This window comes from Paenibacillus sp. EZ-K15, from assembly GCF_002573715.1.
GTDB lineage: Bacteria > Bacillota > Bacilli > Paenibacillales > Paenibacillaceae > Paenibacillus_AQ.
In genome coordinates this window covers 403,119-460,789 of sequence record NZ_PDHM01000017.1, presented here as the reverse complement: position 1 = coordinate 460,789, position 57,671 = coordinate 403,119, and the positions used below count along the sequence as shown (strand labels likewise).

General features: G+C 50.9%; 49 protein-coding genes (2 of these 49 cut by a window edge). 41 read left to right on the top strand and 8 right to left on the bottom strand.

The features are described 5' to 3' along the window. The 10 genes from CRG97_RS18635 to CRG97_RS18590 all read left to right on the top strand — a co-directional run. Positions 1 to 1,049: the 3' portion of a response regulator gene (locus CRG97_RS18635; protein ID WP_098746128.1), read on the top strand. The gene continues 586 nt to the left of window position 1, outside the view; the window shows 1,049 of its 1,635 coding nt (coding positions 587-1,635); the start codon falls outside the window, past its left edge; its stop codon occupies positions 1,047 to 1,049. 5 nt (positions 1,050 to 1,054) lie between these two features. After that, on the top strand, positions 1,055 to 2,884 hold the full coding sequence (locus tag CRG97_RS18630) for a cache domain-containing sensor histidine kinase (protein ID WP_098746126.1): 1,830 nt from the start codon (positions 1,055 to 1,057) through the stop codon (positions 2,882 to 2,884). Next, on the top strand, positions 2,877 to 3,878 hold the full coding sequence (locus tag CRG97_RS18625; RefSeq protein ID WP_098746124.1) for a substrate-binding domain-containing protein: 1,002 nt from the start codon (positions 2,877 to 2,879) through the stop codon (positions 3,876 to 3,878). Before CRG97_RS18630 ends, CRG97_RS18625 begins: the two co-directional genes overlap by 8 nt. 172 nt (positions 3,879 to 4,050) lie before the next feature. Next, a complete protein-coding gene (locus CRG97_RS18620; RefSeq protein WP_098746122.1) occupies positions 4,051 to 5,103 on the top strand; it encodes a galactose ABC transporter substrate-binding protein in 1,053 nt (350 codons plus the stop codon). Between the two features lie 94 nt (positions 5,104 to 5,197). Then, a complete protein-coding gene (locus CRG97_RS18615; RefSeq protein ID WP_098746120.1) occupies positions 5,198 to 6,754 on the top strand; it encodes a sugar ABC transporter ATP-binding protein in 1,557 nt (518 codons plus the stop codon). Further along, complete coding sequence (gene mglC / locus CRG97_RS18610; protein WP_098746118.1) at positions 6,732 to 7,751, top strand: galactose/methyl galactoside ABC transporter permease MglC; 1,020 nt, start codon at positions 6,732 to 6,734, stop codon at positions 7,749 to 7,751. Before CRG97_RS18615 ends, mglC begins: the two co-directional genes overlap by 23 nt. Before the next feature lie 293 nt (positions 7,752 to 8,044). Next, on the top strand, positions 8,045 to 9,118 hold the full coding sequence (locus CRG97_RS18605) for a Gfo/Idh/MocA family oxidoreductase (protein ID WP_098746115.1): 1,074 nt from the start codon (positions 8,045 to 8,047) through the stop codon (positions 9,116 to 9,118). Between the two features lie 3 nt (positions 9,119 to 9,121). Further along, on the top strand, positions 9,122 to 9,961 hold the full coding sequence (locus CRG97_RS18600; RefSeq protein ID WP_098746113.1) for a sugar phosphate isomerase/epimerase family protein: 840 nt from the start codon (positions 9,122 to 9,124) through the stop codon (positions 9,959 to 9,961). A gap of 151 nt (positions 9,962 to 10,112) precedes the next feature. After that, positions 10,113 to 10,805 carry a response regulator transcription factor gene (locus tag CRG97_RS18595; RefSeq protein WP_098746111.1) on the top strand — a complete coding sequence of 231 codons (693 nt, stop codon included), beginning with the start codon at positions 10,113 to 10,115 and terminating at the stop codon, positions 10,803 to 10,805. After that, positions 10,802 to 11,884 (top strand): sensor histidine kinase, encoded by a 1,083-nt coding sequence (locus CRG97_RS18590; protein ID WP_098746110.1) that lies wholly within the window; start codon positions 10,802 to 10,804, stop codon positions 11,882 to 11,884. Before CRG97_RS18595 ends, CRG97_RS18590 begins: the two co-directional genes overlap by 4 nt. Before the next feature lie 26 nt (positions 11,885 to 11,910). Here the strand turns inward: CRG97_RS18590 and CRG97_RS18585 are convergent, their stop codons facing one another. Next, positions 11,911 to 13,104 (bottom strand): glycoside hydrolase family 88 protein, encoded by a 1,194-nt coding sequence (locus CRG97_RS18585; RefSeq protein ID WP_098746108.1) that lies wholly within the window; start codon positions 13,102 to 13,104, stop codon positions 11,911 to 11,913. A gap of 261 nt (positions 13,105 to 13,365) precedes the next feature. Here CRG97_RS18585 and CRG97_RS18580 point away from each other — a divergent pair, with 261 nt between their 5' ends. From CRG97_RS18580 to CRG97_RS18540, 9 genes are all read left to right on the top strand, one after another. Further along, positions 13,366 to 13,548 carry a tautomerase family protein gene (locus CRG97_RS18580; protein WP_098746106.1) on the top strand — a complete coding sequence of 61 codons (183 nt, stop codon included), beginning with the start codon at positions 13,366 to 13,368 and terminating at the stop codon, positions 13,546 to 13,548. A 6-nt stretch (positions 13,549 to 13,554) separates the two neighbouring features. Continuing rightward, positions 13,555 to 14,517, top strand: coding sequence for an ABC transporter permease (locus tag CRG97_RS18575; RefSeq protein ID WP_098746104.1), 963 nt, complete (start codon positions 13,555 to 13,557; stop codon positions 14,515 to 14,517). An 18-nt stretch (positions 14,518 to 14,535) separates the two neighbouring features. Next, positions 14,536 to 15,408: a carbohydrate ABC transporter permease gene (locus CRG97_RS18570; RefSeq protein WP_098746103.1), complete on the top strand. Its 873-nt coding sequence runs from the start codon at positions 14,536 to 14,538 to the stop codon at positions 15,406 to 15,408. A 125-nt stretch (positions 15,409 to 15,533) separates the two neighbouring features. After that, positions 15,534 to 17,111: an extracellular solute-binding protein gene (locus CRG97_RS18565; protein WP_098746101.1), complete on the top strand. Its 1,578-nt coding sequence runs from the start codon at positions 15,534 to 15,536 to the stop codon at positions 17,109 to 17,111. 109 nt (positions 17,112 to 17,220) lie between these two features. Further along, positions 17,221 to 18,270 (top strand): response regulator transcription factor, encoded by a 1,050-nt coding sequence (locus tag CRG97_RS18560; RefSeq protein WP_098746098.1) that lies wholly within the window; start codon positions 17,221 to 17,223, stop codon positions 18,268 to 18,270. Further along, a complete protein-coding gene (locus CRG97_RS18555) occupies positions 18,267 to 20,138 on the top strand; it encodes a cache domain-containing sensor histidine kinase (RefSeq protein ID WP_098746096.1) in 1,872 nt (623 codons plus the stop codon). The genes CRG97_RS18560 and CRG97_RS18555 overlap by 4 nt, the downstream gene beginning before the upstream one ends. A 15-nt stretch (positions 20,139 to 20,153) precedes the next feature. Next, a complete protein-coding gene (locus CRG97_RS18550; RefSeq protein WP_098746094.1) occupies positions 20,154 to 20,921 on the top strand; it encodes an SDR family NAD(P)-dependent oxidoreductase in 768 nt (255 codons plus the stop codon). Positions 20,922 to 20,929: 8 nt separating this feature from the next. After that, a complete protein-coding gene (locus CRG97_RS18545; protein WP_098746092.1) occupies positions 20,930 to 23,173 on the top strand; it encodes a heparinase II/III domain-containing protein in 2,244 nt (747 codons plus the stop codon). Next, positions 23,157 to 25,526 (top strand): DUF4962 domain-containing protein, encoded by a 2,370-nt coding sequence (locus CRG97_RS18540; RefSeq protein ID WP_098746090.1) that lies wholly within the window; start codon positions 23,157 to 23,159, stop codon positions 25,524 to 25,526. The genes CRG97_RS18545 and CRG97_RS18540 overlap by 17 nt, the downstream gene beginning before the upstream one ends. A gap of 174 nt (positions 25,527 to 25,700) precedes the next feature. Here CRG97_RS18540 and CRG97_RS18535 read toward each other — a convergent pair whose 3' ends face one another. After that, complete coding sequence (locus CRG97_RS18535) at positions 25,701 to 26,588, bottom strand: AraC family transcriptional regulator (RefSeq protein ID WP_098746088.1); 888 nt, start codon at positions 26,586 to 26,588, stop codon at positions 25,701 to 25,703. Positions 26,589 to 26,779: 191 nt separating this feature from the next. Between CRG97_RS18535 and CRG97_RS18530 the strand changes: the two genes are divergently transcribed. The 10 genes from CRG97_RS18530 to CRG97_RS18490 all read left to right on the top strand — a co-directional run bounded on the left by CRG97_RS18530 (position 26,780) and on the right by CRG97_RS18490 (position 37,656). Next, positions 26,780 to 27,829: a Gfo/Idh/MocA family protein gene (locus CRG97_RS18530; RefSeq protein WP_098746085.1), complete on the top strand. Its 1,050-nt coding sequence runs from the start codon at positions 26,780 to 26,782 to the stop codon at positions 27,827 to 27,829. 346 nt (positions 27,830 to 28,175) lie between these two features. Next, positions 28,176 to 28,358: a glycoside hydrolase family 88 protein gene (locus CRG97_RS33775; RefSeq protein WP_343225203.1), complete on the top strand. Its 183-nt coding sequence runs from the start codon at positions 28,176 to 28,178 to the stop codon at positions 28,356 to 28,358. Positions 28,359 to 28,395: 37 nt separating this feature from the next. Further along, the gene (locus tag CRG97_RS33770; protein ID WP_237566482.1) at positions 28,396 to 28,551 is read left to right on the top strand and encodes a hypothetical protein; all 156 of its coding nucleotides are present in this window, start codon (positions 28,396 to 28,398) and stop codon (positions 28,549 to 28,551) included. 143 nt (positions 28,552 to 28,694) lie between these two features. Further along, positions 28,695 to 30,560, top strand: coding sequence for a 3D-(3,5/4)-trihydroxycyclohexane-1,2-dione acylhydrolase (decyclizing) (gene iolD / locus CRG97_RS18520; RefSeq protein WP_098746084.1), 1,866 nt, complete (start codon positions 28,695 to 28,697; stop codon positions 30,558 to 30,560). A 22-nt stretch (positions 30,561 to 30,582) separates the two neighbouring features. Then, the gene (gene iolE / locus CRG97_RS18515) at positions 30,583 to 31,497 is read left to right on the top strand and encodes a myo-inosose-2 dehydratase (RefSeq protein WP_098746082.1); all 915 of its coding nucleotides are present in this window, start codon (positions 30,583 to 30,585) and stop codon (positions 31,495 to 31,497) included. Positions 31,498 to 31,705: 208 nt separating this feature from the next. Continuing rightward, positions 31,706 to 32,719 carry a 5-dehydro-2-deoxygluconokinase gene (iolC, locus tag CRG97_RS18510; protein ID WP_098746080.1) on the top strand — a complete coding sequence of 338 codons (1,014 nt, stop codon included), beginning with the start codon at positions 31,706 to 31,708 and terminating at the stop codon, positions 32,717 to 32,719. A gap of 249 nt (positions 32,720 to 32,968) precedes the next feature. Further along, the gene (locus CRG97_RS18505) at positions 32,969 to 34,414 is read left to right on the top strand and encodes a CoA-acylating methylmalonate-semialdehyde dehydrogenase (protein WP_098746079.1); all 1,446 of its coding nucleotides are present in this window, start codon (positions 32,969 to 32,971) and stop codon (positions 34,412 to 34,414) included. Positions 34,415 to 34,438: 24 nt separating this feature from the next. Beyond that, complete coding sequence (iolG, locus tag CRG97_RS18500) at positions 34,439 to 35,470, top strand: inositol 2-dehydrogenase (RefSeq protein WP_098746077.1); 1,032 nt, start codon at positions 34,439 to 34,441, stop codon at positions 35,468 to 35,470. 221 nt (positions 35,471 to 35,691) lie between these two features. Continuing rightward, positions 35,692 to 36,495, top strand: a complete 804-nt coding sequence (iolB, locus tag CRG97_RS18495) for a 5-deoxy-glucuronate isomerase (RefSeq protein ID WP_098746075.1) — start codon at positions 35,692 to 35,694, stop codon at positions 36,493 to 36,495. A 150-nt stretch (positions 36,496 to 36,645) separates the two neighbouring features. Further along, positions 36,646 to 37,656: a LacI family DNA-binding transcriptional regulator gene (locus CRG97_RS18490; protein ID WP_202618963.1), complete on the top strand. Its 1,011-nt coding sequence runs from the start codon at positions 36,646 to 36,648 to the stop codon at positions 37,654 to 37,656. A gap of 215 nt (positions 37,657 to 37,871) precedes the next feature. Here the strand turns inward: CRG97_RS18490 and CRG97_RS18485 are convergent, their stop codons facing one another. Further along, positions 37,872 to 38,711, bottom strand: a complete 840-nt coding sequence (locus CRG97_RS18485; protein ID WP_098746074.1) for a helix-turn-helix transcriptional regulator — start codon at positions 38,709 to 38,711, stop codon at positions 37,872 to 37,874. 198 nt (positions 38,712 to 38,909) lie between these two features. Between CRG97_RS18485 and CRG97_RS18480 the strand changes: the two genes are divergently transcribed. Continuing rightward, positions 38,910 to 40,601, top strand: a complete 1,692-nt coding sequence (locus CRG97_RS18480; RefSeq protein WP_098746072.1) for a glycoside hydrolase family 2 protein — start codon at positions 38,910 to 38,912, stop codon at positions 40,599 to 40,601. Positions 40,602 to 40,665: 64 nt separating this feature from the next. Continuing rightward, positions 40,666 to 41,262: a TetR/AcrR family transcriptional regulator gene (locus CRG97_RS18475; protein WP_098746070.1), complete on the top strand. Its 597-nt coding sequence runs from the start codon at positions 40,666 to 40,668 to the stop codon at positions 41,260 to 41,262. A 130-nt stretch (positions 41,263 to 41,392) separates the two neighbouring features. Here the strand turns inward: CRG97_RS18475 and CRG97_RS18470 are convergent, their stop codons facing one another. Both CRG97_RS18470 and CRG97_RS18465 read right to left on the bottom strand, forming a co-directional pair. Beyond that, positions 41,393 to 42,373: an oxidoreductase gene (locus CRG97_RS18470; RefSeq protein WP_098746068.1), complete on the bottom strand. Its 981-nt coding sequence runs from the start codon at positions 42,371 to 42,373 to the stop codon at positions 41,393 to 41,395. A 245-nt stretch (positions 42,374 to 42,618) separates the two neighbouring features. Further along, on the bottom strand, positions 42,619 to 43,227 hold the full coding sequence (locus tag CRG97_RS18465; RefSeq protein WP_098746066.1) for a TetR/AcrR family transcriptional regulator: 609 nt from the start codon (positions 43,225 to 43,227) through the stop codon (positions 42,619 to 42,621). 225 nt (positions 43,228 to 43,452) lie between these two features. Here CRG97_RS18465 and CRG97_RS18460 point away from each other — a divergent pair, with 225 nt between their 5' ends. The 8 genes from CRG97_RS18460 (at position 43,453) to CRG97_RS18425 (ending at position 52,883) form a co-directional block, all read left to right on the top strand. Continuing rightward, a complete protein-coding gene (locus tag CRG97_RS18460) occupies positions 43,453 to 44,211 on the top strand; it encodes an SDR family oxidoreductase (protein WP_076321741.1) in 759 nt (252 codons plus the stop codon). A 195-nt stretch (positions 44,212 to 44,406) separates the two neighbouring features. Beyond that, positions 44,407 to 46,410 (top strand): Na+/H+ antiporter, encoded by a 2,004-nt coding sequence (locus CRG97_RS18455; protein ID WP_098746064.1) that lies wholly within the window; start codon positions 44,407 to 44,409, stop codon positions 46,408 to 46,410. Between the two features lie 144 nt (positions 46,411 to 46,554). Further along, positions 46,555 to 47,004: an RrF2 family transcriptional regulator gene (locus tag CRG97_RS18450; RefSeq protein WP_098746062.1), complete on the top strand. Its 450-nt coding sequence runs from the start codon at positions 46,555 to 46,557 to the stop codon at positions 47,002 to 47,004. A 122-nt stretch (positions 47,005 to 47,126) separates the two neighbouring features. Further along, on the top strand, positions 47,127 to 47,762 hold the full coding sequence (locus CRG97_RS18445; RefSeq protein WP_098746060.1) for a nitroreductase family protein: 636 nt from the start codon (positions 47,127 to 47,129) through the stop codon (positions 47,760 to 47,762). A 439-nt stretch (positions 47,763 to 48,201) separates the two neighbouring features. Continuing rightward, entirely contained in the window at positions 48,202 to 48,447 is a 246-nt protein-coding gene (locus CRG97_RS18440) for a hypothetical protein (protein WP_098746058.1), read from the top strand. Between the two features lie 237 nt (positions 48,448 to 48,684). Continuing rightward, positions 48,685 to 50,472, top strand: coding sequence for an ABC transporter ATP-binding protein (locus CRG97_RS18435; RefSeq protein WP_098746056.1), 1,788 nt, complete (start codon positions 48,685 to 48,687; stop codon positions 50,470 to 50,472). Further along, complete coding sequence (locus CRG97_RS18430) at positions 50,469 to 52,331, top strand: ABC transporter ATP-binding protein (RefSeq protein ID WP_098746054.1); 1,863 nt, start codon at positions 50,469 to 50,471, stop codon at positions 52,329 to 52,331. The genes CRG97_RS18435 and CRG97_RS18430 overlap by 4 nt, the downstream gene beginning before the upstream one ends. A 75-nt stretch (positions 52,332 to 52,406) precedes the next feature. Further along, on the top strand, positions 52,407 to 52,883 hold the full coding sequence (locus tag CRG97_RS18425; RefSeq protein ID WP_098746052.1) for a GNAT family N-acetyltransferase: 477 nt from the start codon (positions 52,407 to 52,409) through the stop codon (positions 52,881 to 52,883). Positions 52,884 to 52,925: 42 nt separating this feature from the next. Here CRG97_RS18425 and CRG97_RS18420 read toward each other — a convergent pair whose 3' ends face one another. Next, positions 52,926 to 53,771, bottom strand: a complete 846-nt coding sequence (locus tag CRG97_RS18420) for a chemotaxis protein (RefSeq protein WP_098746050.1) — start codon at positions 53,769 to 53,771, stop codon at positions 52,926 to 52,928. Positions 53,772 to 54,011: 240 nt separating this feature from the next. Here CRG97_RS18420 and CRG97_RS18415 point away from each other — a divergent pair, with 240 nt between their 5' ends. Both CRG97_RS18415 and CRG97_RS18410 read left to right on the top strand, forming a co-directional pair. Continuing rightward, positions 54,012 to 54,839, top strand: a complete 828-nt coding sequence (locus CRG97_RS18415; protein WP_098746048.1) for a sensor histidine kinase — start codon at positions 54,012 to 54,014, stop codon at positions 54,837 to 54,839. Beyond that, complete coding sequence (locus tag CRG97_RS18410; RefSeq protein ID WP_076321731.1) at positions 54,836 to 55,489, top strand: response regulator; 654 nt, start codon at positions 54,836 to 54,838, stop codon at positions 55,487 to 55,489. The genes CRG97_RS18415 and CRG97_RS18410 overlap by 4 nt, the downstream gene beginning before the upstream one ends. A 71-nt stretch (positions 55,490 to 55,560) precedes the next feature. Here CRG97_RS18410 and CRG97_RS18405 read toward each other — a convergent pair whose 3' ends face one another. Together CRG97_RS18405 and CRG97_RS18400 are read right to left on the bottom strand one after the other, a co-directional pair. Further along, a complete protein-coding gene (locus CRG97_RS18405) occupies positions 55,561 to 55,908 on the bottom strand; it encodes a hypothetical protein (protein WP_071218526.1) in 348 nt (115 codons plus the stop codon). A 256-nt stretch (positions 55,909 to 56,164) separates the two neighbouring features. Beyond that, positions 56,165 to 57,671 carry the 3' portion of an ABC transporter ATP-binding protein gene (locus CRG97_RS18400; protein WP_098746046.1) on the bottom strand. 200 nt of this gene lie beyond the right edge of the window, so 1,507 of the gene's 1,707 nt are visible here — the last part of the coding sequence; its start codon lies off the right edge, out of view — the gene reads right to left on this strand; the stop codon is at positions 56,165 to 56,167.

Genomic DNA, 57,671 nt, shown 5'->3' with positions numbered 1-57,671 from the left:
AGCATACGTCCTCAACTTCCCTTCGCCATTCGGGAGACTTGGATTTAATGCTGCATGCCATGCTGAACATTGCTAAGGAGCTTCTGGATCCCGCATTTTTTGTAAGCGCATTCATACATCAGGACAGCATCGTGCTGTTGATTACGAATGACGAGAGCGAAGACGAAGCGTGGTTTAGCGAGCTGCAGGTGACACTTGACCGCTTGTTAAAAAGCATTCTTCATTATTTGAAGCTGCCGGTTACGATTGGCGTGGGCTCTATGTTGCGGAATCTGTCCGACCTTAAGTATTCCTATCAGGATGCGCTGCTGGCGCTCGACTACCGGTTGATTCTTGGTGCCGAGAAAGTCATCTTCATTGATGATGTCGAGCGCCCGAGACCGGAGGGAGTTCGTCTGGATGAATTAAAGGAGCAAGCGCTGATCCGCAGTCTAAAGCTCGGAACGGAAGAGGAATTAACTGAAGCAATCTCGCACATATTTGATGAACTCATGGGTGCCTCCTGTACCATTCAGGACGTTCAGGTATACCTCCTGGAGGTGGTAACGACTATATTGCGATCGGCCCAAGAATCCGGGATTGAGATCGAGGCGTTGTTCGGCGCTGGATCTCAGCTGCATGCGGAGATCTTCAAGTTTTCCGGATTGCAGGAGGCTAAAGCTTGGCTTCAGGATGTCTGTTTAACTATACGCAAGCATATTGCCAGCTCCAGGCAGCATGCGTACAAAGACATCGTGGAGAAGGCACTCCAATATACCCGGGAGCATTACGGTGATTCGGAGTTATCGCTGCAGAAGCTGTGCGTGCAGCTTCATATCAGTACAGGCTATTTTAGCGCTGTGTTCAAAAGAGAAGTCAAAATGACCTATGTGCAGTATTTAATGCAGCTTCGGATGGAAACGGCCAAAGAGCTTCTTCGATCATCGGACCTTAAAGCCTTCGAAATTGCGGAGCGTGTCGGATTTGCCAATCCGAATTATTTCAGCTTCTGCTTCAAGAAGCAGGTCGGCATCTCACCCAAGGAATACCGGACACAAGCGAGGGGGTAGAACGGGTGAAAATCACGCATGCCAAGCGGGTCTCGATCAAACCAACCATTCAGCGATGGGTTAGGCGATTTCGCGCACACAGCATTCAATCGATCATCATGTGGTCCTTCTCGGCATTTATTCTGCTTATTGTGATTGTGGTAGCTGTTCTGTTGTTCAATAAATTCTCGCGATCGGCGGAGCAAAGCGTGTTTTTGAATGCCCAGCAAATCGTGGATCAGGTCAGCTATAATCTCGAGGATTACGTGGACGGGATGGCACAACTGTATCGGGCCATTGAGGAAAATATGCTTGTGGACGGGCAATGGGACGATGAGCAGGTGACTCAACAGCTGAACACCATCATGCGAAGTCGGGATGACATCGTCTCCATCGCTTTATTTAATGAACAGGGCGATATGCTGAGGAACCACCCGGCCATTCCGGTTAAGCCCAGCGCCCGGGTGACGGAGCAGAGCTGGTTTCACTCGGCCATGAGAGTCTCCGACCATCTGAGCTTCTCGCTGCCGCATGTGCAGAATTTGTATGACCATACATTTAAATGGGTGGTCACGATGAGCAAAGGAATTACGGTTGTTCATAACGGAGAGCCGACGTATGTCATTCTGCTGGTGGATATCAACTTCAAGAAAATCGATGAGCTGAGCAGCCGCATCAGCCTGGGGAAGCGAGGGTATGCGTACATCATCGATGAAGGAGCGGGAAACATCGTGTATCATCCCCAGCAGCAGTTAATTTACATGGGGCTTCGGAATGAGAGCGTAGAACGGGCACTTACTTCCTCGGACAGTTACATTGATGAATCGGATGGAGTCAAGCGGCTGAATACGGTGAAGTCGGTCGTTAATATCGGATGGAAAATCGTTGGGGTTTCCTATTTGGATGAAATCATGACCACAAGAGAAGAGGTCAATCGTTATCTGGTTCAAGTTGTGGCGATTGTTCTGGTGCTAGCCATCGTGGTTTCCCTGATTCTCTCGGCTATGCTGACCCGCCCCATCCGCCGGATGGGCAGAACGATGAAGGCAGTGGAACGGGGCGATTTCAACGTGGAGCTTCCGATGCAGGGGCCGCTGGAAGTGGTACAGCTGTCCAGCCGATTCAATCTGATGCTGGATAAGATCAGGCAGCTCATGAAGCAGATTGTGAAAGAGCAGGAATCGAAGCGCAGATACGAGCTGGAAGCTTTGCAGGCTCAGATCAACCCGCATTTTTTATATAACACCTTGAATTCGGTGGTCCGCATGGTGGGCATGAGCAAGAAGGAGGAGGTCATTACGATGATTACTTCCTTGTCGAAGCTGTTTCGTTTGAGCTTGAGTAAAGGGAAGACATCGATAAGCGTCCGTGAGGAACTGGAACATGCAAGGCATTATTTGACCATCCAACAGATGAGATATAAACAGAAATTCGATTTTATGATCGAAGCGGATGAAGCCGCGCAGTCTTGTTACACGTTAAAGCTGGTGCTTCAGCCCTTAATTGAGAATGCCATCGTACATGGCATCGAGTATATGGTGGATCATGGACATATCCAAATAACGGCTGCTATAAAAGGCGACCTATTGGAGATGACGGTTAGGGACAATGGAGTCGGAATGTCTCCCGAGAGGGTTGAAAGGATATTAGAGGATGAAGTGCTGCGACAAAATCCGGCTCCATTTATCAATACGGCAGGCTCCGGCGTGGCCGTTCGAAATGTTCATGACCGCATCCAATTGTATTATGGGCATCGTTACGGTCTGGAATTTGAGAGCGAGCTCGAAGTGGGCACTACCGTTCGCATACGCATTCCGGTCATTCACGATATAGGGGAGGGGCTAGAGAATGATTAGAATTCGTCGCGTGGTACGTAAACCGGTTGTACCCAAGGCCTTACTCGTCGTGCTTATCCTATCCTTGGTCCCCTTAACATCGTGTTCATCAGGCGCAACCAACGATGAGAATGAAACCGAACTCCGGCATATTGCCCTCGTGGCTCCCATACACGCCGAAGAGCAGGGGGATGCTATCCGATTAGGAGCCGAGGCGGCTGCCAAGGAATATGGAATGGTGCTTGATTATATCCCGCTGGAGTCAAGTGACGATGAAGCCGAGCAGCTGCAAGCTGCATTGAAGGTGTTGGAGAAAGGCTCCTCCGCGATTTTGATCGATCCCGCATCCGAAGCCGTACTGCAGAAATTAGGGGATCAGGCATCAGCAGCTGATATCCCTGTCATTGCATTGAATGATGCGCGAATGACCACAGGAGTCCTGTCCGCCATTGCAATCAATAATGAGATTGCTGGACGTAAGGCGGGGGAGCAGCTGGCCGACTTGCTTGAAGGTCGAGGCGTTGTCGCCATCCTTCGATCCGACAGGGAGGATCCCGACTTAATGGCCCGCGAAGAGGGCGCCAAACGGGTACTGTCGGATATCGGCGGAATTGAGGTAGCGGACGGCGCCGCTTGCGGCAAGCGTGAAGATGCATGCTGGCAGGCGGCCAAGCAGCTGCTGGATCGGGAGTCAGTCGACGGGATTCTGGCACTCGATATTCAGGCCTCCTTGGGTGCGGCGAAAGAAGTCATAAGACGGAAAGTTCAGGGTAAGATCAAGATTGTCACCTTCGGCAGCGACCTGGAGCAGCTTCAGCTTCTGCAGGATGGCATCCTTCATAAGCTCGTTGTACAGAATGGGTTCAGCACGGGTTATCTGGGGGTAGAACAGGCCGTGAAGGTATTGGATGGTTCGAAATATGACAAGCCGATTGTGCTTGAGACCAAGGTAATTGATGCCGACAACATGTTCTGGATGGATAATCAGAAGGTGCTGTTTCCATTTGTGAAGTAAAGAAGAAGCGACGCTTAGAAGCAAAGTGATGAGAATTTTGCTAGAAAGCATGAGGATTTTGAATTCGAATGTCAGGAGCATTGCGGCATAATGGCGGTAGACAGTGAGATATGGCCTATGAACGCCGTATCCGTCACTGAAAATTCGAATGAAACAAGGGAGGTCAACCCAGGTGAAGAAAAAATGGCTGATAATCCTTATGGCCGGTATGATGCTGACCACGGCGGCATGCAATAACGGCGGGAGCAGTTCAACCGGCAGCGAAAGCAAGGAAGGTGACGCGGCGAGCAGCAGCACACCTCAAGTCGGGGTGGCGATTTACAAGTTCGACGATACGTTCATGACAGGCGTTCGAAATGCGATGTCCGATGCAGCGAATGGCGTAGCCAAACTGGATATCGTGGACAGCCAAAATGCCCAGCCAACTCAAAATGAGAAAATCGATCTGTTTATTTCGAAGAAATACAGCTCCATGATTATCAACCCGGTGGATCGGACGGCGGCCGGCGTCATTATCGATAAGGCTAAAACGGCGAATACGCCAGTGGTCTTCTTAAACCGGGAGCCGATCGCGGAAGACATGAACAAATGGGATAAGGTGTATTACGTAGGGGCGAAAGCGGAGGAATCCGGCACGATTTCGGGTCAGCTTATCGTCGATTATTGGAAGGCCAATCCTAAGGCGGACAAGAACGGGGATGGCAAGCTGCAGTATGTATTGCTGCAGGGTGAGCCGGGGCATCAGGATGCCGAGCTGAGGACCAAATTCTCCGTTCAGGCGATTCAAGATGCGGGAATCGAAGTCGAAGCGCTTGCGGTGGATACCGCCATGTGGGACCGCGTGAAGGGACAGGAAAAGATGCAAGCCTTCCTTGCTTCCCATGGCGACAAGATTGAAGCGGTTCTGGCCAACAATGACGATATGGCGCTCGGCGCTATTGAAGCATTGAAAGCAGCGGGTTACTTCAGCGGCGACAAATATATGCCGGTCGTGGGCGTAGATGCGACAGCTCCAGCCATTCAGGCGCTGGAAGACGGCACGCTTCTCGGCACCGTGCTTAATGATGCCAAGAGCCAGGGTAAAGCTTCCGTTGCGATTGCCGCAGCACTATCCAAAGGAGAAACGCCGAACAAGGACAACACCGGATTTGATATTACCGACGGCAAATACGTATGGATCGCTTACAAAAAAATAACGAAGGACAATATCGCCGACGCGAAATAATAGCAGGGTTATAGGAAGGGGCAGCGGCTATTCGTAGCGTTGTCCCTTTATATTCGGCTCTTTTCGACCCGGCTTTCGAAGGAGGTATCCCCAGGTGACGGAACCGTATGTGCTGGAGATGCGGAATATATCGAAGGCGTTTCCAGGTGTACAGGCGCTAAATGGCGTAACATTCAAGGTGAGACCAGGCACCGTCCATGCCCTTATGGGCGAGAACGGGGCAGGTAAATCAACATTGATGAAATGTTTATTCGGCATCTACAAGCCTGATGAAGGTGATATTTATTTGAACGGCAGCAAGGTAGCCATCAACAGCTCCAAGGACGCACTGAATCATGGAATATCCATGATCCATCAAGAACTTCATCCCGTGCCGCATCGCAACGTGATGGAGAATATATGGCTCGGAAGATTTCCGATGACGGGCTTCTGGCCTTTGAAATTCGTGAGTGAGAAACGGATGGCGAAAGATACGCTCCACCTGTTTCGCGAGCTCGATATCGATATTGATCCCAGAGCAAGAACAGGAGCCCTTTCTGTGTCCAAGATCCAATCGCTTGAGATTGTCAAGGCGGTGTCCTATCACTCCAAGGTGATTGTCATGGACGAACCGACCTCATCGCTGACCGGGAATGAGGTGGAGCATCTGTTCAGCATCATGAACAGGCTGCGTTCGCAAGGCGTGTCGATTGTCTACATCTCGCACAAAATGGAAGAAATTTTGCGCATTTCCGATGACGTGACAATCATGCGCGATGGGAAATATGTGGGAACCTGGCAAGCCGGCGAGCTGACAACCGATTTGATTATCACCCGCATGGTGGGGCGGGACTTGACGGAGCGCTATCCGGAACGGACGAACGTTCCCGGCGAAACCCGGATGCAGGTCCACCAATTGAGCTCCACGAATCGGAAATCGTTTCAGAATGTATCCTTCGAGCTAAGACGAGGAGAGATCCTGGGTATTGGCGGCCTTGTCGGCGCACAGCGAACGGAATTGATTGAAGCTATATTCGGGCTTCGTCCAGTGGCTTCCGGAACCATCTCGATTAACGGGAAGCCGGTAAGGATCAAATCACCCTCGGACGCCAAGAAAAATAACATGGCGCTGCTGACGGAAGACCGCAGAGTCACCGGCATATTCCCAGTTCTGTCGGTCTATGAGAATACCGTCATTGCTAATCTTCGCCGGTATCAGAACTTCGCGTTCCTGTTAAATGAACGCAGAGGAATCGAGGATGCGCGAACGAACGTGGAGCAGCTGAGAACCAAAACACCCTCGGTCCATACCCAGATTCGGAACCTGTCGGGCGGCAACCAGCAGAAGGTGCTGCTGGCAAGGTGGCTTCTGACCGAGCCTGAGATCCTTCTGCTGGATGAGCCGACACGTGGCATCGATGTGGGCGCCAAGTTTGAGATTTATTCGATCATTACGCAGCTAGCCAAGCAAGGAAAGAGTATTATTATGATTTCCTCCGAAATGCCCGAGCTGCTTGGAATGTCCGACCGAATCATGGTGATGAGCGAAGGGCGGATGACGGGAATTCTTGCAGGGCAGGAAGCAAGTGAAGAGGAAATCATGCGGCTTGCCGCACAGCAGCGGTCAGCTGATTCGGGAGGGGAAGTCGATGAATACGCAAACCATCGGTAAGGTAAAAGATTATTTGGCGCAGCGCGCCATATTTGTAGTATTGATATTACTTGTAATCGGGATTGCCGTCGCAGATCCCAACTTTCTGGCCTTCTCCACGCTGCGGGATATTTTGCAGCAATCCTCCACCCGATTAATTATCGCCCTTGGTGCGGCGTTCATTCTGATCACCGGCGGGGTTGACCTCTCCGCAGGACGCGTTGTCGGATTAACGGCGGTTGTATCGGCTTCCATGCTGCAAACGGATGTATACGCCAACCGCTTCTTCCCGGACCTGCCTCAAGTATCGGTTGTATTGCCGATCCTTATCGGTATAGCAGCGGGACTTATCGTTGGGTTAATCAATGGTTTCATCGTGGCTAAACTGCATGTTCCGCCATTCATAGCCACGCTCGGTACGATGGTCGGCATTTACGGCGTCAATTCCATCTATTTTGATATGGAGCCGAACCAATCCCAGCCGATTGGCGGTTTGAGACCGGACTTTACCGTGTGGGGCAGCGGCTACATTGACTTCGGCGGCGGATATTCACTCCCTTACATCGTCATTATCGCCGTCTTCGTTGCGTTCATCTGCTGGGTCATATTCAACAAAACCCGGCTCGGCAAAAATATGTATGCCATCGGCGGCAACGTGCAAGCGGCGCATGTATCAGGGATCAATGTAGCCCGCAATCTGATAGCGATCTACGCGATTTCCGGTGCGTTGTACGGCATCGCTGGTGTATTAGAGGCTGCGAGAACCGGGGGCGCGACGAATAACTACGGCAACATGTATGAACTGGATGCGATTGCCGCATGCGTGGTTGGCGGGGTATCCACTGCGGGAGGCATCGGCACGGTGCCAGGCGTGATGGCAGGGGTTCTTATCTTCGGTGTCATCAATTACGGATTAACCTTTATCGGTGTCAGCCCATACTGGCAATTGATCATTAAAGGGCTTATTATCGTAGCAGCGGTCGCATTTGATATTCGCAAATATATGGCCAAAAAATAAAAGGAAAAGAAGCCGCTGGAATATATCCTGCGGCTTTTGTAAAGATATCAGGAAGTATAAACTTCGAAGCTTGGGCCTTCCTGATATCGCAAGAAAAACTTCCTCTAACCGCGGTCTGTCTTCCGAGAAAGTACGTCGATAGACGTTTTTCTTTAGATATCAGAAAGTATAAACTTCGAAGCACGGGCCTTCCTGATATCGCAAGAAAAACTTCCTCTAACCGCGGTCTGTCTTCCGAGAAAGTACGTCGATAGACGTTTTTCTTATAATCATCAACTACAGGAGGTGCCGTCATGACTACAGGTAAAAAACAATTAAATATCGGCGTGCTGGGCTGCGGTCCCATATCGCAGTACGGACATTTCGAGGCTTGCCGGAGAGCGCGCAATGCCAGGCTATACGCGATATGCGATGTCGCGGAGGATTTGCTGGGCCGCATGGCCGAAATCCACCAGCCAACCAAGATCTACAATGACTATGACAAGATGCTCGCCGATCCCAAGGTGGAGGCTGTTATCATTGGCATCGCAGATCAATTTCACGTGGAAGCTGCCCTTAAAGCCATTGTTGCAGGCAAGCATGTCCTAGTTGAAAAGCCTCTAGGCGTCAACGTAGAAGAGTGTGAGGAATTGCAGCGGAAGGCACGGCATTCCGGATGTATTGTCCAAATCGGAAATATGAAGCGCTTTGACCCGGGCATCGCGTATGCCAAGCAGTTCATTGATCAAGAAATGGGTGAGATGCTGGCACTGAAAGCATGGTACTGCGACTCAACCTACCGGTATACGGTCACCGAGAACGTGCAGCCGCTGGTGCAGCTTAGTCCGAATGCCTTAAGGCCGGAAGGCAATCCAAAGCTGGATAAGCTGCGTTACTTCATGCTGACGCATGGCAGCCATCTGGTGGATACGGCTCGCTTTTTAGGCGGAGAGATGGAAAGCGTTACGGCCTGGAACACGCAGAAGTTCGGAGCGTATAACTGGTTTGTCACGGTGCAGTATGCCTCGGGCGCTGTAGGACATCTGGATCTTACGGTTGCCGTGCGGATGGACTGGCATGAGGGCTTTCAGATCTACGGCGAACACGGAAGCGTTATTGGCAAGACCTATAATCCTTGGCTTTTTAAGTCCAGCGACGTAGAGGTGTTTTCGGTACGGGATGGTTGCTATCATCGCCCGCTTGGGGAAGATGCGCATTTCTTCAAGCTGCAGGTTGAAGGCTTTGCGGAAACGATTCTGGAGCAGGCACCGATGAGAGGGGCCAATCTGGAGGATGGAGTTGCAGCCATGCGTGCCATGGCGGCGATTGCACGATCGGCGGAGAGCGGGGATACGGTAAAGCTGGCTGACGTAACGGGAGGTGTATGAGGCATGAGGCTTGGCATTTTCTCCAAGACGTTTGAACGACCTACTTTGGAGGAAAATTTGGACGCAGTGAATGCAACCGGACTGAGTGTAATTCAATTCAATCTTTCCTGTGCGGGTCTCCCATCACTGCCGGACGAGAACGATCTGGAAACTGCGGTGCATATTAGAAAAGAATGTGAGAAACGGCTTCTTCATATAGCCGCAGTATCCGGAACCTTCAATATGATTCACCCGGACCGGCAGAGATTGCGGGATGACATCCGAAGATTTCGCCGATTGGCAGCTATGTGCCATTCGATGGGGACGTCGGTCATTACCCTGTGCACCGGCACAAGGGATAAGAACAATATGTGGAGGGAACATCCGGACAATGATTCAACGGAAGCGTGGGATGACCTGTTTACGACCATGCATGAATTAGTGAATATGGCAGAGGAGTTTGAGCTGGAACTGGCTATTGAACCTGAGCCGGCCAATGTGATCAGCGATGCGGTCAAAGCCAGGCGGCTGCTGGATACGATGGGTTCTCCCCGGTTAAAGGTAGTCTTGGATGCAGCGAATTTGATCAGTCTGACCGAGAGGAGGCCCCTGACAGAGGTTATCGATCAAGCGCTGTCACTGCTCAGTGAACATGTCATTATTGCGCATGCCAAGGATTATTCGACGGTAGACGGACTACAGTACAAGGCAGCCGGAACCGGCGAACTGGATTATAAAGCTTATATGAAACTTCTGCACGCTTATCATTTCAAGGGTCCGCTTATTCTTCACGGATTGTATGAGCGTGAAGTGCCGCAGAGCATTTCTTACCTGAAGTCCCAAATCACAGCGGCCATGTTATGACACGAACTTCAACGCTATAACAGCTTCGGCCTTATGAATATAATGGGCTCCTGGGTTCATCCTCATCAAATCTTCACAAGTTTCAGTTACAATGGAGTCTTATGTTAAAGTTGACTTGTACTGATGAAGGATTCAATAAGGAGAAACCAGAATGAAGACCATATTAATCGTGGATGATGAACCGAATATTCGAGAAGTTCTTGTATCCTATTTAAACAAAGAACATTGTCTGACGCTGGAAGCGGCCAACGGTGCCGAAGCGTTCGATTTCTTGCGAGAGCAATCCGTCGATCTTGTCATATTAGACCTCATGCTCCCGGATATGGATGGCGAGCGGGTGTGCCAGGAAATTCGAACGTTCAGCTCGGTACCTATTATCATGTTAACGGCTAAGGTGGCACAGAGCAGTCGGATTGGCGGGTTTGCGATCGGAGCCGATGATTATATCGTGAAGCCGTTCGACCCTAGGGAAGTAGTGGCAAGAGTCAAGGCCGTCTTGAGACGGGGAGATGACAGCAAGCTGCTGGCGGACGTTATTGTGTATCACCAGGGAGCGCTGGCCATTCATTCGATGAAACACGAAGTTACCTGCCATGGACAGGTTGTAAACTTGACGCCAAGCGAATACAAGCTGCTGCTTCTGTTGGCCAAGTACCCCCAGCGCATTTTTTCGCGCGAAGAACTGGTCGACCGGGTGTTAGGCTATGACTTTATCGGCGACATCCGAATCATTGATCAGCATATCAAGAATCTGAGGCAAAAGATTGAATCCGACCCCAGACAGCCTAAGTATATCATCACCGTTTACGGATTCGGATACCGCTTTGGAGGTGATGGGGCTTGAAGCATCGGCTGGACCTGAGGCTTGCCGCCATCATTATCAGTATCACGGCAGGGATTCTGATCATGTTTACCGTGATCAATATTGTGACCAACCATTATCATATCGCCATGTTCCAGCAGCAATCATCCGTGTATCATGGAATGGCTGAGCTGAATTATCATTTGGAGCAGGCACAGATGCAATCCATCATTTTGACATGTCTCCTATCGATTGCCATTGCTTCCGTTATAGGCATATATGTTGCGAAGAGAATATCGGCTCCCCTCGTCCAGATGAAGCGAGCATCTGAGATGATGACGCGGGGGAATTGGGACATTCGTGTGACAACCAAAGGGTACGATGAAATTGCAGGACTCGGTTCTTCGCTGAACGAGCTGGCGGTGCAGCTACAGAAGCAGGAACTGCTTCGCAGGAATATGACCCAAGATATCGCACATGAACTGCGAACGCCTTTAACCACATTAAAGAGTCACACTCGTGCACTAGAGGATGGGGTATGGGAGCCGACTGCAGCTCGGTTTCAAACGTGCCTTGAAGAGATTGATCGATTGATTCAGCTCGTAACGGAGCTTGAGGATCTACACGATATGGAATCGCCTGAGTTTCAACTATCCCGAACCAAGCAGGAGCTTGGCCACATTATGGAGAGGGCCATCACCTTGGCGGCAGCAATGTATCATGAAAAAAAGGTGGACCTGCAATATGTCAGCGGTTCGCCGATCCTAGCCGAGGTGGATGCCGACCGAATGCTTCAGGTTCTAATCAATATGTTAAGCAATGCTTTGCACTACACGCCAGCTGGGGGAACCGTACAAGCCGAGCTCGTGGACGAAGGGGCAACTGCTCTGATCCGAATACAGGATTCAGGTCAGGGGATCTCTTCCTCCGATCTGCCATATATTTTCGAAAGGCTGTATCGGGGCGATAAGTCAAGGAATCGGTCAAGTGGTGGGAGCGGGATGGGGCTTGCCATCGTCAAGCAGCTGGTATCAGCGCATGGCGGTCAGGTATGGGCTGAGAGCGGAGAGAAGCATGCCGGCGGCAGCTGCTTCTATATTCGGATTCCTAAGGAAAAATAGATGAATTGACATGCCAAAAAACCGGATCAGAAGATCCGGTTTTTCCATCCCATTAGCTTGGCAGCGGTCTCAACATAATAGTAATCCCCATAGATCAGCGAAACGTTTATATTTTGCCCGGCTGGCAGATGTCCCGTGGCTTCCTTCAGGATGCCTTCATACGCGGGGTCATCCCATTCGGCGTAATGGGCCGTCAAGGAGTCGATGATGCGCAGGGCACTTTCACGGTACAGAGCGCTTTCGGTTATAGGCACCAGGTCCGCGATTTCAAGAAGACCGGAAGCAGCGCAGGATGCCGCTGACGTATCCCGGGGTTCGGAAGTCATCGAAGATGATTCCGTCTCTTCACGATTGGAAGGTCCCATCTCCTTGCGCTCCGCACGGAAATCCCAGCGGGGGATGGAATCCTCCTCAAGGGAAGCTATGAAGAAATGGGCAACCCGCTTGGCGGCTTCAAGATACTGAATATCGCGGGTATAGCGATAGGTGTTAGCCATGCCATGCAATGCCCAGGCCGCTCCCCGGCTCCACGCAGATTCCGGTCCATAGCCTTGTCCTCCCAGCGCTTCGATAAATTCTCCCGTTAACGGATCAAATCGGCAGATGTGCCGAACGGAGCCGTCCGGCCTTATGAAAAACTCGGCGACCGTATTGGCTTGCTCTCTGGCGATATGAGCGAATCTCGGGTCGCCACTCTCCTCGGAAGCCCAGAATAGAAGGGAGAGGTTCATGGTGGAGTCGATAATGGACCAGCCTTCATTCCCATGATTCCATGAGGTTGGTTTCACCTGATTCCAAGCACGTATGAATTTCCCGACCGGGTTATATCTCCCGGCGAGCAATGTAGCGGCCAACAGTCCTCTCCGCCTGGCATCCAGATCGCCTGTCAGTATATATTTGATGACGGCTGTCGGCAGAAATTGAAAGCCGACATCGTGATGGAAATTACTGTCCCCGATAAGCGCTTGTTCAAGCCGAACATCCCATTCCCAAGCCCATTCCTTATACTGCGGCTGCTTGGTCATATCATACATGATCCAGAGCATACCCGGCCAAAAACCCGAGGTCCACCAGTCGATCCGGGTGGAATCATAGATTCCGTTCTTTGTTGCATGAGGAACTTTGCCTTGAAGCTGTCCGGTCATACGCGACAGTTTATTTTCTATTTGACCCCATAATAACGAATAAGGCGTTATTGTTTCCTGATGTTGTCCGTTCATCGTTAACCTCCCAGTACTTATGTCATCGTTTGGCTAATTATCGCAACTGCTTTGATCCATTGTTCCATAGAACGCCGCCAAATTCTACATACACAGCTTAAGAACTATTGAAATAACAAGTCGATCTTAAAAAAACACAAGCCTTTCGAAGCACCTAAAAAAAACACAAGGGAACCGATCATGTTCCATTGCTGCTCGGACCACGAAACTTATAGGATAAGGGTATTCATCACATCATCATTCCTAAGGAGGCGAAAGCCGTTGCCGCAAATTACGATTAAAATGTATGAAGGACGCACGGATCAGCAGAAGGACGAAATCGTTGATGTTTTTACGAGGGAGTTGTCCCGGATCATTGATCGTGAGCCTGAATTTATTAGCATTCAGTTTGACGAAATTCCGATTGATGACAACGCACCGGCCAATTTGAGAAACAAGAGGTGATGACAGATGGCCGCAACAAGCAAAGCAGCGGTAAGCCCGAATCTAGAGGGAAAGATTGATAAACGGAGAAGAATACTTGGCTTCATGTGGAAATACAGGGCGCTGTACTTCATATCACTGCCTGGATTGCTGTTCTTCGGATTATTCAAGTATGTACCGTTAATGGGCTCCGTGATCGCATTCCAGAACTACAATCTGTTTGCAGGTGTGACGGGAAGTCCCTGGGTGGGCCTTGAGCACTTTCAACGCATGTTCCAGCACTATGATTTTTTGAAAATTCTGCGGAATACGCTTCTGCTGGGTACATACGACATTCTGTTTGCTTTTACCGCCCCCATTGTTCTGGCTTTATTGCTCAATGAGGTGCGCCAGGTCGTTTACAAGAAAATTGTACAGACGATATTCTATGCGCCGCATTTTCTGTCATGGGTCATTGTAAGCGGTATCTTTGTGGGGATCCTATCTCCATCGTCGGGGATCGTGAACGTTATGCTCAGCTGGTTCGGCATTGAGCCGATCTATTTCCTTGGCGAAGATTCCTACATTCGAACGGTATTGGTGGGCTCAGGACTATGGAGAGATGTCGGATGGGGGACCATCATTTATCTGGCGGCGCTCGCAGGCATTAATCCTGACCTCTATGAAGCCTCCGAAATCGATGGAGCGGGGAGATGGCGCCAGACGCTCAGCATTACCCTGCCGGCGCTGCTTCCCGTGATAACAATCCTGTTCCTGCTCAAGATCGGAGACTTCATGGATTATGGGTTTGAACGCGTATTCGTATTTCAGAACCCGCTCAACATTCAGTCCAGCGAAATCTTGGACACGTACATTTATAAAGCCGGCTTGCAGCAGCTTCAGTACAGCTATGCCACCGCTATCGGGGTGTTCAAATCCGTTGTCGGCTTGTTCCTGATTTCCATTGCAAACACCATCAGCAAGAAAGCGACCGGCGAGTCGCTGTATTAGAGGGGAGTGACCACCAACGTGAAATATGACAGTGCAGGCAGAAAACTGTTTCTTGTAGTGAACTATATCATCCTTACTTTTCTTGCACTCACCATGCTGCTCCCTTTTCTCAATGTCATAGCTCAGTCGTTCAGCAGCCCGGGCGCTATCGATCGCGGAGAAGTGATGTTCTGGCCGGTGGAGTTTACCTTTGCCTACTACCAGCATGTGTTCAACGATATCTCCATCTGGAGGGCATTCGGCATCAGCGTCTACATTACGCTATTCGGAACCTTCATCAATCTGGCAGCAACCGCTTCCCTGGCGTATCCGCTTTCCAGGCCTGAATACGTCGGCAGAAAAACGATCATGATTATCATCCTGATGACCATGATTTTCACGGCACCGCTGATTCCGCAATTCATTCTGATGCGCGAGCTGAATCTCGTAAACACGCTGTGGTCTTTGATGCTGCCATCGGCGATCAGCGCATTCAATCTGTTTGTGCTTCGAACCTTCTTCACCCAAATTCCGAGCGAACTGATCGATTCGTCCCGAATCGACGGATGCAGCGAGGTCCGCACGTTATGGAGCATTGTGCTTCCGTTATCAAAACCGGCGCTGGCGACGGTGGGCATATTCTACTCTGTAACCAATTGGAATAAATACATGGACGCGCTTTACTATATCAATGATCGTGCCAAGTATCCGCTCCAGGTAAAATTAAGGGAGCTTCTGGTAAACGAAGGGCTGACCGATACAGGCAACCTTGCATTCGAGGCAAGTTCACAGTCCGTACAAGGCATACAAATGGCGGTTATCCTGGTAGCAACCGTGCCCATCATCCTCTTGTATCCGTTTTTGCAGCGCTTCTTCATTCATGGGATGATGATCGGGTCGATCAAAGAATAACCCTAAAAAAACGACAAACCGAGCCAAAGACATTCCTTGTTCCCGCCTAGACGGCTCTCTATACTGATATTAAGTTTGAAAGCGCTATTATAAGCGACTATATTAGCTTGAAAAGAGGGGTATTCATGAGAAAAAGCTGGACACGTGCGCTTACGTCAGGTCTCGTACTGGCCATGCTCGTTGGCTGTTCGGGTAACAATGGCGGAGGCGGAGGAGCCAATGCCGACGGCGACGGTCAAGGCGGGAATGAAGCGGGAGCCACGAAATTTTCCATTTCGATGCGGACGCTTAACGTATCCTACGTTGAGAAGAATCCGGATATCAACAAGGATAAGTATGTGCTGGAGCTAGAGAAAATGACGAATACGGACCTGGATATCCGCCTGATTCCGCATAACGAATATCAGGATAAAATGGTGCAAATGTTCGCAACGAACGACATTCCGGATGTGGTGCAGGGTACTGGCGGAATCAGCGGTCCCGAGCTGGCGGGTGCCGTAGAGAACGGAGTCTTTCTCCCGCTGAACGACCTCCTGCAGGAGCATGGGCAGGACCTGCTCAAGTTTATCCCTGAGGAAGCCTGGAAGCGGATGACGGATTCCAAGACGGGCAATATCTACGGGATTCCTGAAATCTTGTCCAATCCATCCAGACGAGCCACATGGATTCGGACCGACCTGCTGGAGAAAGTAGGCAAGGAGATCCCGACAACGGTGGAAGAGACGATGGATGTGCTGCGCGCATTCAAAGAAGCCGGGGTGGAGCAGCCTTATGCTGGACGACAGAATTTCAAATACGCGGATACCTTTTTCGGCGCCTATGACGTGCTGGGTTACCTGAACCAATTCAAGGTGTTCCCGGATGGGAAAGTAAAGCCAACCTTCTTCGATGAAGAAAATATGAAGCAAGCCATTCAGATCTATAAGACGATGCATGAAGAAGGATTGATCAGCAAGGAATTCGCGACCATTGAAAGCGCGGATTTCAAATCCATCGTCACGAGCGGCAAAGCCGGCATGTGGTCCATGAACGCGAATGAGCTTCCGATCTGGGGTACCCAGCTGAAGGAGAATGTGCCGGACGCGAAAGTGGCGCTGATTCCTTCACCTGTTGGACCTGACGGTAAAGGGGGATATGCCCATTACAATCCGGTCACGCGTTCCTTCTTCATCAACGCGAAGGCGAAGGATAAAGCGGAGGATATCGTGAAGTTCTTCAACTGGATGGTCAGTGAAGATGCGGAAATGTTCTTCAGCTTCGGCATCGAGGGCGAGGATTATCAGGTAACCGACGGCAAACCGGTCTTCGAGGTTCCAACGGACACAGCAGGTGCGGATAAGATGCGTTATTTGAACTACTGGCTGTGGCTGGTGCAGGACACAACCTACAACAAACGCGTATCCGAGTTGTCCGATTCCGGCAAAGAGCTGATTGAGGCTTTTGATAACATGCTTTCGAATGAGGGCCGCCGCGGCATTGAATTCGATCCGCGACTGGAGGCGATGGTGAAATATCCGGAGCTGAATCCGAAGTCGGATGAAATGCCGCCGCTGATTCTGGAGCATGTGCTCCGCATGGTATACGGCAGGGAGCCTATCGATAACTACGGCAAGGTGCTCGAGGAATATCTGTCCAAAGGCGGCAACGAGATTATTGAGGAAGCCACGAAACGATATAACGAAAAAGAAAACGCTTTCGAATAAGCGGAGCATGTTTTAGTATAGTGTTGAAGAATGACTCCTCTGCTTGTCTGGCAGAGGAGTATCTTGCTAAAGCTAAACTACTCTCGCTGTCTTGAAAGGGGAATGGGCGATGTACCGCATTCTGGTCGTTGATGATGAACCTATGATAAGAATGGGCTTGGCGAAACTGATCACGCAGACGGATCCGGCCATGATTCAAGCGGCAACGGCCGGCAACGGCATGGAAGCATTGGAAGCGATCCAGACGACACGACCGGACTTCATTTTTACGGATATCAAGATGCCCAAGATGGACGGCCTGGAGCTAAGCAAGCAGCTATATGAAACATACGGCGATATCACGGTAGTTGTCATCTCCGGTTACAGCGATTTCGAATATGCCCAGAGATGCATGTCGTATGGGGTTAAGGAATATCTGCTCAAGCCCGTGACCAAATCGGTGGTACATAACACCATGAATAAATTGATGGCGGATCGAAAGTCCATGCAGGCGAAGCAGCGGTTCTATTTTCCGCTCTCCAAGCTGGAGGATTGGCTGGAGCAGCTGGAACTGGCCGTATGGCATTTACAAGTGAACGATATCCAGAACAAGCTGCAAGAAATCGAGGATTACTGCAACGAGCGCAGGCTCGAATCGATTCAGCTTCAGGAATTGCTGGATGAACTGTATGCGAAACTGATCAAGCAGTTAAACGGCCGGGATGTGTATTCGTTCGAGCGTATGACAGGCATTTCGGGGCCTGCACCCGGAGGGAACCATCATTATTTCGAGAGATTTCGTCAAGCCGTGGATCAGACGGTCAAGCTCATACGCGACAAGCGGAAAGGAAATGCCAAGGAGCCTGTAGAAGAAGCGAAGGCCTATATAGAGCGCAACTTGTCCCGTGATCTCTCACTCGATGAGGTTGCCGATATGCTTGGGCTCAACCCGTCATATTTCAGTCAGCTGTTTAAACAGATGACGGATGAGACTTTTGTCCATTACCGGATCAAGAAAAGAATGGAGAAAGCGAAGAAGCTCCTCGCCATTCCGCATTATAAAATTACGGATATTTCGTTCGAAGTAGGGTATGCGGATCATCCCCATTTTACGAAGACCTTCAAGAAGGTCACCGGATATACCCCTTCCGAATATCGGGAGCTGCTGGGGATCGAATGATGCGCAAGAGCCTGTCTCGTCAAATCTTCTTGTACTTCTTTATCGTTATATTGTTCTCGCTTTCTACGGTTGGCGTATTCTTCTATATCAAATCATCCGAAGCGATTGATGAACAGGTCGAGAAGTATATGACCACCGTCATCACGAACGCGGCAAGGCAAACGGATAACCAGTTGCAGATATTCGAGCGGATCAGCAATACGATTTTGCTGCAGGATTCGGTCAAACGCTTTTTGGATATGGACCCAAGCGACAGCTATGAGCATTATCGATTTACCAATCTTATCCGCAAGGATGTCTTTCAGAAGATCTTTATACAATATCCGACGCAGACTCACATGATGTATATTCTCGGGTTTCATGGCAGGGCGATTTTTGATCAGAATCAGAGTTTCTCCGCCATGTCGATTGATCCGTCAGGCCGCCTTCGCGAGCTGACGGAGAAAACGCCGGGGAGCGGGGAGATCGTCATATTGAAGACCAGCTTGCTCGAGAAGGATCGGGACAACGTCATTACGGTAGCGCGCAAAATCCGGGGAATGAACTCGTATGCCGTGAAAGGCGTGCTTGCGGTTGAGTTCAATGAAGACCAGCTGTCGAGTTTATGGAATGGCGTCGATCTCGGGGAGCAGGGCTTCTTCTTCATCCTGGATCGTGAAGGCGAGGTCGTCTATGCCCCTGAGCACGTGGATATGGACGGCATTACATCAACCGACCTGCCGGCGCGTATTATCGCCAAAGGCGATCATCGATTCATTGAACCGGTGCTTGGAGACAAAACGATGATCATTACGCGCCAGTCGGAGTATTCGGGCTGGAGCCTCGTCATTATGATGCCGTTGGATGAGCTTCGGGCACCGATTTCAGGGGTTCGGTCCACCACCATTATTGTGGGCTTCGTTACGCTGATTATTGCGCTCATTCTCGCCTATCGATTCGGAAGATCAATCGTGAATCCGATTCGCAATCTGAAGAACGGGATGAGGCAGACGGAGAAGGGAAACTGGACGCATATCACCGACGTGAAGCCGCGGGAGGACGAGATCGGCGGATTGATCCATAGCTACAATCTCATGGTCAGCCGTTTGTCCGACATGATCGAGCAGGTATACGACACGGAGCTCCACAATCAGAAAACGCAGCTGGAGCTGCAGGACATCCAGCTGGAGCGCCAGCGGGCAGAGTTCCAGGCGCTACAATTACAGATCAATCCGCATTTTCTCTACAACACACTGGAAACCATCAATTGTTACGCGATCGTTCAGGATTCCGACGAGATCTCGGACATGGTAGAGTCGATGGCTTTCATGCTTCGATACTCCATCCAGACGAATCTGGAGGAAATTACGATCGCGAACGAGTTGAATCATGTACGGCATTACATGATGATCTTGAAGCATCGAATCGGGCGCGATTTCGAGATCGAGGTGGCAACGCCACCCGAGCTCCTATTGGAGAAGATGGTCAGGCTCTCCTTGCAGCCGATTGTCGAGAATATTTTTCAGCATGCTTTTCCGGAAGGGATCGAAGCATGGCACTACATTCGGATCGACACGAGAATAGAACAGGACAACTTGCTCGTTATCGTCGAGGACAACGGGGCAGGTATAGCGGACCGTAACCTTCATAAACTGCGCAAGCGGCTCGAGGAAAACCGTCTGGTCGATGATGATGACGGAATACATGTTAGGCGCAAGGGTGGAATCGGCATCGTCAATGTCCATCGGCGAATTCAGATGGTTTACGGCGAAGAGTACGGGATTACGGTACATAGTTCGCCGGATCAGGGCACGAGCATTGTCATGACGATGCCGCGAATGGAAAGAGTGCTTGAACAAAAAAGCAGACTGAAACAGCTGCAAACCTAATCAGGAGGGATCAATATGCATATTAACTTATCGGGTAACATCGCATTAGTCACAGGTTCGAGTGGAGGGATTGGTCGTGCAGTTGCGTTGAAGCTGGCAAGAAGTGGGGCTAAGGTAGCCCTAAACTATCTGAGCAGCAAGGATGCCGCTGAAGAAGCCGTGGCGGAGATTCGAGGTTTTGGCGGCGAGGCTCATGCATTTCAAGCAGATGTTACGCATGTGGAGCAGGCAAAGGCACTCGTAGCTGAGGTAGAGAAGGCATTCGGCGGCCCGGTTACGATTCTGGTTAATAATGCAGGGCATTTGGTTGAGCGTCTGGCGAATGCGGAAATGACCGAGGAGCTCTACAGCAAGGTCATGGATGTAAATATGAAAAGCACGGTATTCGTGAGCAAAGCCGTCATTCCGGGTATGAAAGCCGCAGGTCAAGGTCGCATTGTCAATATGACCTCCGTTGCGGCACATAACGGCGGCGGGCCCGGCGCAAGCATTTATGCAGCCAGCAAAGCTGCCGTCCTGAGCTTTACCAAAGGGCTGGCGAAGGAGCTCGCTGCAAGCGGTATTAACGTAAACGCCGTATCGCCAGGCTTTATCGGACAAACGGCATTTCATGCCACCTTTACCCCGGATGACGCGCGAGTAGCAACGATCAAGGGCATTCCGCTGGGCCGAGAGGGCACCCCGGACGATGTCGCCGGCTCTGTTCTGTTCCTCGTCTCGGAGCTGTCTTCTTATCTGACGGGGGAGACGATCGAAATTAACGGCGGCATGTTCATGCGATGAGGGATTGGATGAAGGTCAACGCGAAGTCGAAATTCTATCCGTGGAGCGAACGCACAGTCGATATCCTGAAGGCCGAGCTCGATCAAGTCATCGATCGGAGGCTGGATGTTCCCGTTGATCCAGGCGGCTGGTGGCACCAATACGTGTGTCCCGAACATCATACGGAACTGATGTTTGATCCACTGGAGGCGGACTGCAGCACCTTTCGTTGTCCGTATGGTTGTGAAGTGGAAGGAGAACCGTACAGGGGGGCATGGCTGGTATTCAAGCATCAGTCCATGGCCCGATACGTCCTGCAATCTGCCGCCGTCTATGCCGGTACCGGAGAGAAGGCCTACGCCGATCTTGGAAAAAAGTTGATTGTCCGCTATGCGGAGCAATTTCCGCTATACCCGGTTCATCCCGATGCCCAGCCCTGGATGCTGAAAGGGCGGGCATTCCATCAGGCTTTGACCGAGGCCATCTGGGCCACGACATTGCTTCGCGGCTATCTGCTTCTGAAGGATGCGCAAGTGTCGTTCGACGAGGCTGAGCACCGGAAGATTGATCAATTCCTGCACATGCTCGAGAGCAGCATGACGGAATATCATCATGTGTTGACCTGGGAGCGCGGAAATCCCGAGAACAACTATACCGCCTGGCTGATAGCCGCGCTGTTCAGTATCTATGCGGTACAAGGCGAAACGGAGAAGCTCCGGCAGCTGGTCGCGAAGGAAGGCGGCCTGCGGCATCATCTCAGCATTGCCATCAGACCGGATCAGCTTGAATTCGAAGGCAGCATTTATTACCACGTATTCGTACTCCGTGCTTACCTGATTGCTGCGGAAATGGGGGCAAGGGTTGGTGAAGAGCTTTTTTCCCTGAGAGGAGAGCAAGGCCAATCCATGCAGGGCATGCTGGCGGTACTGGTTCGATTGTCAGACCCAAACGGCTTTCTGCCTGCACTTCACGACGGTCCTTATTGCAGGGCTCCTTATGCTCGAGAAATTGCCGAGATTGCGGAAATCGGTTTATCCGTATATGGAGACAAGAGTTATCAGCGATTGCTAGAGAATGTATATCGTGAACTGAATGGAGAAGCCGGCCGGGTTGGCATGCTGGAAGCTCTGTTATACGGAACGGGCCATTGGGATGGTCGATCCGGAGTGGCTTCTTTTGAGGCGAAGGGTTCTCATAAGGAGACAGCGGGAGGAGTATGGGAAGTAGGGGACATCATCGAAGTACGAGTGACACGAGAAGTCCAAGAAGCAGGCGATGCAGAACATGCAAACCAAGCAGGTCATGAACTAGAAGGTAATGAAGCATGGGACATCGAAGGCCGAAACGAGGACGGTTTCCCTGATCTGTCTACTCCTGCCGTCTTTCTTCTTCACAGTGGATTTGCCCTGTTGAAGTCGCAGCATTCGAATGGACTTCAGGCGTTGGTCGATTTTGGCCCTCATGGTGGATCACATGGTCACTTCGATAAACTGAATTTGATGATTCATGTCGGGAATCAGCCTCTTTCGCCAGACCGCGGAACCGTACCGTACGGTTCGATTCTGAAGAAGGAATGGTATCCCCATACAGCCTGCCACAATACCGTCTCGGTTGGACGTCGCTCCCAGAATGCGACCGAGGGGAAATGCATTCGGTATGAATCGGGTTCGAAATTTTCCTATCTCTGGGTTCGTTCCGATCAGGCTTATGAACAGGGCGTCCTGGACCGGCACCTGATATTGACCGAAGATTGGCTGCTGGATTGGTTCGAAGTGGAATTGGCAGAGCCGGCAGCTGTGGATTGGTGGTTTCATTACGTTGGCAAGGGAGAGCTTAGCGGACTTCCAAATGCTGATCAGGGCCACGTTATAACGAATCTTGGAAACGAAGATGGATACGCCTATGTAAAAGAGAACTGCACCCACGTCTTGTCCGAGGATGGCTTGCAATTCAATCTCCACATTGCTAATGCATCAGGGCCGCTGGCGGTAACCTCATTTATCGCCTTCGAAGGTATGGAATGCTCACAGGTGGAGTCACCTGGAATTGCGGACGATCCCAGCCGATTGATGGAGGGATTACGGCTTCACCGGACAGATTCGCAAGCCCGCTTCATTGCCGTTTACCGTACCGGCACTGAGCCGCTCACATTGGAATGGAACCGGTCGGAGGATGGGGACTGGCTCAGCCTGTCCGATGGAAGGACCGTGAGAAGTTTCACGATGACCAACAACGGGTTGAAGGAGAGGGTACTCGATGAAAACCTTGTTTGAACCGAAAAGCGGATTGTTGTCCGTGCCATATCAACCGGATGAAGAGAGTAAACTGCTTGAGAATCCTCCCCGCTTCACCTGGATGCCGGGACAGCTGGAGAACGACCGTTATATGCTGCAGATTTCGACCTCACCCTCGTATGAAACGGAAGCGACAACGACAATCGCACCGATTCCCTATAACTTTTACACGCCGAATCACGCTCTGGAGCCTGGTACTTATTATTGGCGCTATGCCTTGCTGACAAAGGAACAAGGGGAGGATACGGCAGACATTGCCCTTAACCGTTCTTCATGGAGCCAATCCCGGATGTTTCATGTCCCGGAGGGCCTCCCTGAGACCCCCCTGCCTGACCGAGAGGAGCGGTATGAACGCACGCATACCGGGCATCCGCGGTTATGGCTGGATGAGAAGGGGGTTGCAGCGTTCCGTGAACATTTAAGTCAGGATGATGATTACTGCAGCTGGCGCGCATTTTACGAGAAATCGGTCATTCCGTGGTTGGATAAGCCATTAATTCCGGAGCCGGAACGTTATCCCGGCAATAAGCGTGTCGCGAAGCTGTGGAGAAAATTGTACATGGATTGCCAAGAAACGCTGTACGTTATCCGGCACTTAAGCGTGGCAGGCGTCATTTTGCAGGATGATGTTTTGATCGCCAAAGCGAAGACTTGGCTGCTTCACGCTGCCCGTTGGGATACGGAAGGTACAACGTCCAGAGATTATAACGATGAAGCCGCGTTTCGGATGGTTGGTGCACTCGCATGGGGATACGATTGGCTCCACGATTACCTTAGCACAGAGGAGATTGATCTCGTCAGAGGAGCTCTTCTGCGGCGTACGAAGCAGGTGGCCTTCCATGTGATGGAGCGCTCGAAAATCCATCATGTCCCCTATGACAGCCATGCTGTTCGTTCGTTGTCCTCCGTGCTTGTCCCAGCCTGTATTGCCATGCTTCATGAAGAGGCTGAGGCACAGACATGGCTGGATTACACGTTGGAATACTACGCCTGTCTCTATTCGCCTTGGGGCGGAGAAGATGGAGGCTGGGCCGAGGGGCCGCTCTATTGGACAACCGGCATGGCGTTTGTGATCGATGCGCTTAATCTCATTCGCAGCTACGTATCGATTGATTTCTATAAACGGCCGTTCTTTGGGCGGACGGGCGATTTTCCACTCTACTGCAGCAGTCCGGATACGATTCGGGCCAGCTTCGGGGACCAATCCTATCTCGGCGAACCCGTCAGTCTGAAAACGGCTTTCAATATTCGCCAGTTTGCAGGCATTACAGGGAACGGATTATATCAGTGGTATTATGAACAAGTAGCCAAAGCGGATACGGACGCCGACTCCAAGTTTTACAATTACGGCTGGTGGGATTTCCGCTTTGACGATATGCTGTATCGGCATGATTACCCTCAGGTGGAAGCTGTTTCTCCTTCTGTTACCATTCCGTTTTCTTTCGATAACGCTTCGGAAGCGAAGGATGGGACCATCCAATCCGTCAAATGGTTTCGGGATATAGACTGGGTGGCGATGCATCACCGGATGGATGATCCGGATGAACATATCATGCTGCTTGCAAAGAGCAGCCGTTACGGCTCCATGAGCCACAGTCACGGTGACCAGAACGGATTCCTGCTGCACGCGTATGGCGAACCACTCGCTATTGAGAGTGGATATTACATCGCTTTTGGAAGCACAATGCATATGAATTGGCGGAGGCAGACGCGTTCCACGAACAATATTCTCATCGATGGCCTTGGTCAGTATGCGGGAAAAGATAAGGTGCTCTGCATCGAGGCCAGCGGAAAAGTCGAGCAAGTCGACGCGTCACCGGGTTATGGGTACACCCGTATGAACGCAACGCAGGCCTACCTGGAGAATGTCCCTTATCTTGAGCGGTATGTGCGCGAGATCTATTTTTTTGACGAATCTTATTTTGTCATCGTGGATACGGTGGATCTTACCAAGCCAACAAGCATCGAGTGGCTGTTTCATACGCTGAATCGGATGAAGCTGTCGGGGCAGACGTTTCGGGTGTTGGGCAGCAAAGCGGAAATGGAAGGGCGATTCGTGTACAGTTCATCCGGAGACTTGTCGCTGAATCAACATAATCAGTTCACCGATGTCGACCCCGAAGAAATCGATGGGCTGGATAAACAGTGGCATCTTCATGCTGAGAGCAAATCAGCCGCAAGCCATCGCATTGCTACTCTTCTGGTTCCTATGAGGGCGAATGAGAGTAAATACGTCTCGTATTTTCTGGACGATCAGGACCATGGGGTTCATATCTATTTCACGAATGAAGATGGGAAAACAAGAAAGGTTGAAGTGCCTAAGGCATATTAAGTTTTAGAGGCGCTGATTCGCTCCAGATTTCTCAAAAAAGACTCAACCTCAGCGAAAGCTGCTGGATGTTGAGTCTTTTTTTGCATATTCATCACAAAACTCATGGATTCAGCTGCCGTTATCGTAGAGCCCCTGGCGGGACAATTCGCTAAGGATTGATTCTGGAATCTGGGTCTATAACAGTCTAGCCTGAGAAGGAGTCATGCCCTTGTACTGCTTGTACAGCTTGGTAAAATAATTCGGGTTGCTGCAGCCGACGATGCCGGCAATCTCGGTGATGGTTAAAGTCCGTTCACGAAGCAGCTTCTCCGCTTCATTCATCCGGATCAGGTTGACGTAATCCACGAATGTGCGCCCTGTTAAACGTTTGAACATTTTGCAAAAATGAAACGGATTCAAACCGACCTCCGCAGCGGCGGTCTCGACCGACAATTTCTCACCGATGTTGCTCTCGATGTGTTGAATGAGTTTTTTATAACGATCCCGATTCGCAAAATACGGCTCGGACGTCTTCTCCGTGAACTGTGTGGGCATGAATGTGCGCGCCAGCAGAACGAACAGGGTGTACAGCTTGGACTTGGCAATGAGCTCATAGGCTGGACGGCGTGTTACAAGCTCTTCAATGACTTCATCCAGCAGCGGATAGCAGTCTGCGCTAGACGGGTGGCTCTCGGCAGGCTTGACGGGGAAACGGAGCCGGCCTTCCATATAGGGAGCGATGTAACGCTCATGAATCGAATCATGAAGAAAATCGTTAAAGAGGGATGCATTCACCACGACACAGTCAAATCGGATGTCTCCATCCTCAAGGGCATATCCCACGTGCAGGCTGCCGCCGGGGATGATGATAACTTCACCAGCCTTAACGTCATACGGAGTTGTATCAATATGGAATACCGCGTGGCCTTGGCGCATGCTTATGATCTCAAAGTGCTCATGCCAGTGGAGATACAGGATACAGTCTTTCGTTTTGGCATGGGAGCAGGAGTTATTAAATACCTGCACGGGATAGGCTTTATAGTCAAGTCTCGTATTCTCATGGAGCTCTCTTGGATTGGACACGCGAATTCACCTCGGACCGCAAGATAGGAGTGGTAATGCACAAGGTTGTATAGAGAAATTGTTGAGTTTCGCCATTATAATGAAGTTGCTTCATATACAATAAGCCAATATCGGAATGATGACAACGGTTTAGGAAGAAGAATTGTAAGCGGTTTACAACAATATGACGTACTCAGGGGGAGTTAGCGGGCATGACCACGACATTTAAAGTTGTGATAGCTGGATGCGGCAGTATGGCGAATACATGGGCGGATTATGCAAAAGGGCGAGAGGACGTTGAAATCGTAGGCCTCGTAGATATCCAAGAGAAGTTTGCAAAGGCATTTGCCGATCGGCATGGGCTTTCTTGTCCCATATATACCAATATTACGGAGGCCCTTACTTCAAGCGAAGCGGATATCGTATTTGATGTGACCATTCCCGCCAGCCACTATGGGATCAGCACGGCAGCGCTTAAGCACGGGTGCCATGTATTCAGCGAAAAACCGTTAGCGGAATCGATGACGGAATGCCTGGATATCGTGAAGCTGGCCGAGTCTGTGGGCAGAACCCATGCCGTCATGCAAAACCGCCGATTTGATCCGCGAATAAGGGCATTTAAGGGATTGATAGACAGTGGCACGATTGGAAAACCAGGATTCATAGGGGCGGATTTCTTTCTTGGCGCCCATTTTGGCGGGTTTCGGGACCTGATGGACAGCCCATTGCTGCTCGACATGGCCATTCACACCTTCGACCAGGCCCGAATGATCAGCGGAGCCGATCCGGTATCCGTGTACTGTCAGGAGTTTAACCCGCCGGGTTCCTGGTATGCCGGTAATGCGATGGCGATATGCATCTATGAAATGTCGGACGGCTCCGTGTTCAATTATCGCGGTTCCTGGTGTGCCGAAGGCGCTCAGACTTCCTGGGAAGCCGCATGGCGCGTAACGGGAGAGAAAGGAACTGCGATCTGGGACGGTCATGATGAGATTTATGCGGAGATCGTGGCGCAAGGGGATCAATCAGGCAATTTCATTCGGAAGTATGAACGGATGGAAGGGACGCTGCCTGAAATGGATAAGACCGGCCATTACGGCTGCTTGGAAAATATGTTTCAAGCCCTCGAAGCCGGCATCAAGCCGGAGACGGATTGCAGCGACAACGTCTACAGCATGGCGATGGTGCTGGCTGCCCTGGAGAGTGCCAAGACGGGACGGAAAGTCATGATATCGGAGTTCATGAAGGGAACGGGGGTTTAGCCTTCCGATATTTTGATGCAACTTTAGCCTTGGCTGGACGGTAGCTTACACATGCAGGTGGTGTCAGAGGACAAAAACATATCCGGTAAAAGAAGCCGCGGAATCGCGGCTTTTTGGTTTTTCATACCATGTTAAGAAAATGATAGACAGTAACTGCTTCTTCGGTGGGAGTGACGCATGATGCAGGAAGTAACCGATTGAAGAGGGGGAGGACAGTATTCGTAGTCTTGCCTTAATAACATCGTCTAAGTTCGTTTCTCGAATCAGAATGACCACGGTGTAATGTAAAAGATGCCTTTTCAGGAGTCCTTGCTTTGAAGACACTCCTCTTCCGCGTTATTCCAAGATTACAGTCGATTCCTCTTATCTGGATGAGTCAGGGCTCTGGAGACAAGTCATTACCGATCTGGAAGCTTATGAGGAAGCATCCTGCACAGCCATGTTCGCCTATGCCTTTGCCAGAGGGGTGCGGTTCGCCTGGCTGGAGAATCCCGCACCGTTCGCCGATGCTGCCATTCGGGCATGGTAGGGGCTGACCGGAGAAGCCATCGATCGCCGGGGGCAGCGTGCACGGAGTATGCAGCGGATCCCGGTATTCCTTTACCGGGGATTACTACAAGCATGACCTGCTCACCGTGGTGAATGACAATCACGGGACCGACACCATGATGCTGGCGGGCGTGGAAATCATAAAATTGAAAGGCATGCTGGGCGGTAAGTAAGGCATACACTTTCTTTAAAGCGCTTAACCCTTAGTTGGTTAGGCGCATAAATCCAATAGATTAAGCGCTTAAGCACTTGATTCATATAATGCTCTTTTCTTATGATGCAATGACGATGAAAAGTTGAAAAGGAGATGAACCGGATGACGACGACACGATTAACGATGGCACAGGCGCTGCTGAAGTTTTTGGATGCACAGTATGTATCTGTCGATGGAGTGGAGATGAAATTCGTGCACGGGGTGATGGGAATATTCGGACACGGCAATGTAACCGGTCTTGGCGAGGCCTTGGAACGAAGCGCGGGAGAGCTGGTTTATGTTCAGGGCAAAAACGAGCAGGGCATGGTGCATGCCGCGGTGGCATACGCAAAGCAAAAGAACCGTCGGCAGATCTGGGCCTGCACTTCGTCCATCGGACCCGGTGCGCTCAATATGGTCACCGCGGCAGCTACGGCAACGGTGAACCGCATCCCGGTACTGCTGCTGCCTGGGGACAACTTCGCCTGCCGCCAGCCTGATCCGGTGCTGCAGCAGATTGAGGCCCCGTCGGATTACACCGTGTCGGCTGCAGATGCATTCAAGCCGGTGAGCCGGTATTGGGACCGAATATCCCGGCCGGAGCAGCTTATCGCGGCCGTCCGTCAGGCGATTCGTGTGCTGACCGATCCGGCGGAGACGGGAGCGGTTACGCTGGCGCTGCCACAGGACGTGCAGGCCGAGGCATATGATTATCCGGATTCGTTGTTTGAGAAAACGGTACACGTCATCGACCGCCGCCCTCCGTCGGCGGAGGGACTGAAGCGTGCGGCGGCACGGATAGCAGCCAGCAAGCGTCCGCTCATCATTGCAGGAGGAGGCGTGCACTACAGCGATGCAACCGCCGATCTGGCTGCATTTGCGGAAGCTTTCGGCATCCCGGTCGCAGAAACGCAGGCAGGCAAAAGTGCGCTTCCCTGGAATCACCCCCTGAACCTGGGCGCCATGGGCGTAACGGGCTCGCTGGCAGCGAACCGCGCAGCGACAAAGGCCGATCTGATTATCGGTATCGGCACCCGGTATTCGGACTTTACAACGTCCTCCAAATGGGCGTTTCAAAGGGAGGGCGTGTCGTTCCTGAACCTGAATGTCAACGGCGCGGACGGCGCCAAGCTCGGCGGCGAAGCGCTGATTGCCGATGCGAAGGAAGGGTTGAAAGCGCTGCATCAGGAGCTGTCTCGGGATGGCTATCAAGCGGGTTACGAAGATCGAGAGCTTGCACGGTTGAAAGCAGAGTGGGACAGCGAGGTGGATCGCTTGTACGCTGCCGAGCATCCGGACGGCTTGTCTCAGACGAGAGCCCTTGGCGTCATCAATGAGTTCATCTCTCCATCTTCCGTCATCGTCTGTGCCGCAGGCAGTCTGCCGGGAGACTTGCATCGGTTATGGAGACCTTCCGAACCGAAGACGTACCACATGGAGTATGGCTTCTCCTGCATGGGGTATGAGGTGAGCGGCGCCTTGGGAGCGGCCCTCGCGGAGCCGGACCGTGAAGTCTATGCGCTGGTCGGCGACGGCAGTTACCTGATGATGCACTCGGAGCTGGTCACCAGTTTGCAGGAAGGCCGGAAGATTACGATTTTGCTGTTCAACAACCACGGTTTCCAGTGTATTCATAATCTGCAGCGGAGCAACGGCAGCGACGGGTTCGGCAACGAGTTCCGCCGCCGCGACGAGGGGACTGGTCGCTTGTCCGGAGAATACCTCCCGATTGATTTTGCCGCGCACGCGCGTGCGCTCGGCGCTAAAGCCTACAAAGCCAACACGCCGGAGGCACTGGAAGAAGCCCTGCTCAAGGCCCAGAAGGAAACTGTCACGACACTGATCGAGATTCCGGTCGTCCCGGGAACGAACACCGACGGTTATGAGTCCTGGTGGCGCGTAGAGGTGCCGGAGGTGTCGGCCTCAAGCAAGGTGACCGAAGCGCAGCGCCAGATGGCTGCACGAAGCAGGGAAGCAAGACCCTACTAAACAAAACAAAGGAGCGCTGGTTATGAGCAACAGGCTGTTCAAGCTTGGGATCCATCCTATTAACTGGGTCGGCGAGGACGTTAGGGAGCATGGGGACGACACGACCTTTGAGATGATTGTAGATGATATTACGGCTTTGGGTCTGACAGGCACGGAGATGGGAAGAAAATTCCCTAAGGATCGGGCAGTACTGAAACGGGAGCTGGATGCGCGCGGCATTCAGCTGGTCTCCCAGTGGAAGTCGGTGCTGTTCTCCGATCCCGACTATCGCAAGCAGGAGCTGGAGGATTACCGACGGCACGCGGAGTTTCTGGCCGGGTTCGGCAGCAAGGTCATCAGTACGGCGGAGATAGGGGGATCACTTCACTTCGACCCCCGCCGGACGCCGTATGAGAGCATCGTTCTCCGTCTGGATGACGCCGGATGGGAAAGCCTGGCGGAGGGACTGAACCAGGCTGGCGAGATTGCGGCGAGCTACGGCATGAAGCTGGCTTACCATCACCATGCCGGCACGGTCGTGGAGCAGCCGGACGAAATCGACCGCCTGATGGCCATGACCGATCCATCGCGGGTGTTTCTCCTGTACGATACCGGTCATGTCTATTACGGGGGAGGAGATCCGCTTGAACTGCTACGCAAGCATTATGAGCGGATCGCGTACATCCATTTGAAAGATGTACGGCTTAATGTTTTGGAGCAGGCACGACAGGCTCGCTGCGATTTCGTGAGCTGTATTCGCAGAGGTGTATTCACGGTTCCCGGAGACGGCTGCATTGACTTTGCGCCGATTATCGGCGAGCTCGTAAAGCGCGGCTACGATGGTTGGGCGATGCTGGAGGGAGAACAGGACCCTGCACTGCATCCTGCCAAGGAGTACGCTCAGCGGGCCATCGAATACCTGGACCGACTGGAAGGCCGGGTAAGTCCGCAGGGCTGAAGTCTAGCGGCTCGTGAGACAAAACTAGGCTCATGGGCGACTCAACAGAGCTCGAAAACGTAGCTATCAGCTTGCTTCTCTAAGTCACGGTCACTCTTATCAAAGTGCCGAGGATCAAGAGCTGCAAGTGATTACGGCCATTGGCGAACGGAATCATGCAGTCATATGCATGCTCAGCCACGGACGATCTGATCAAGGAGGTTAATCCATGAGTGAAATCATGTTCAATAACGCAAAACCGGTGGACTTTGTGGCTGTAGGGAGACTGTGCATCGACCTGAATGCCAATGAGATTAACCGGCCGATGGAGGAAACGAGCACGTTTACCAAATACGTGGGCGGATCACCCGCCAACATTTGTATCGGGATGGCGCGTCTGGGACTTAATACGGGCTTTATCGGCAAGGTCGCGGACGATCAGATGGGACGTTTTATTACAAAGTACCTCGAAGATAACGGGATTGCAACGAAGGGCGTGACAACCGACCGTACGGGAGCCGTAACGGGTCTGGCCTTTACCGAGATCAAGAGCCCGACCGACTGCAGCATTCTGATGTACCGCGACAATGCCGCGGATTTGCTGCTGGAGACAGGGGACGTAAACGAGGAGCTGATCGCCTCTGCCAAAATGGTGCTGATCTCCGGAACCGCGCTCGCGGCCAGCCCTTCCCGGGAAGCCGTGTTTCTGGCTCTGGACTATGCCAAGCGCCACGGCGCCGTGATCGCGTTTGATCTGGACTACCGTCCGTACACCTGGAAGTCCCGGCAGGAGACGGCGACCTATTACAATTTAGCGGCGGAAAAATGCGACATTGTCCTCGGCACACGCGAGGAGTTCGACATGATGGAGCAGTTCGGGGGCAACCCGGAACGAAGCGACCGAATTACGGCGGCCAAATGGTTTGATTATAACGCCAAGATTGTGATAATCAAGCACGGCAAGGAAGGTTCCATCGCATATACCCCAGGCGGTGCCAGTCATACGGCCCAAAGTTTTCCGGCGAAGGTCATCAAGACGTTCGGGGCGGGGGATTCATACGCCGCCGGCTTTCTGTACGGCCTGATGCAGGGCTGGCCCATCGAGCGCTGCATGGAATTCGGCAGCGCGGCAGCAAGCATCGTCATCTCCAGCCACAGCTGCTCTGATGCGATGCCGACGAGCGCGGCGGTTCACAACTATATCGAGCGCTGCAAGCGAGGCGAAATTACCGCTAATTCCTAAGTTTGTCCATGCTCAGGATCTTTATTGAGATCTATCAATACCGAGATTTCGCGTTCTTAAGATTTCGCATTTTTGAGATCAAACCTGTTTTGAGACTAAACCTGTTTTGTGAGTACCCCTGTTCGTGAGACTACACTCTTGCTTGAGATTTCACGCATTCACATAATTTTGCCAACTCATCTCTACTTACAGAGCAGAGCATTCATTTTTACTATCTTTACTGATCCAATCGAAAGGGGCAAACCAGCCATGACGCAAACCCTAAGCAATTATATCGGCGGACAATTCGTTCCATCCCGATCAGAAACAAATGATCCGGTATACAATCCGGCGACGGAAGAGATCCTTGCTTACGTCCCGCTATCCACCAAAGAGGAAGTGAATCAGGCCGTACAAGCGGCCGCCAAAGCAGGGCGTGCCTGGGCCAAAACGGCCGTTCCTCGCCGCGCGCGCATTCTGTTCAAGTATCAACAGCTGCTCGTGGAGCACTGGGAGGAGCTGGCACGCCTGATTACGGCGGAGAACGGCAAAAGCTATACCGAAGCCTACGGCGAGGTGCAGCGCGGCATCGAGTGCGTGGAGTTTGCGGCCGGTGCGCCTACGCTGATGATGGGCAAGCAGCTTCCCGACATCGCCACCAACCTGGAGTCCGGCATGTACCGGTATCCGATCGGCGTAGTGGCGGGTATCACACCGTTCAACTTCCCGATGATGGTGCCGTGCTGGATGTTCCCGCTCGCCATCGCTTGCGGCAATGCGTTCGTGCTGAAGCCGTCGGAGCGCACGCCGCTCTTGGCTCAGCGTCTGGCGGAGCTGTTCACCGAAGCGGGTCTGCCGGACGGCGTTCTGAATATCGTTCACGGCGCTCATGATGTGGTCAACGGCATTCTGGAACATCCCGGCATCGCCGCCGTGTCCTTCGTTGGTTCCCAGCCGGTGGCGGAGTATGTGTACAAAACCGCTTCTTCCCACGGAAAGCGCGTACAGGCCTTGGCTGGAGCGAAGAATCACAGCATCGTGATGCCGTCTGCTGACTTGGATGCTGCCGTGACCCAGATCGTCAGCGCGGCCTTCGGTTCTGCCGGTGAGCGCTGTATGGCCTGCTCCGTCGTCGTGGCCGTGGGTGACGTGGCGGAGGCGCTGCTGGAGAAGCTGAAGCAGGCGGCCGATGAGATTACCATCGGCAACGGAGCGGACGAAGGTGTCTTCCTCGGACCGGTTATCAGGCGAGCTCACAAGGAGCGCACGATCTCTTATATCGAGGCGGGCGAGCAAGAAGGTGCCAAGCTGGTGCGCGATGGACGGAGCGACGAGGCCGTGAGCGGTGACGGATATTTTGTCGGACCGACGATTTTTGATGAAGTGACCAGCGAGATGAAGATTTGGAAGGACGAAATTTTCGCCCCGGTGCTGTCCGTCATGCGTGCGGAATCGCTGGAGGAAGCGATTGAAATCTCCAACCGCTCGGATTTCGCGAACGGGGCCTGCCTGTTCACGCAGGACGGCAGCGACGTCCGCAAGTTCCGCGAGCATATCGATGCCGGGATGCTCGGCGTCAACCTTGGCGTTCCTGCGCCGATGGCGTTCTTTCCGTTCTCCGGCTGGAAAAACTCTTTCTATGGGGATCTGCATGCGAACGGAACGGACGGCGTGGAGTTCTATACCCGCAAGAAAATGGTAACGGCGCGCTGGTAGCCCTTATGCAGAGGAGACGTTCATATGAAAACCATTAATATCGGCATTATCGGTGCCGGACGAATCGGCAAAATCCATGCGGATCATCTGCTGCGCACGCCTGGTGCGAAAATTGCGGCCATCGGCGATTTGTTTGCCGGCGACGAGCTGAGGGCCTGGGCCGCGGAACGCGGCATTCCTGTGGTTACGACTAATAGTAACGATATCTTGGAACTTCCGGATATCGATGCCGTGTTGATCTGCTCCTCGACGGATACGCATGTTCCGCTGATCAAGCAGGCCGCGGGGAACGGCAAGCATATTTTCTGCGAGAAGCCGGTCAGCATGAGCGTGGATCAGACCCGCGAGGCGCTGGCGGCCGTGGAAGCGGCCGGCGTGAGTCTGCAGATCGGCTTCAACCGCCGGTTTGACCACAACTTCAGCCGGGTTCGGGAGATTGTGTCCGAGGGGAGAATCGGGGAAACGCATCTGATCAAGATTACCTCGCGCGATCCGAACCCGCCGCATCCGGATTACATTAAAGTGTCCGGCGGACTGTTTATGGATATGGCCATTCATGATTTCGACATCGCCCGTTTTCTATCGGGCAGCGAGGTGGTCGAAGTGTACGCCCAGGGAGCGGTATTCGTGGACCCTGCCATCGGAGAGCTGGGCGACATCGACACTGCCCTCACGACGTTGCGGTTTGAAAATGGAGCGCTCGGCGTCATCGACAACAGCCGCAAGGCCGTCTATGGTTATGATCAGCGGATCGAGGTGTTCGGCTCCGGCGGAAGCGTCTCCGTCGACAACGACTATCCAAGCACCGCTGTCGTCAGCGGACCGAACGGCGTTACTCGCGACAAACCGCTGTACTTCTTCCTGGAGCGGTACAAGGAAGCGTACATGAGCGAGACGCGGCAATTTATCGAAAGCTTGCAAAACGGCACACCGGTGCCGGTCAGCGGCCATGACGCTCTTCAGGCAGAGCTGATTGCCCTGGCGGCCAACCGCTCGCTTCAGCAGGGCCGCCCGGTAAAGCTGGCCGAGATCACCACCGGCATTTCGGCAAGCTAAATCCGGAGAGGCTGTAATTGGCAGCATGATGTCGGAAGGATGCCTAAGCTGGCTGAACAAGAAGATATAATCGTTTGTGTTCGCTAACCTCTCGATATCTGCTTGGAATCGATATATGAGAAGCTGTCGCCCAAGCGCTGGATTATCTTGCTCAAACGGGAGAGCGTATCTGTTGGAACTACATCATTAACAGACCAGATCCATAAAAGAGGAGGAACACCATGCCGAACTTAATTATTGTACCTATAACGAGCCCTGACCTGGACGGGCGCGTGCTGTCCATTACGCCGCAAAGCGCAGGCTGGGCATATGTGGGCTTTGAAGTATTTCGTTTAAGGGAAGGACAGACGCTGAGCCGAGCCACGGGAGATCAAGAAGCGGCTCTTGTTCTGTTAACCGGGCGAGCCGACGTGAAGGTAGGGGGAGAGAGCTGGGACAACATTGGCAAGCGCATGAGCGTGTTTGAAAAGACGCCTCCCTATACGGTTTATGTGCCCTCACAGAAACAGTTCGAGGTCACGGCACGAACCGAAATGGAGCTGGCGGTGTGCCTTGCCCCGGGGAAAGGCACTCACCAGGCCCGTCTCATCGCGCCGGAAGATGTCGGCGTGGAGCACCGCGGGAGCGGGAGCATGTCGCGTCTGGTGCATAATATTTTGCCGGAGCAAAAGCCGGCGGACAGCCTATTGGTCGTCGAGGTGTTTACGAACGGGGGCAACTGGTCCAGCTACCCGCCGCACAAGCATGACCGCGACGAGCTGCCGGAGGAATCGCTGCTGGAGGAAACCTACTACTTCCGGGTTCAGCCGGAGCGCGGTTTTGCCGTTCAGCGGGTCTATACCGATGACCGTTCGCTGGACGAAACGATGGCGGTCAAAGACGGCGAGGCCGTAATGGTGCCCGAGGGCTACCATCCGGTATCCGCGCCTCCCGGGTATGATGTGTACTACCTGAACGTCATGGCGGGGCCGAAGCGAATATGGAAATTCCGCAATGATCCGGATCATGATTGGCTTATGAGATAAAGCAGGCTAAATCAGGGAACGTGCTATGGACCAGGATCCTTAGGTGTGCATGTCTGCAGGCAGTATTAACGACAAAACGGCCTTGTGTTAAACGAGATGAAAGCCCATAATAAATGGAAATGCCAAAATTAAACAAATGGAGCACAAGGGATGATAAGAGCGACTATTTATGACGTTGCGCGCGAAGCCGGCGTCTCCATTGCTACCGTCTCTCATGTCATGAACGGCAAGGGCAAGATCAGTCGCGAACGTCGTGAGGAGATTCTGGATATCATGCAGCGCCTGAATTATCGGCCGAACGCGATTGCCTCAGCCCTCGCCGGCAAAAAAACCTATACCCTGGGATTGCTCGTCCCCGACATCTCCAACCCCTTTTTTGCCGAGATTGCACGCTCGGTCGAGGATCACGGGCATCAGCTTGGATACAGCGTGATCATCTGCAGCACGGACAACCAGGAAGAGAAGGTAAAGCGCTATGTCAGCCTGCTGAGGCAAAAGCAGGTGGATGGCGTTATTATCGGTACGGGCGTATCCCATGGTGAGCTGCTCAAGCCGTTTCAGGAGCATTCGCTGGCTATAGCGCTTATCGCCCGGGACAATCCGGCACTTGGCGCCAGCAGCGTTCGGGTTCATGACTTGGAAGGGGGCCGTCTCGCTGCCGAGCATCTGCTTCGTCTCGGTCACCGCAGGCTGGCCGTACTTGCCGAGCATGAACGGGTGACGAGCAGCAATGAGCGGGTAAGGGGTTTTGTCGAAGCTGCCGCCTCGTTCGGCTTGGGGCTTTCCCCCGACTATATTGCGGCCTGTGACCATAAGATCGAGGACGGATTCCGACGAGCCAAAGTTATGTTGGAGCTGGAGGAACCGCCTACTGCGCTGTTTTGCTGCAACGACATGCTGGCGATCGGCGCCCTACAGGCGATTCGCGAGCTCGGGCTGCGCGTTCCTGAGGACTGTTCGGTCGTCAGCTTTGACGATACGATTCTGGCCCGAGTAACAGATCCGCCGCTCACTGTTATTGCCCAGCCGATGGAACAGATGGGCCGCCTGGCGGTGGACCTTGTGGTCAGGAATCTGGCCAGCCAGGGAGAACCTGCACAGCGGATTGTGCTCCCCCCGAAGTTGGTCATCCGCCGATCCACGGCTCCGCCGCCGGCATAAAATTTTCTGGAGACGATATCTTCCACAAAAGAATCATTCTGCACGTAAAACGGGCAGAGGCGTTATGAAGGGGTATTGGCAGTCGAATTACTGCTGATCTACTAAATAACGTCTCTTAAGTCCGTTATTTTTATTTAGAACTTCATTTCGCCTACATCATAAGGTTTTTTTCAATCATCTTAGAGGTACACTTCGAGACACCAATCAGCAACCCGTTATAGGGTTGAATGATCCGCATCTTTTGAGGTTTTGCGGAACTCTGCGGGTGCCATACCTTTGTACTTATGAAATGCTTTACTGAAATGAAATTCATCATGAAATCCGCATGCGTTGGCGATAAACCTCAGGGTATATGACGTGTATACCAAGTAACGCTCTGCATGCCGCATACGGATCTCGGTCAGGTAGTCCTTGGGAGAAACATGCAGATGCTTCATGAACAGCTTTCGCAAATACGACTCCGAAATGGCATGTTTCTTCGCTAACGCTCCAATATGAAGTGGATCGGCGTAATGGTCCTCGATGTTTGATTTAATCCGTTGATATGCCTCATATGCGGGCTCTATTATCGGCGGCTTGTTCTGCTGATGTAATTTGGCGATTAGCCTTAGAAGAAGGGCACTGCTCTCCAGTTCACTCTCCGTATTCCCGGGAACCCAAGCCCGTGTCACCTCGTTGAAAGCATGGTCCATCCCGATGGCTCTCTCGCCTAGATAATGGGCAGTAAATGGGATATCTAGCCGCTGAACGCTTTGAGGGAGTTGCCATTCAGACCGGCAATGATGAAGGCTGCAGCATTCAAACAGCACCATGCTTATGGTAAGAGGGGCTTCCGGAGCGCTTTTCATACGCATCATCTGCAAGCCCGGTTCCATATAAAACAGCATGCCTTGATTTACCGGATATGCTTGATCCGTATGGAAGATCCCACTGCCTTCATGGATCCAGTAGAAACTGTGCACCGCTGTATTATTACGGATATCAGACCAATCGGAAGAGGTCATCTTCCGGAAGGTCCAGTTGATCCGTACAACCAAATCACGTGTATTATACACTGCAGTCCAGCCTCCAATCCGATAGGTGATATAAGAAAAGAATAACTCAAGACCACAACAATCGCCAGGACGTAAGGAGCGATTTTTACATGTTTAGTATCGGCTTTTCTATGGAGTACCCTGCAACAATAATCTAGTGTTATACCTATCCGGATTTTGGGGAAACCTCAAGCCGCATGATAGATAGGAGGAGAAGAGATGCTGCGATTATTTGATACTCACCAAATTCGAAAGTGCAAGGAACTGGAGGGAATATGGGAGTTTGCTCCAGTAGCCGGCGTGGGGGAGCAACCGGCCAGCTTCAATGACAAGTTGCCTGTTCCCGGTTGCTGGGAGATGCACCCACGCTTCGGAAACTATAGGGGAGTCGGGGTATACCGCAAAATCATTTCGCTGTCTCGGAAAACCAATTTGCGAATCGAATTCAAAGGGGTTAGTCACACGGCACATGTCTATTTCAACGGGGAATTGGCAGTCTCTCATTATAATGCATATACCGCCTTTGACATGATCATCCCGGAAGTTCAAGCCGGTGAACATGAACTGTTGGTGTACGTGGATAATTCTTTCAACGAGGAATCAGCCCTTCATGTTCCTAATGATTACTATACGTACGGCGGCATCATTCGACCGATTGCCCTGGAAGAGATAAGCGATTTATACATTGAAAACGCCATGTTCACTCCATATAAACAGGACGGGGGTTGGCACGGTTCTTGGAAGGTCGTGATTCGAAACACCGGAAGCCTTGTGAAGAAAGGATTACTCCGAGGTACGCTGGCTGAGGTGGAGGTACCGCTCGGAAGCTTTGAAGTGAAGCCAGGCGAGCGGGTCGAACGAATAGCCACCGTGTGCTATCCAGGCGTGTTGGAGTGGTCGCTGGACGACCCGAATTTGTATGTGCTGCGAGCGGTACTTGCCGTTGATGATACGGATTGTGATGATTGGCTGGACCGCATAGGCTTTCGCGAGATAACAACGCATAACGGAAAAATCCAATTGAACGGCCAAGATCTCGTATTCAAAGGCGTTAACCGGCATGAGGACCATCCCATGGCTGGTTCCTCACTACCGCTGCCCCTCATGGTAAAAGATTTGGACCTCATGACAGAGCTTGGTTGTAACTCCGTTCGGACGAGCCATTATCCGAACGATGAGCGGTTTCTCGATCTATGCGATGAACGAGGTATTGCGGTGTGGGAAGAAAATCATGCCCGCGGCTTGAGTTTGGAGCAGATGCAGCACCCGAATTTCGGTTGGCAGAGCGAGCAGGTGACTCGTGAAATGGTGCAGCAGCATTTTAACCATCCGTCCATCCTTATATGGGCCATTCTGAATGAATGCGCCAGTCACACCGAGGAGGGGAGAGCTCACTACGAGAAGCAGTTAACCATTATTCGGCAGCTTGATCCAAGCAGGCCCCGGTCTTTCGCTTCCCATCATCGGGATCAGGAGAAATGTTTTGACTTGGCGGAGATCGTGTCGTTCAATCTCTATCCAGGCTGGTATACCGACGAGAATCCCGGGGAACTGGCGGATCTGGCTAGGGGTTGGGCAGATGCGTTGGGCGGAGAAGGAAAACCCATGATCATGAGTGAATTTGGAGGGGACGGGTTCTACGGATTCCGCAGTCCGAATCGGGAGAAAGGCTCCGAGGAGCGTCAGGCCGATATTATTGCGAGCAATCTGAGGGCATACATGGAGCGCGAATACATTTCCGGGATGTTCATATGGCAATTTAGCGATTGCCGAGTGACGGAAGGGCTTGGCTGGTTGCTGAATCGTTCATGCACGCGGAACAGCAAAGGTATTGTGGATGAATATCGTCGTCCGAAGCTGGCGTATGAAACCGTTCGACGAATCTTCTCGGGGGAACCCGATAATATTTGACTGAGTGGTACATAAACCCTATACTTTTAGGTAACAAAGATCATGTTCAAAAGGGATGAGGGAAATGACCACGAACGGAAGACCGCGTGAGTTCAAGAAGGAAGCTGTCATTGATGCTGCCACGGACGTGTTCTGGTCCAAGGGTTATGAAGCGAGTTCCACGCAAGAGCTGTGCGAGAAGACAGGGCTGGGTAAAGGGAGCCTGTACAATGCGTTCGGCAGCAAGAATGAGTTATTCGAGCAGGTGCTTCAACGTTACAATGATGAAGGCCTGGAAATATCCAGAGAGATTCTGGGCCGGTCCATCCCGGTTAAGGAAAGGCTGCGCGCCTTGTTTGAATGGGCGATCGGCATGGATTTTTCGGACCCTAATCACCGCGGCTGCATGGCGGTTAATATCAGTATGGAACGAGCTGGGCGGGACCCGATGGTTGAACGAATATTCGGGCAATATATTTATGATCTTGAGGAAGACTTGATCAGCGTGATGGAAGAGGCGATCAAATCGGGGGAGATTCCGGCTGAACGCTCTGCGAAGCAGCTGGCCAGCTTATTCTTAAGCAGCTACTATGGACTGCGGGTGATGAACTCCGCTACGATGAATCGTGAGCTGGCCGATCGAATTGTCGAAAGTACACTCGACGCTATTTTTAGATTATAGATGAAATTGATGGGTATTAAAGAAAAGGCCGTATCCAAGGGTGGTTCAAACCTACCTTTGGGGATACGGCCTTTGGCTTTTTTATTGAAGTGCGCAAATAAACGAATATATGTCACTTGAGACGGAGGCATTAGGCTAAGGACAGCATTTTTTCACCGAAATTTGCATCCTCCAGCAATGGGCGGCCGATGGCTACCATATCTGCCATCTCATCTGCTAGAATGAAATTGGCGAACGCTTGGGTGCGGATATTGCCGACCGCGATCACCGGTATTTTTACATATTGTTTGATCACCGCAGCATAAGGTGTTTGGTAGCCCTCCGGTGTGGCTAAAGGTTCTGCAGGAACGAGACCGCCCGAAGATACGTGCACGGCATCCAGTTCGGATTCCAGGTACGTCAAGGCGAGTGCAACCTCTGCTGGTGTCAGACCGCCATCGGCAAAGTCGGATGCAGAAACCCGCAATTGCACCGGGTAGCTGACCCCTACTTCGGTTCGGATGGCCCCCAGAACTTCTTGGATCAATCGGACTCTGTTCTCCAGGCTTCCTCCATATGCGTCCGTTCGCTGATTTGACAGCGGAGAGAGAAACTGGTGGAGAAGATGACCGTGGGCGGTATGAAGCTCGATTCCATCAAAGCCAGCCTGCAGGCTTCGACGGGCAGCCATCCGGAACTGGTCGATGACTGCGTTAATGTCGGCTTGGGACATCGTTTGTGGCAGTCCATATTCATCATCGTAGGCAATCGAACTAGGGGCTAATCTTTTATCGGTGACGCTGGGCCATGCTTTTCTGCCGGCGTGGGTCAATTGGATGAAGATTGGCGTTCCTTTTGAATGGACGTCATCGACAATCCTGCGTAATGGAGCCGTATGCTGTTCGGTATATATCCCGATATCATCTGGGAACAGACGGCCATTTGCGGACACCACGGTAGATTCGATAATGATTAAACTGACATGTTCTGCCCGTTCACTGTAAAATTTCACATGATAATCGGTTGCATAAGAATCCGGCGTTCCCTGATTTTGCTGCATAGGAGCCATGATCATTCGGTTCTTCAATTGTACCGTTCCGATTTGTATGGGATCGTGCAGGTTGATTGTCATTGTGTATTCCTCCTTGAATGAATGCTTGTTAACCTAGCTCTATTGTATAAATCATAGCAAGAATAAAAACATCCGCGGGAGGTAATACTGGTTCATGATGAACCACTCAGATTCACCCTGTTCCTCGCACCTAAAGAAAGAAAGCTCCTTAGGCGCTCAATATAGGATCGACGTCAAAAATCCATCACCCGTTCAATTTGTTATTTGAACGGGTTGATGGTTTTTCTACTTTATGCTCCCTGATTTCATGTATGGTCCGTGCGCTTGAATTGTGTTCTAACGCTTCTTGGTCTCCAGTTGATCATGAGAACCAGCTGATCCCTCATATAAGGGACGGGGTATTGGAAATTGTTCTCGATCCAGTGGAATACCAGGCCGAGTAAGGCGTGCATGTTGTAGATGATGAGTAGTTCATGGTTGAGTTCTCCCCTGGGGTAGTCCAAATCCTCCATGGCGATTTGTTTTAATGCCGAGAACATTTTATCCCGGACAAGCGGTAGAACATCGCTTTTGAATAAGGCCGTATATACGTCTGCATTTTGATGAATATGATCGAATATTTTTACCGCATTGGCAGGTAGCTCATCGATATGAAACACGTCGGCTTCCCCGTAAGGAGCCCTGAAGGATGCGATCAGTTCCTCCATTAAAGGAGTCAGGATATCATCCAGAAGAGCCTCTTTGTTGTCGTAGTGGGTATAGAAGGTTCCTCGATTGTAATTGGCTAACTCTACGATTTCCGTAATGGAAATGCTGGAGAAGCTCTTCTGCGAGAGGAGTGATAGAAGTGCTTGCTTTAAAGCTTCTTTGCTGCGGACGATGCGACGATCGGTCATTTTATTGCTCGATTGCATAGATTCGAGTCCTTTCGGTTAAAGATATAACGAATTTAATAGTTAAAATATAAACAAATTTACGCTTTTTGTTCGGTATCGTACATTTTCACGTTTTTTAATGATTGTGACCTAAATCATACTACGATTATACTAGAATTGACATATGTCGTGTATTGTACAGTTGTTGATTTGTTGTCCCTAATTTCTAAAATGATATCACAACCTATTATGGGGGTATGGAACATGAGATTATCAGGTAAAGTTGCGATTGTTACAGGTGCTGCTTCCGGTATGGGAAAAGCGACAGCGGAACTGTTTGCTGCCGAAGGCGCAAAAGTTGTCGTGTCTGACCTGCGTCTTGAGGCGGCGCAAGCCGTTGTTGATGAAATTACAGCAAAAGGCGGCACGGCCCTGGCACTGGTAGCGAATGTGGCCAAGGAAGAAGATGTGCAGCAACTGGTTGATGCTACTGTTAATGCATATGGAACGCTTGATATTTTGATCAACAATGCTGGCATTATGGACAACTTCGTACCGGCTGCGGATCTAACGGATGAGTTGTGGGATCGCGTATTTGCCATCAATACAACGGGACCGATGAGAACTATTCGTAAATCGTTGCCAATCTTCCTGGAGAAGAAGAGCGGAGTCATTGTCAACATTGCCTCTGCTGGAGGTCTTATGGGGTCCAGAGCAGGTGCAGCGTATACGGCCGCTAAGCATGCCGTTGTCGGATTAACCAAAAATGTCGGTTTCCAATATGCAACGCAGGGAATCCGGTGTAATGCGGTCGCTCCAGGCGGCGTCAGCACGAATATCGGCACCACTCTAAACGCGCCGAATTCGTTTGGTATGGAAAGAGCTATGGCTGGTATCAACCTGAACCCGCGGGCAGGAGAACCGGAAGAGATCGCAAAAGTGGTATTGTTCCTGGCTTCAGATGAAGCCAGCTTTGTAAACGGTACTGTTGTTACAGCCGATGCAGGCTGGACTGCCTATTAATAAGCATTTGCAAGCGCTAGGGCTTTCTAAAGGACATCTCCTTTAGGAAGCCTTGTTTTTTTGTGGCGGCATGAAGGTTGAAACTTTTCCAGCTCATAAATAAACCTTTACTATTCTACACAACCTAAATCAGCCTATTGACAGACATGCCCATGTTACATAGGTTATTCTTCTCGAGGAAGGAGCAGATGTTTTGTGGAAATATTTCTTATGGTACTTATTTTTCTGGTTCTTGTCGGTATTTCCAACATCATCAATCGATTTCTGCCATTCATTCCTGTCCCGTTGATCCAGATTGCGCTTGGGATCGGGGCCGCCTATATCCGCGGGTTCCATCACGTGCCCCTGAATCCGGAATTGTTCATGGTCCTGTTTATCGCACCGCTCTTGTTTAATGATGGGAAGTTGACCCCACGGAGCGAGTTGTGGAAGCTCAGGTCCAATATTCTGCTGCTGGCGCTAGGTCTCGTATTTGCAACTGTTCTGATCGCGGGACCTTTCATTCATTGGCTTATTCCGACCATACCGTTATCAGCTGCCTTTGCGTTGGCTGCGATACTCTCGCCTACCGATGCGGTTGCGGTGGGCTCCCTGTCAGGCAGGGTGAAGCTGCCGGGGAAAATCATGCATTTACTTGAAGGCGAAGCGCTTATGAATGATGCGTCCGGTCTCGTTGCGTTTAATTTTGCGATTGCAGCTACAGTGACGGGTTATTTTTCTTTAACGAATGCCATCGGCAGTTTTTTTGTCATTGCAATTGGAGGCATCGTTGTCGGGGCGCTTCTAGGATTTCTTGTGATTTGGTTCAGAATGCTGCTGCGCCGGCTCGGTATGGAGGACGTTACGCTTCATATGCTGATCATCATTCTGACGCCATTCATCATCTACCTTATAGCCGAGGAATTTCATCTATCCGGGATTCTGGCTGTCGTTGCGGCGGGTGTCACCCATGCCGTGGAGAGGGATCGTATGCGATCAGCATCCATTAAACTTAGAGTTGTATCGGACAGCACCTGGTCTGTAATCCTGTTCACGTTAAACGGGCTGGTGTTCATTCTGCTCGGGCATGAAATCCCGGGGGTCGTCAATCAAATATGGAGTGATCCTGCCTATAACAATGGACAAGTCCTCGGTTATATATTCCTAATAACGGCTGTTCTGATATTGCTGCGTTTCGTATGGGTATGGGCTTCAACGAACCGCCAGTTCAAGTCTTCCCTGCTGACTGCACTGTCGGGCGTACGGGGGGCATTAACGCTGGCTGCGGCTTTCTCCATCCCGCTCACCCTTGCGGACCATCGTCCATTTCCAGAGCGAAGCTTAATGTTATTCATCTGCGCGGGTGTCATCCTGTTAACCCTGGTCATCGCGAGTGTGCTGCTTCCGCTGCTGACACGTGAGAAACCTGTGAATACGGCCGCGGTGATTGATCGTGAGAAAGAAGCACGGCTTCATATGCTGCAAGCGGGAATACGTACCGTGCGGGAAGAAATGACGGATGAAAACAGGGAGGAGGCGGTTCAGCTTATTTATGCGTATACCAAGCGGCTTCAGCAATCTCAAATAACGGATAAGAGCGACATGCGAGAGTTCTGGGAAGCCACGATCACCGTCAGAAAAATCGGACTTACTGCGGAACGGAACGTTACAGAAACATGGCTTAAGGAACATAAAGCTTCTGCAAGGGTCGCGGAGCAGTTCCTGTCCTCGCTGAACAAAGTTGAGATGCTGCTTACCAGCCGATATAAGTTCAGGCTGCTCACGAAGAATTTATGGCGGAATTTAAAGCGCTTGTTGAAAAAAAACGAGTCCAAAGAAATGCCCATGTCTCCGGATCACCCGGATTGGGAGATGTATAAGGCATTGAAGCTGGAGGCCATTCGTGCAGCAATCCATGAGATCCAAACGGTGAAGCCGGCGCAGAGGCAGGAAGTCCTGCAAGCGGTTATTGCAGACTATCGTGCAATGGAGCATTTTCTTCAGAATGATCGTGTATGGAGCCGAAGAAAGCAGAAGCTTAGCAGTGAACGCAGGGAACTGGAACTTAAAGCCATTCAGTCAGAGCGTAACGAGATTCAAAGCATGTTCGAACATGGCGATATTGACCGGGCACTTGCGAGCCATCTGAGAATGGATGTGAATTACCGAGAGGCGAATTTGTATGAGTCCCAAGCACTGGTTGAAGACGAGGGCCATTAGATGATGGTCCTTCCTTGTTGTGCTTGATGGAGTGTCAGGTTTACGTTACAATAATGAAAAGCTATGATGGGAACATCTGCTTCTGCTGCAGAACACCTATTAAAGGTTTAAAGGCAATCTCATTCTTAAAAAGGGGGTAGGAACATGAGCGTAAATAAAGAAGTGGCTTCCAAGAAATCGACAATGGCCTGCCCGTCCACCTATAAAACCTTCAGTCTCGCCGTGCAGGCGCTTGTGACGCTTGAACGTCACTCCGGCAAATGCTCAAGCGGCGATATCGCCTCGTATCTGCATTCGGAATCGACGTTGATTCGACGCGTGCTGAAAACACTCGCGCAAGCCGATATGATTGAATCGCGTGAAGGAAGAGATGGTGGATACCGGCTGAAGAAGAACGCCTGCGATATTACATTGGCTGAAGTGTACTCGATTCTCCAGGTCCACAGCTCAATCAGTGACAGTATGCTGGACGCAGCATCCGGTCATTGTTTTGCTGAGGAAATCAAGGAATCCTTTGTTGGCATTTTATCCGAGATTGAGGACAGTACTTTGAAAATACTGGAATCCCGCACGATTGCGGACATCGCTCAGTGACCTTTCAAAATGTTGTTGACAAAGAATTTCAGTCTGCTATATACTGTGCATTAAATAACACAGTTAATTTGCGATCTAAACTGTGCAAAAAAATGCACAATATAATTTTGGAGGGATAAACCATGTCTACAATAACAAAACCCGATTTTCAAACCGTGATTCAGGAGCGCCACTCGGTTCGTCAATACGACCCGTCGGTAAAGATTCCAAGAGAAGAGATGGAAGCGATTCTGATGGACGCTACACTGGCACCTTCTTCAAGCAACCTGCAGCCATGGCGCTTTCTTGTGATCGATGATGCTGATCTCTTGAAGAAGCTGCATCCCATTGCCAGTAATCAGGAGCAGGTACTTCAAGCCTCGGCCGTGATTGCTGTGCTGGGAGATATGAAGTGGTATGAGAAGGGCGAGAAGATTTATTCCATATCTGAAGAAGCGGGATATATGACCGAAGAGGTCAAGCAGCGCTTTATCTATACGGCCGAAAATCTTTATGCGAATATGGATCAATCCGTAAAAGAAAGCATCGTGGATGTGGATGCCGGATTGATCTCCATGCAGCTGATGCTGAGTGCACGTGCCAGAGGGTATGATACCGTACCGATGGGCGGATATAACAAAGTTCAGTTCGTGGAAGAGTTCAATATTCCATCCCATTACCGCAGCGTCATGTTGATTGCCATCGGCAAAGCAGCCGCTCCAGGTCGGCCAACGGTAAGATTGCCGCTTGAAGACGTTGCTTTCTGGAATGAAATCTAAAACCTAAATCGTAACGAAATAAGGAATTCTTGTGACAACCGCCTCATCGGAAGGTTATGTAAGAGATGAGGGTGGTTGTTGCCGATTTTGACGAGCACGAACGGAGTCTGGTAATATAAGGGAGAGGGATCTTCCGGACTGAAAGATCCCGAGCGATGCGGCGCATTGCTTGGACTTGGAAGTACGATTACTTTCTATTCGGATAAGCTCGATCAGATTTGGAAGTAATCCACATTGAATATCACATAATTTATGTTATGTAAACCGCGAATTGGCGTCTGCCAATAAAATATGGGTCGTTTTACAAAGGTGATGGAATTTCATGGATATAATCATATCCTCACTTTACTTAACTGGATTTTAGGTTGCCTTCATCTCTCGTTAAGGTTTGGACCTTATACTAAGTATGTCACTACAAGTGATGGAAGGAGCAACGCAGATGAACAAGAAAAACAAAATGAGTATGTGGTCGTTAGGACTTGGAAGTGCTTTTCTGATGATGATGTTAGCTAACCATGACAATGTGCATGATGGACAAGCCCGATCCGGTATCGCTTCAAGTGCAGCTAAATCCAATGTGGCCATCCAATCCGTTAATAAGAGCTCGGCAGTCAAAATGCCCGAGAACCAGGAAATCACCCCCGAAATGATTAATCAATTCTTAAAATTAGTGGCAGAGACATAAGATAATGTTGATTCTCTATACGTAAACGGTTTTGAAGACCAGTCCCATGCTCAGGGGGCTGGTCTTTTTGGCGTAGGCTCAAAAGAGTCTTAATCAGAGCGATATTGCTGACAGATGTGTTGCTAATCAATCGGCTGTAAATTATTTTAAAAACAGGAACCCATGTTCTTGTCATATCTTCCCAGGAAGCTTATTATTATCAAGAGGGTTAACCTGAATCGGGGGGATTACAGACGAATGCAAAGCGATCACACATTAAACAGCAAGCGAAGGACCGCGGGGATTGGCATGTACCGGGAGATGCTATTCCGATACGTATTCCCGCATAAGAAACTGCTGGCAGCGCTAACGATGCTGCTGTTATTTTCAATCGGGCTGCAACTGATTAATCCGCAGATCATCCGGTATTTTATCGATACGGCTCAAGGAGAGGGAAATCTGACATCCCTTTATTATGCGGCAGGTTTTTTTATCGTATTTTCCTTGCTCCAACAAGGCGTTTCCATTGCGGCTGCTTACTACAGCGAGAATCTGGGCTGGACGACAACCAACAAGCTTCGTGCTGAATTGGCGGAGCACTGTCTCTCGCTGGATATGAGCTTTCACAAAACCCACACGTCCGGCTCTTTAATCGAACGGGTCGATGGCGATGTGAATGCGCTTGCCAATTTCTTCTCCAGCTTTATTATTCATCTGTTCGGCAATCTGCTCCTTATGATCGGAATCCTGGCTCTTCTATATCGAGAGAACTTCTGGATTGGTTTTGTCATGACGGTGTTTGTTGTCGGCAGCATCTACGTCATTCAGCATATCCGGCGATTTGCGATACCGGTATGGAAGCGCTGGCGCGAGCTGAATGCGGATTTCTACGGATTCATTGGCGAACACCTCGAAGGTACTGAAGATACGCGTGCCAACGGGGCGGCTGGATATGTCATGAACCGATTCTACGAGATGGCCAGACGCATGCTGCCGGTTCGAGTTCGTGCATTCATCGGATTTTTCCTTATGTGGAGTACAACGATATTGGTATTTGCGCTGGGCAATGCGGCCGCATTTATCGTCTGCGCCATACTGTGGAAGAACGGACAGGGCGGTTTAACGATCGGCTCCATCTATTTGGTATTTTATTATACCGAGCTGTTAGCCAAGCCGATTGAGAAGATCCGTACCCAATTGGAGGACTTACAAAAGGCAGATGCCAGCTTGATGCGGGTCCGGGAATTGCTGGCAACCGAGCCCCAGATCAAAGATGGACCTGGAACTCCGCTTCCGTCAGGTCCGTTGTCGGTGGAATTCCGTAACCTAAACTTCTCATATGAAGAGGGCGGGCAGGCTACGCTCAATAATCTGCAGCTGCGGCTCGAGCCAGGCCAGACTCTAGGGCTGCTTGGGCGTACAGGCAGCGGCAAAACGACGATCGCCCGCTTGCTGCTGCGTTTCTATGATCCTCAAGAGGGAAGCGTCGAACTGGCAGGAACGGATATCCGGGCCTTCAAGCTTCATGAACTGAGGCGCAAGGTCGCCATGGTTACGCAGAATATTGAGATTTTGGAAGGGACTGTTCGTGATAATCTGACCTTGTTTGATGAAGGCATCGCGGATAGCCGAATCATATCCGTGCTAGAGGAGCTTGGACTTGGGGACTGGTATGCTTCGCTTCCGGAAGGGCTCGATACGAACCTGGCCTCAGGCGGGGGGAGCCTGTCGGCTGGTGAGGCCCAACTGTTGGCATTTGCCCGTGTCTTTCTGACGGATCCAGGTCTTGTCATCCTTGATGAAGCATCATCCCGCCTCGATCCGTTAACGGAATACCGGATTGAAGCAGCCATTACGCGTCTGCTGCAGGAGAAGACGTGTATTATCATTGCCCACCGCTTGGCTACGGTTCAACGTGCCGACCGGATTCTTATTCTGGAGAATGGTCGAATGCTCGAAAGTGGTCGTCGGGAAGAGCTTGCCTTAGACCCGCAATCACGGTTTAGCCGCATGCTGGCCGTTGGAATGGAGGAGGTGCTGGCATGAAAACAAGACATTTTTTCTGGCGGTTGATTCTGTACCGGCCGGGTTTATATCTGATCAACCTGCTGGCATGGTCCCTTATCCATATGGCACCACTGATCCCCGGACTGTTAACCAAGGCTTTCTTTGACCATCTGGAAGGTACATATGCTTTTCCCTACGGCGTTTGGGCGATTGCCGTGCTGCTCATTGGCGCTGCTTTAGCCCGGATTGCGCTGATCTTCGGCGGTTTCATGACAGACGTGCATTTCCGCTTCCGCATCAGCACCTTGCTTCGCCGCAATATGCTGTCCCATGTAATGAAAGAGCCTGGAGCACGGGCAATACCTTGCTCGCCGGGTGAAGCCATCAGCAATTTCCGGGATGACGTCGATCAGGCCGAAGAAGCGACAAGCTGGTCCGTGGATACTTTAGGACTGGTCGGATTCGTTATCGTTGCCAGCTGGATTCTTATATCCATTGATCTGCAGCTGACGATTCTCGTGTTCGTACCTTTGATACTAGTGGTCACTGCAGCCCAGATTGCGACCGCACGCATCCAGAAATACAGGGCCGCGAGTCGGGAATCGACGGCAAAGGTAACGGGTGCGATTAGCGAAATGTTTGCCAACGTGCAAGCCATTCAAGTCGCAGGGGCTGAGAAACGCGTAGTGGAGCGGTTTGTAAGCCTTAGTGAGAAACGGCGTCAATCCATGGTAAAGGATAAGCTGTTAACGGAAACCTTATCTTCCGTATTCACCAATTCCGTTAACCTCGGCACAGGATTGATCCTCGTGCTTGCGAGTCTTAAGATGCGTGGTGGCGATTTTACGGTTGGGGATTTGTCGCTCTTTGTATATTATTTAACTTTTGTCACACAGCTTATATCGAACGTAGGCAACTTCATGACCTACTACAAGCAGATGAGCGTCAGCTTTCAGCGCATCAAATCCATGCTGCAAGGGGCACCGGCTTCGCTGCTTACAGCAGCCAATTATATCGGTATCGGTAAGGTTAAGAACAAACAGAATAAAGAGAAGGAAGCTAATCCTAATCGTAGGACACAGAAAGATTTGTTGACCACTGAAAGATTCCATCCTTCTGCCATTTCCGTAGCCGAAGACGGCGTAGAAACAGCTTATATTGAGGCACCTCCTCTCTCGCTGCTGGAAGCGCGAGGTTTGTCGTATCAATATCCGGAAACCGGCCGTGGCATCTCGAATATCAATCTGACCCTTAAGCGCGGTACCTTTACTGTCGTTACAGGGATGATCGGCAGCGGTAAAACGACGCTAGTTCGCACATTGCTGGGTTTGCTACCTGCCGAAAAGGGTGAAATCCGGTGGAACAGCGAAAGGGTAACAGAGCCTGCTGATTTCTTTATACCTCCTCAGAGTGCATATACAGCGCAGGTTCCTAGGCTGTACAGTGATAAACTGCGAAACAACATCCTGCTAGGCATAACCGAGGAGCCTGGCAGTCTGGACCGGGCACTCCATGCGGCCGTAATGGAAGAAGATATCAAGCATCTGCAGCATGGCCTGGAGACGATGGTAGGACCACGAGGAGTCAAGCTGTCCGGCGGTCAAGCTCAGCGGACAGCGGCCGCAAGGATGCTGGTACGGGACGCGGAGCTGTATGTATTCGACGATTTATCCAGCGCATTGGATGTTGAGACCGAGCGTAAGTTATGGGAGCGGCTGTTCAGCGAGCGCGGCGGGGCGACTTGCCTTGTCGTATCACATCGAAAAGCAGCACTTCACCATGCGGACCATATCATCGTGTTGAATGGCGGAGAGATTGAGGCTGAAGGCACGGCAGAACAGCTGCTGGCTTCAAGCGAAAGTTTCCGGCAGCTGTGGTATGGCGAAGAAACAGGATAATAAGTAAGATCAAGATTGCAATCGATAGAGTAAAAGATGTATCCATTTCACCATAGACAGAGGAGATATCCCCCCATGCAAAAAGCGGAACAAATTCAGCTGGAATTCCGTTCGGCAGAACACCTGCCTATCTTGAATGAATTCGAGCTTCCGGATGATCAAGTCCAATTTACCGCTCATCCGAAAGAAGCATTAAACCTAGTGGAAGGTCAGTTTCCCATCGTCATTTTAGCTGATGATCATCCTGTCGGCTTCTTTATCCTGCACGCCACGGAGCGCGTCAAGGAGTATACAAGCAATTCTCATGCCATGCTGCTTACTACCTTATCCATTGACCATCGTCAGCAGCGTAAGGGGTATGCCAGAAGAGGAATGCTTGCGCTGCCATCGTTCATTCGAAGTCAGTTTCCTTCCTGCGATGAAGTGGTGTTGGTCGTGAACCATAAGAATGTTCCGGCTCAGCAGCTGTATGAACGGGTTGGTTTCGAAGATACGGGCAGGAGAAGGATCGGGCCTACGGGAGAACAATGGGTTATGAATATAGCCATCTGATATAAAAATGCCGCAAAGACACCTGGTCTTTGCGGCATTGCTTTATTTTACTTGGTTGACGCTCCGCCAGGTAGCTTCCAAATTTGAAGCAATATACTCCAGAATCGGTTTGCTGTAGAAATAACCGCTGTGGGACAGGGGATTCCAGCAGGTCAACCAGTTTCCCACGTTAACGGATACATCGTTTCGCACCGTGCGGTCATATGCTTCATTTATACTCTTAAGGGGATAAGCAAGGATATCGTCTTTATCATAGAAATTGACCCATTCCCCCAGCAGTTGATCATGATAGTGCTTCAGATGCCCGGAAGGGACGTTGATCGGCTTGTCAAAATCGCGGTACCGCATGCTCCACAATGGTAAGGTGGTTCCCAGCGTATAGAATAAGGTCAGGAGTTCTCCGCGCTCCAGCGGAGCTTTTGGGTCAACGACCAGACGATACCCGCGGGAGGAAAATTGCAGATCATAGAAGAAATTGCTGGCGATTACAGATCCCAGGCTATGAGAGATCACGCATAATGGAGCCTCGGGGCCGGCAGAGAGGGCAAGACGGTGCAGCGCCTCACTGATCGTCCGATGAACGGCCTCATAGTTCTGATCTTCGGTTTCCACGGGCTGATAAGCCACGGCATCCGCCAGATTGTGGATCACGTACTGCCGAAGGTGCTGATAACGTAAACGGTAAGGTTTAATGCTGCTGCTGATTAACTCAGACTCGCGTGCCGCGAATACATCGGCCCAATGAACAGCCTCCATGGCCAGTTGCTCATGCGGAATACCGGAGGTTTGAGAGAAAGTCTCTCTTAATTTTTTCATAAATTTATCCGCATAGTCTTTCTTTTGTGTTCCCAATCCGTGTACAATGATCACTGCAATTTTTTGCTTCATCTAACTGCAGCTCCCTTCATCGGAAATGGAATGAATGGATATCTTTTACTCTTTATACGCGATTTATAGTCGAATTGTAAATAGGTTATTACAGAACGGGTGAAACCGGTAAGGTCAGTAGCTCTTTAGAGTCATTCCGTTCATGGCCAAATTTGATTACAATGAAGGGATATCTAGTGGTAACATGATAAGTAAAGAGGCGGGTATATTCATGTTTTAGATTGAAATAGGAGGAAAGGTATGTCCTACAAACAAATGAAATGGTTGATTCTGATCATTCCTACTTTGACGATTGGCATTTGGGAGTATGTTCGGCATGAGTTCCTGCTGCCTTATATATCGATGGATCTTGGCAATCTGCTGGCACCTGTTATCGTGTTCTTGGTTTCCATACTGTTTCTTACCCAGTTGTTCGCATTGATTGAACGAAACCAGGAGGAACTGAACCAATCCAGGGCATTGCAAGCCGCCATGCATGAACGGGAGAAGATTGGCCGGGAGCTTCATGACGGAATCGCCCAATCCTTGTTTTTGCTAAACGCACAAATTGATCGAATTGAGAAATCGGGAGTAACCGGAGAAATTCCATACCAGGAAATTAAGGAAAGTGTCCACCGGACCAATACCTACGTTAGAGAAGCCATTGCTAATCTCCGGTATCCGGCAGATCCGCAGGCCATTCCGTGGATGCATAGCATGAACAGCTTAATTGAGGAAATCAAGCAGGAGACCAATCTGCATTTCGACGTTCAGTGGGAAATCCCGGATGCCATGCTGTCCGCCAAAGAAAAGGTGGAGCTGTTGGCTTCAATCAGGGAATCTTTGTTGAATATTCATAAGCACGCCGAAGCGAACCATGTGAAGATAACCGCGACAGCGGCGGATTCAAGCTGGCACTGCTCCGTCAGTGATGATGGCAAAGGTTTTGATTTGGACAAGCCGCTCGGCAGCAACCGGTATGGAATCAAAATCATGAAGGACCGGGCCGAGGCCATGGGCTGGAAGTTCATGGTGGAAAGACATAACAACAAGACGATAATCAGCATTCGGAAGGAGAATACCGCATGAACGAGCAGCCTTTTCGCGTGTTAATCATTGATGACAGCGATCTTGCGAGAGAAGGAATTCGCACCATTCTAAGCAGCGACCCGACCTTTGAGGTCGTGGCCGAAGGACAAAGCGGCGAGGAAGCGCTGGAGCTGACCGAAATATGGATGCCTGATATTATCCTGATGGATATTCAGATGCCTGGGATGGACGGATTGGAAGCGACCAAGCGAGTGAAGGACAAGTTTCCTTACGTTAAAATTGTCATGGTTACGGTGTCCGACGATATCGCTCATTTGTTTGACGCCCTGAAACGTGGAGCGCAAGGCTATCTGCTGAAGAATCTGAATCCCGAATCATGGCACGAGTACCTCAAAGCCATTGCCGTGGACGAAGCACCGATGAGCAGGGAGCTTGCTTTCCGTATCCTGAAGGAGTTTTCGCAGCATGACAAGCCGAATCCAAGCAATAGTCCATTAACGGCGCGGGAAAAAGAAATTTTGGGACTCGTAGCCGAGGGGTTGTCTAACCGCGATATTTCGGTTGCCTTGTGTATATCCGAGAATACGGTCAAGAACCATCTGAAGAACATTTTGCAAAAGCTCCATTTGGAAAATCGGGTACAGCTGACCCGTTATGCCTTTGAACAAGGGTGGATGGGGAAGAGATAACGGTCACGCCCGTGTCAATATTAAAGAATGACTTTAAGCGAGCCAGAGAGACGTCCAGGGAGTGTACGCGTTCATTTCTGTTTAACAAGGAATATGCCCAGCGCAATGATCCCGATGCCGGCCCAATTTTTCCATGTTGGAACTTCCTTCAGGAACAAGTAAGCCACTCCTAACGAAATCAGGATTTCCAGGCATTTGGAGAAGATCAATGTATAGCCTAACTGGTCGGTGGCTTTATATCCATAACGGATTCCGTATCCGATGCACATGTTGGCAATGAGAAACAGAGGAAGCATGAATAACTGAAACTGCAGCGTTGGCCAGAACAAATGCTGGATATGCTTGGTTTGGTACGAGAAGACAAGGTTGATGATCGACAGCCCGCCGAAAAGTAGACCGACACTGTAGATATAAAACATAAAGCGCCTCCTGTAACGATGTCTTTGTAGTACGCCATTAATGTTTCCACGCGGCAACTTTTTTATCCAAGGACAATGAAACGAAAGTTCTCTCGTGTTATATCATGACAGCTTGGCATAGCGATTAGATTCATAAGTATATTATCGAAAAAAAGGATGACTCCCTTCCGTGCGGAGTCATCCTTTTACATATTTGTTGCGGAATTTCATGACTTTCAGTTTAATATCCATGTATAACATTGGATCGTTGGCTTCGTTAGTGAGCTTGATGAAGCCTGCTGTACACACCGCCGGAATGAATCAATTCCTGGTGCGTTCCCTGCTCGGCAATACCATCGGAATTGACGACGATAATTCGGTCCGCGCTCTGAATGGTGGTCAGTCGGTGAGCGATTACCAGCGTTGTTCTGCCGACGGACAGCTCAGCCAGGGACTTCTGGATTTGCGCTTCCGTCTCTGTGTCGAGTGCCGACGTGGCCTCGTCCAGGATCAGGATCGGTGGATTCTTAAGGAACATTCTCGCGATGGACAGGCGCTGCTTCTGTCCGCCAGACAGCTTAACCCCACGTTCCCCGATCACCGTTTCCATACCGTCCGGCAAGCTTCGAATCAGTTCATCTAGCGAAGCACGCCGTGCGGCTTCCCAGATTTGCTGGTCCGTTGCATGTAAATCGCCATAAGCGATGTTGTCGCGGATCGTACCGGAGAACAGGAACACATCCTGCTGCACGATGCCGATATGCTTGCGGAGGTTTTGCAATTTGATATTCCGGATATCGATTCCATCCACCGTGATCTTGCCCTGATCCACATCATAGAAGCGGGGGAGAAGGCTGCAGATGGTTGTCTTTCCCGCGCCGGACGGTCCGACAAACGCGACCGTTTCTCCAGCACGGATCGTGAGATGTATGTTATTCAGTATCGTTCGAGAAGGTTCGTATCCGAAGGTAACACCTTCAAAGCGGATATCTCCCCGCACTGAGGACAGGGATACGGCGTCAGGTACATCGGCGATCTCTGGATCGGTATCCATAATCTCCAGGTAGCGTTTAAAGCCGGCAATGCCTTTGGGATAGCTCTCAATGACGGCATTGATCTTCTCGATCGGACGGAAGAAGATGTTGGAGAGCAGCAGGAAGGCCATGAATTCACCCATTTCAATTTTGCCTTGGATGAAGAACCACGCGCCGCAGATCATGACGAATACCGTGATCAAACGCATCAGCATGTAGCTGATGGATGAGCTTTTTGCCATTGTTTTATAAGCCAGCAGTTTGGTGGCCCGGAATTGCTTGTTCTCTTCCTGAAATAATTTATTCTCATGCTCTTCGTTTGCAAACGATTGGACCACACGGATACCGCCAACATTGTCTTCGATGCGGGCATTGAAATTCCCTACATTACGGAACAGTTGACGATAGGTCGTGGTCATTCTGCTGCCGAACTTAATGATCAGCCATGCCATCAGCGGCACGATGATAAAGGTAAGCAGCGCTAGCTCCAGGTTGATGTAAGCCATTAAGGAGAAGGAACCGAGCAGCGTCATAACGGCGATGAATACATCTTCCGGTCCATGGTGGGCTACTTCTCCGACATCATTAAGATCATTCGTGATGCGCCCCATAAGATGTCCAGTTTTGTTATTATCAAAGAAACGGAAGGATAACTTCTGAATGTGGGAGAACATTTTCTCTCGCATATCCGTCTCGATATTAATGCCGAGCATATGCCCCCAGTAAGTTACGATGTACTGCAGCGCGGTA

What these genes read in the sequence shown, in the direction of transcription:
- CRG97_RS18435 (WP_098746056.1), top strand. Translation starts at nt 48,685, where the DNA reads ATGCAAAGCGATCACACATTAAACAGCAAGCGAAGGACCGCGGGGATT.
- iolG (WP_098746077.1), top strand. Translation starts at nt 34,439, where the DNA reads ATGAAAACCATTAATATCGGCATTATCGGTGCCGGACGAATCGGCAAA.
- CRG97_RS18405 (WP_071218526.1), bottom strand. Translation starts at nt 55,908, where the DNA reads ATGTTTTATATCTACAGTGTCGGTCTACTTTTCGGCGGGCTGTCGATC.
- CRG97_RS18480 (WP_098746072.1), top strand. Translation starts at nt 38,910, where the DNA reads ATGCTGCGATTATTTGATACTCACCAAATTCGAAAGTGCAAGGAACTG.
- CRG97_RS18415 (WP_098746048.1), top strand. Translation starts at nt 54,012, where the DNA reads ATGTCCTACAAACAAATGAAATGGTTGATTCTGATCATTCCTACTTTG.
- CRG97_RS18575 (WP_098746104.1), top strand. Translation starts at nt 13,555, where the DNA reads ATGGCCGCAACAAGCAAAGCAGCGGTAAGCCCGAATCTAGAGGGAAAG.
- CRG97_RS18540 (WP_098746090.1), top strand. Translation starts at nt 23,157, where the DNA reads ATGAAAACCTTGTTTGAACCGAAAAGCGGATTGTTGTCCGTGCCATAT.
- CRG97_RS18490 (WP_202618963.1), top strand. Translation starts at nt 36,646, where the DNA reads ATGATAAGAGCGACTATTTATGACGTTGCGCGCGAAGCCGGCGTCTCC.
- mglC (WP_098746118.1), top strand. Translation starts at nt 6,732, where the DNA reads ATGAATACGCAAACCATCGGTAAGGTAAAAGATTATTTGGCGCAGCGC.
- CRG97_RS18550 (WP_098746094.1), top strand. Translation starts at nt 20,154, where the DNA reads ATGCATATTAACTTATCGGGTAACATCGCATTAGTCACAGGTTCGAGT.
- CRG97_RS18625 (WP_098746124.1), top strand. Translation starts at nt 2,877, where the DNA reads ATGATTAGAATTCGTCGCGTGGTACGTAAACCGGTTGTACCCAAGGCC.
- CRG97_RS18465 (WP_098746066.1), bottom strand. Translation starts at nt 43,227, where the DNA reads ATGCAATCGAGCAATAAAATGACCGATCGTCGCATCGTCCGCAGCAAA.
- CRG97_RS18425 (WP_098746052.1), top strand. Translation starts at nt 52,407, where the DNA reads ATGCAAAAAGCGGAACAAATTCAGCTGGAATTCCGTTCGGCAGAACAC.
- CRG97_RS18530 (WP_098746085.1), top strand. Translation starts at nt 26,780, where the DNA reads ATGACCACGACATTTAAAGTTGTGATAGCTGGATGCGGCAGTATGGCG.
- iolC (WP_098746080.1), top strand. Translation starts at nt 31,706, where the DNA reads ATGAGTGAAATCATGTTCAATAACGCAAAACCGGTGGACTTTGTGGCT.
- iolE (WP_098746082.1), top strand. Translation starts at nt 30,583, where the DNA reads ATGAGCAACAGGCTGTTCAAGCTTGGGATCCATCCTATTAACTGGGTC.
- iolB (WP_098746075.1), top strand. Translation starts at nt 35,692, where the DNA reads ATGCCGAACTTAATTATTGTACCTATAACGAGCCCTGACCTGGACGGG.
- CRG97_RS18430 (WP_098746054.1), top strand. Translation starts at nt 50,469, where the DNA reads ATGAAAACAAGACATTTTTTCTGGCGGTTGATTCTGTACCGGCCGGGT.
- CRG97_RS18475 (WP_098746070.1), top strand. Translation starts at nt 40,666, where the DNA reads ATGACCACGAACGGAAGACCGCGTGAGTTCAAGAAGGAAGCTGTCATT.
- CRG97_RS18555 (WP_098746096.1), top strand. Translation starts at nt 18,267, where the DNA reads ATGATGCGCAAGAGCCTGTCTCGTCAAATCTTCTTGTACTTCTTTATC.
- CRG97_RS18460 (WP_076321741.1), top strand. Translation starts at nt 43,453, where the DNA reads ATGAGATTATCAGGTAAAGTTGCGATTGTTACAGGTGCTGCTTCCGGT.
- CRG97_RS18505 (WP_098746079.1), top strand. Translation starts at nt 32,969, where the DNA reads ATGACGCAAACCCTAAGCAATTATATCGGCGGACAATTCGTTCCATCC.
- CRG97_RS18545 (WP_098746092.1), top strand. Translation starts at nt 20,930, where the DNA reads ATGAAGGTCAACGCGAAGTCGAAATTCTATCCGTGGAGCGAACGCACA.
- CRG97_RS18420 (WP_098746050.1), bottom strand. Translation starts at nt 53,771, where the DNA reads ATGAAGCAAAAAATTGCAGTGATCATTGTACACGGATTGGGAACACAA.
- CRG97_RS18595 (WP_098746111.1), top strand. Translation starts at nt 10,113, where the DNA reads ATGAAGACCATATTAATCGTGGATGATGAACCGAATATTCGAGAAGTT.
- CRG97_RS18605 (WP_098746115.1), top strand. Translation starts at nt 8,045, where the DNA reads ATGACTACAGGTAAAAAACAATTAAATATCGGCGTGCTGGGCTGCGGT.
- CRG97_RS18470 (WP_098746068.1), bottom strand. Translation starts at nt 42,373, where the DNA reads ATGACAATCAACCTGCACGATCCCATACAAATCGGAACGGTACAATTG.
- CRG97_RS18450 (WP_098746062.1), top strand. Translation starts at nt 46,555, where the DNA reads ATGAGCGTAAATAAAGAAGTGGCTTCCAAGAAATCGACAATGGCCTGC.
- CRG97_RS18440 (WP_098746058.1), top strand. Translation starts at nt 48,202, where the DNA reads ATGAACAAGAAAAACAAAATGAGTATGTGGTCGTTAGGACTTGGAAGT.
- CRG97_RS18585 (WP_098746108.1), bottom strand. Translation starts at nt 13,104, where the DNA reads ATGAACGGACAACATCAGGAAACAATAACGCCTTATTCGTTATTATGG.
- CRG97_RS18410 (WP_076321731.1), top strand. Translation starts at nt 54,836, where the DNA reads ATGAACGAGCAGCCTTTTCGCGTGTTAATCATTGATGACAGCGATCTT.
- CRG97_RS18565 (WP_098746101.1), top strand. Translation starts at nt 15,534, where the DNA reads ATGAGAAAAAGCTGGACACGTGCGCTTACGTCAGGTCTCGTACTGGCC.
- CRG97_RS18600 (WP_098746113.1), top strand. Translation starts at nt 9,122, where the DNA reads ATGAGGCTTGGCATTTTCTCCAAGACGTTTGAACGACCTACTTTGGAG.
- iolD (WP_098746084.1), top strand. Translation starts at nt 28,695, where the DNA reads ATGACGACGACACGATTAACGATGGCACAGGCGCTGCTGAAGTTTTTG.
- CRG97_RS18560 (WP_098746098.1), top strand. Translation starts at nt 17,221, where the DNA reads ATGTACCGCATTCTGGTCGTTGATGATGAACCTATGATAAGAATGGGC.
- CRG97_RS18445 (WP_098746060.1), top strand. Translation starts at nt 47,127, where the DNA reads ATGTCTACAATAACAAAACCCGATTTTCAAACCGTGATTCAGGAGCGC.